The following is a 57399-nucleotide window of genomic DNA, read 5'->3' as shown; positions in this document are numbered from 1 at the left end:
CGTGTATCACCTTTGCGCGTGCCGGCGAAGACCGCATCTGTCGTTTTTTTGCGACTATTTGCTCAAATTCTGGAGTTGTTAGCTTTTTTTTACGATGATTTTCGGTGAGCGCATCCGAATCTCAGGTAAAGAATGTCTGATGGGGGATCAAGTTGAATGTTGCAGATCAGAGCTGGAACTAAATGCATTGCGTTTTTGATAGCGACTGGAGCAATTTTGGCTGGTTGCCAGTCATCCGGCGTTGATGGTCTTGCTGCCTATGGCGATAGTGCAAAGACCCTTGAGGATGACTCGGCCGTCGCCTTCTACAAGAACGACGAGTTGATAACCAACGGGAAACTGCAGTTTCAGGAAAAGAACTACGGAAAATCCTACGCCATCTACAAGCGAGCGGTTGACGTTTTTCCGGAGGATCCGGCCGCCTGGCTAGGTTTGGCAGCCTCGGCCGACATGGTTGCCCGCTTCGACACGTCCGACCGCGCCTACCAGCAGCTTTCGCGAATGATCGGCAACACCCCGGTCTACTACAACAATATCGGATACTCTCACCTATTACGCGGTGATTTGCGCAATGCCAGACGGTATTTCCTGAAAGCCTACGAGCTTGATCCCGGGAACGAAGTCACTGCCCGTAATCTCGAATTGATGAAGAACAGCGTGAATCACCCTCAGCGGGGATAGCCCTTCGTCGATTTGGCAGTCTGCATCAAGCCAATGCATGTCGCTCGGAAGTGTGCAGCGGTTCCGGGATAACGACATGCATAAGAACAAAGAGCTTTAAGAGCGCCGTTGCCGCATTGCGAGCATCGGCGCGGCGGCGACCACCGATTGCTTTGGAGATTTTGCTGAAGCCGGTGTCTACCGTGCCTTCCGAAGAATGAGCTGTCCTTCCGGCGAGAGTGTGCGTTCGTAACGCGGCAGGTTATTGACGGCAATGCCCTCTGCTCGGATGGACGCAAGAGTGCTGTCTGGATTTTGAGTCTCCACTGGCACGGCGCGGGGTGCGAAAAATTGTGCTGGTTCCTTGCCGGGTGCGCTCAGGACCAAAGCTGACCCCATGCGTGTACCGCTTATGTCGTCGCGCATCCGTTCATTCGTCGAAAGTATCGCCTTTTGCAGGCCTTCCATGTCCTGACGGATAGCGGCGAGTTCGTCGGCCTTGGCATTGCTCGCGATCTTGTCCGACTGTTTTTCCATTTGTCCTCTCAGGCCATCGATGGACCTTTTGAGGGCGGAGATGATCTCACGGCTCTCGCGAACATCCGCTGAGTTTTTGGCCGTATAAATGAGAACGCCAGCATTCACAGGCAAGAGCATAAGGAGCAGACCGACGAGCAGCGGGTTTCTGGAGGTTCTCGGCTCAATTGCTCGCGTATTGCTTGGTCTCGCGTCGCCTGCTTCGCCTTCGATGCTCGGGATGCTGGTCATTCGTTTATTCCCCCGTAAGTCGTTAATGGGATCGATTTAGGCGCCGTGTTCGGCGCCAAGTCCGCAATCATTCCGATGTGAATACACCTTCCCAGGCCTGTTCGAGCATATCGAGCGACGCGATTCTCGCTATGCCGTTGAATTCGCAGTAAGAACCCACGAAATCCAAAAGATATTTCGGATGATAGCAAGACGCTAGCACATCGTCTTTGTACTTGCGATCGTAGAACAGGTGCAGGTCCGGATCACAGACAGCCAATCCGGTGCCGCTCGCATAGGATTTGAAAATTCTGATATATTCGTCGCGCGACGGAGTGTTCACAAAGATCTTGTACTTGAGGCGCCGCAAGCCGGCCTCGTCGGAAAGGTCCTTCGGTGCGATATTCGTCGAAAATACGACCAGTTCGTCAAAGGGAACCTTGAACTTCTTGCCGGTGTGCAGCGTCAGGAAGTCATAGCCGCGCTCGAGCGGCACAATCCAGCGATTGATGAGCGCCTGCGGCGCCACCTGTTGGCGCCCGAAGTCGTCGATGATGAAAACGCCGCCGGACGCCTTCAAGTGTATCGGCGCTTCATAGACATTTGGTCCCGCATTGAAGGTGAGATCGAGCTGATCGAGGGTCAATTCCCCGCCGGTCTTGATCACCGGACGGCGGCATTCGATCCATCGTCGATCGCCTTTGGGACGGGATTCTGTGTCAGCCTCCGATACGGGGTGATGCACTGCCTCATCATAGAAACTGATGACATGGCCGCCGACCTCGATGGAATACGGCACCCAGATGGTTTGGCGAAACAGGTGCGATGTCCGCTCGGCAATGCTCGTCTTTCCGTTGCCGGGTGGCCCGTAAAGCAGGATCGAGCGCCCGGAGTTGAGGGCCGGGCCGAGCTTTTCGACAAGCGCGTCTGAGAGCACCAGCCCGTCAAGGCTTTCGGTCAGCCGCTCCGGGGTCACGCGCTCGGAATGGATGGACTGCAAGTCGATTTGCCGGCAGAAGGCGTCCAGCGACACCGGTGCCGGTCCGACATATTGGCATTGACGCGACGCCGCGTGGGCATATTCGAACCCCTTCATCGACAGCGCATATCGAACATCGGATCTGACATCCTCACCGGCCAAGCCGCGAGCCTCGAGGTAGGCGAGTTTCACCAGTTCCTTGATCAGGATATTGACGATCACTTTCGGCAGTTTCATCCGGTCGGCCAGATGAGATGCCGTGGTGGTGTCCTGTTCGGCCGCACATTTTGACGCCAGCCGAAGCAGGAACGACGGATCCAGTCCCGCTTGTTCGATGCTTGCCGGTGCCATCGGCATACGCGGATCGAGGGAGATGATGGCATCGTTATGATTCTGTTCGAGCGAATACTGCATACGACCTCGCTTGGCTCAACCGCCGGGTTTCATGCCGATGAGAAGACTGACGACACGGATAACAATGGGAACGAGAACGATGATGAGGCTTACCGGAAAAAGGAACGCGCCGAGCGGCAGCAGCATCTTGACCGGCAGAGCGTTCGCCTTTTCCTCCGCGCGAACAATACGCAGGTCGCGCATTTCCTTGCTGTAGACCCGCAGCGTCTGCGTCACGCTGGTCCCGAGCTCTTCCGATTGGCGGAACAGAACGGAAAGGGCCCGGGCCTCGTCAATCCTCAGGCGGGTGGCAAGGTTAGCGAGCGCCTCGCGCAATCGCCGGCCGCCCCGCACTTCCAGCATCATGATCGACAGATGCAGGCCGAAGTCCTGCTTCTTGTCGACGAATTCCCGGGCAACACGGTTCGCCGCCGCCTCGATGCTCATCCCCGCATCAAGGCATACGATCAGCATATCCATGAAATCGGGAAATAGGCGACGGTATTCCCTCTCCTTGGCGGCGCCACGCCGGTCGATATAGATGTTGACCAGAATGAAGGTCATGCCCGCAGCAAACATGGCAACGATCAGGGTCGCCATCTGCGACATGTTCGGCGCGATCCGGTTTAAGGCCCAGACCGCCGCGACGAGCACGCTGATACAGACCACCGCCCTGATCACCTGGAAGGTGGTCACGGCGCCGGCAGCGAAATACCCCGCCCGAATCAGCCGGTTCTGGGTCGAGTTCGCATTCGTGTCACGTCGCGTAATCTCGAAATAGCGACGGATCAGGCGGTTTTCCGCCTCGCCGAGATCGGCAATCGTCGTATCGCCAAGGTGGAATTCCTCGCCGGCCGCCGCCGAGCTCTTCGACACCCGAACCGAAACCTCGCGCCGTCGAAAAAACAATTCCGAGGCTGCCGCAGAAAATATCAGCACTGCAAAGAAGACGATGAGGTAGATTCCATACTCACTCGACATGACCGCCTCAGTACTCGAAGTTTACCATCTTGTAGAGAATGACGTTCCCGATCGCCATGATGGCCAGCAAAACGCACACCACGGCGGTTCCGTGGCCGCTGTCCCAGACAGGATCGAAGTAGGTCGGCGACAACGCCTTGATCATCGCGTAGAGCAGAAACGGATAGACCGACATGAAGATCGCCGTGATGCGTCCTTCCGAGGAAATCGCCCTGACCTTTGCCCTGAGCATTGTCCGGTCCCGCAGCGTCTTCGAAAGGTTCTGCAAGATCTCCACCAGATTTCCGCCGGTTCCCGCCTGTACGCTCAGCGATATCGCAAGCAGGTTCAGATCCTCGACGCCGACCCGGTCAGCCAAGTTTACAAGGGCATCGTCCAGCGTCACGCCATAGGTGAGTTCATCCGAGAGGAGGCCGAACTCGGTGCCGATCGGATCAGGCATCTCGCGTCCCACCAAAGCAATCGCCGCCGGCAGCGGGTGGCCGGCGGCCAAGCTGCGGTTGGCGACATCGAGGGCTTCAGGAAGCTTCAGTTCAAATTTCTTCATGCGGCGCGCCCGGGCGCGCCAGACGAAGAGTGCAGGGATGAGGAGGCCGATCAGGAGAAAGACGGGTATTCTAAGCAGAGTGCTCGGCACGAGGAACTGAACGACCAGCCACGTCAAGAGTGCGCCCGCGATCGTGAAGAGAGCAAATCGCCTGGCATCGAACTTGATTCCCGACTGGGCGTAGAACTGCAGCAGCCGCTGCATCATGGCGACTTGCCGCCAACTACCGGCGACACCGCGCTCCTTCAGCATATCGCTATAGGTCTTGCGATGATCCTCGCTGACCTCGAGCAAGCTCAGCCGATGGTTCACAGCGCGGTGGCGTTCGGATGTCTTGAAGTAGCCGCGCATGATCGCTTCGACAGCAACAAGGGCAGCGGTGAAAACGGCCGCGTAAAGCAGGGTGAGGGTGGTCATTGAACTGGTCCCGTTTGCAGCGGTTTACCGGGATCAAAAATCGCTACGGGAATCTCGATCCCGAGTTCGGCAAATTCCTCGACGAACCGCGGCCGGATGCCGGTGGCGCGGAATTCTCCATGGATCCGACCGCCTTCATCGGTGCCGATTTTCTTGAATTTCATAATCTCCTGCATCTGTACGACTTCGCCCTCCATGCCGGTGATCTCGGAAATCGAGACAACTTTGCGGCTGCCGTCGCTTAGGCGCTGGACCTGCACGATGACGGTGATGGCGGACGAGATCTGCGAGCGAATGCTCAACTGCGACATCGGCATCCCGGCCATGCCGACCATCTGCTCAAGCCGACCGACAGCGTCGCGGGGCGTGTTGGCGTGAATCGTCGTCATCGACCCCTCGTGACCGGTATTCATCGCCTGCAGCATATCGAACGCCTCGTCGCCACGAACTTCGCCGACGATGATGCGGTCAGGCCGCATGCGCAGGGCGTTTTTCAATAGCTCGCGCTGCCGGATCTCGTTGCGTCCGTCGAGTGTCGGCGGTCGGGTTTCCAAACGCCCGACATGTGGCTGCTGCAGTTGAAGCTCGGCCGCATCCTCGATGGTGATAAGCCGCTCCTTTGGAGAAATCTGCGACGAGAGAGCATTGAGCAAGGTCGTCTTGCCAGAACCGGTGCCGCCTGAGATCACCATCGACACCTTGCCCTTGACCGCGGCGCTGAGAAGGATGCGCATCGCATCGGCCATGGCGCCATATTGCACGAGGCGCTCCATTGTCAGCGGCTTGCGCGTGAATTTTCGAATGGAAACAAGCGGCCCATCGACCGAGATCGGCCTGATGGCGACGTTGACACGTGAGCCATCCTTGAGTCGAGCGTCAACCATCGGCGTTGACTCGTCGACGCGGCGGCCGACCGCCGAGACGATCTTGTTGATCACCCGGAGCAGATGGTCCTCGTCTTTGAACCGCACGGCGGTGCTCTCGAGCTTGCCGCTCCGCTCGACATAGACGCTGTTGTAGCCGTTGATGAGAATATCTGCGATGGTATCGTCGGCCAGCAGCGGCTCGATCGGTCCGAGCCCGAGCATCTCGTCGGTGATATCGCGGATCAGGTCATTGATTTCCTTGGCATTCAGCGGAAAGTTGTTATTCCGGATATAGTCCTTGACCAATGGCCGGATTTCGGTGGCGATCTCCTCGTTGTCGAGCGTGTCGAGGATCCCGAGGTTGATGCGATCGAGCAGGTAGCGGTGCAGATTGACCCGCTCGGAAACCATGTCCGCCCCGAGCGACGCCTCTTCGCCATTCGCCGCGGGGCTGTCAGAGGCCGATTGGGCAGGCATGTTCTGAACAGCGCCGACCAGAGACAGTTCGGCCGCCTCCTGATGTTTCGGGCTTTCAGGCTCCTGCTGCTTGTAGAAACGCCCCATGATGCCGTTCGCCATGCTTCCCACTCCTGTACTATTTTACAATAACCGTGGAACCGACTTTCACCCTCTCATAGAGATCGATGACGTCGGCATTGCTCATGCGAAAACAGCCCGATGACGCGAAACCGCCGACCGTCGACTGCTCGTTCGTTCCATGAATGCGGTAGAGCGTGTCGGTCCTGTCCTTGTAGAGATAGATCCCGCGAGCGCCCAATGGATTGAGCGGCCCGGCAGGCACCAGGTCCGGAAGTCCGGCTGAGCGCGCCTTCATCTCTGCAGGCGGGCGCCAGTCAGGCCACTCAGCCTTGCGTCCAACCTTGACGGTACCGCTCCAGCGAAATCCGTCTCGTCCGACGCCGATTTTGTAGCGGATCGCGCGTCCTTGGGAGATGACGAGATCCAGCGTGCGGTTGGCGGTGACGATGACGATTGTCCCAGCCGCATAGTTCATTTCGATCGCCACCACGGCACTTGTCGTCGGCCCAAGGCTTCGTGGCACAAGCCCGGTTGACGCGGCATCCCCGGCGGCGGCCAGAATTGCCAAAACCACAAGGCTGGCATGGGCGACGCGGGACCTTATGCGCCCACTGGTGACCGCCTTCATCGCACCAGTGCTCCGAGTTTACCGACCGCGGCGCAGAAGCGCGCCCGCGAATTGACTTGAAATGGCAGCACGCCGCGGTTAGCCGCCTCGCTCAAGGTGTCCCAGTCATCGCCAATGACATGCGTCGGGATATCCTTGAAAATCTTCTCCGTTTGTTGTCGGCGCACGCCGAGGCCGAAGAGCTTGGCGCGATATTTGTTGATGACGATGAATATCTGATCCGAACTGCCTCGCAGTCGTACCAGATTGGCAAACAAGTCCTTGGCTTGAGAGAGCGCGGGAACCGTCATCTCGGTGACGATGCAGATGCTGTTGACGGAAGTGAGTACATCGTATTTCCACGGCGTATCATAATAGGGAATGTCGATGATCGTGTGGTCGCTCTCGAAGGCGGCTACGTCGAGCATACGCAGCACGAGTTCACCGCCCTTCGGCGCCAGAAGGACGGATGGCTGCTTGAAGGACAGCAGTGAAAAGCCCCCCGAATGACGCTTTCTGACCAGATCGATAAATTCCAGATCGACCCGTGAAGGATTGGCAATGACTGGTTTCAAGTCGTAGTCGTTGACAAGGTTGAGATAATAGCCAAGCGTCCCGGCGCAAAAATCCGTGTCGAACAAGTCTACCCGCGGCGTGGAATTCTTGGTCGGCTGGGCCAGCACATGCGCTAGCGATGAGGCGATCATGCTGGCCCCGGCGCCGCCGACGGCTGAGACCACGGCATGCACCCGGCTGTCGCTCGCCCCGGTGCCTGGCGCATGGGTCGAAATCATGTCGATCAGTGCGCGGCGCTCGAGCGGCTTCTTCAGCCAGTCGTTGCCGTTCAGGCGGAAGAGCAGCCGCAGGATGTCGTCCGGCAGATCTTCGGATACGACGACGAGGGGGATATCCCGGTAGCTGGTGCGAAACGCGAAGAGCTCCGGACGCTGCAGCAATTCGCCCTTGTCGACGTCGAGAACGATCAGATCGAACTTCGTCGGATCGAACTTGCCCTTTTCTCCGAGCGCCTTCAGTGCCAGATGGCGGACATCGTAACGCGAAAGCGACCCGAACGTATCGAGCATGAAGCTCGCTGCAGCTGCGTCGTCGGAGAGAACCAGGATCTTGGTGGATGCGGCAATGTTCATGTGAGCTGTCATTTCGCTTTCCTACGCGTAATAAAAGGAGTCAGCAGGTTGAGCAGGTCTTTAGATCTTCCGTCGTGATCGTCACCGGATGGGCCGGGATGGTGACGTCGTTCAGTCCCAACAACCCGCCGAGGATCGGCAGATCGAAGGTGATGTCGCGCACCTCCAGCCGCATCGTCAGCACAGGCCCGTCCGGCCGTCCCCAGTAGCCGAGCCCAGATCGCTGATAGGTGACCATCAGGTTCTGCGGCTGGATCCGCCAGTTGAGATCGCAAATGCCGGGGTAAGGATCAGTTCCTGCTTGGCAAAGGCCGTCGCTTCCGCGAACAATCCGGTTCAATGCCGCCGTGCAGTTGGCAAGAGCCGGTCCACAGGTCGAGGATATCGTGGCATCGTTCGGCGCCGCTTTGCCGTTGTTGAGCGGATCGGCAGCTTCGATCGGGAAAACGGCATCGAAATTCGTCGTCAGCGGATCGGATACCGCCGCCAAACGGGCACCATATTGCAGTGCCTTCACCGTCTGGTTCCACTGCGACATGGCATAGCCGAACTCGATGAAGGCGGCAAATACCAGCATGACGATCGGAAAGGTCAGCAGAGCTTCGACAAGGCTGGCACCACTGCTATCATGCCAGAATGACTTGGTGGCCCTAGAGATCACCATCCGATGTATCTCTCTTCATGGAAGGAACTGATGGTGATGGCATCGATTCCCAGAAAGCCGAACACCGGCGAGCTCTTGTAGAGATGAGCAGTCGAAAGGGTGATGTTGCCGTCGGCATCCGGTGCAGTGATGGTGATGTCGGCAGGGTCCTTCCAGTCGGGGACACGGGATTTAGCGTCTGCCGCGGGTGTTTGCGTTCCGTAAAAGGCGATCGTCTTCGCAGTCGCCTGATTGCATGTCGGCACATAGGTTCCCGACGCCGGTCGGCATCGCGAGAGGTAACGCCCGGCATCGCGCAAGCCTGCGTCGATCTGCATGCGCTGCCAGAAGATGCCGCCGAACTCCAGTATCCCCGCCGCAAAGAGCGTCACAAAGGGGATTGCGAGCAGCGCTTCGGCAAGCACTGCGCCTTCCTCCCGCCGCCAGAAGCCCAGGCAAAGCCGATGCCGGATAAAATTGCGGAGCGCCATCATCTGACCAGCTCCGCTTCTTCCCGCAGGAATTCGTCCAGCGTACCGCGGCCACCCTTGCCAGTGATGTCGATCATCTCCAGGGAAAGGTATCGTTCGCCGGCGGCCTTTATCGCCGGCTTGGTCAGGAACATGCGCGCGAAGGCCACGGCGCGCGTGGCCTTGTGACCGTTCAAATGGCCGACCGAGGCTTCATAGCCGCAATTGACAATGGCTGAGAAGATCTCGCGGCGGTCACCAAATTCGGCCGCCGTATAGTTCGAAAGATCCGGCCCGCTATAGCACTGGCCGCCCGTTGCCGGTGTTCCGGTCTCACCATTGGCCGAGGCATGGCTGATGAAAGACGGGGTTGCAAGCTCGTAACGATAGACATCGTAAGCGGAGGGTTGGCTCGGTGTTCCGGTCGCCTGCGGGGGATAACTGGAGTAGTTGCTGAGAACTGTGCTCACCGAGGGCACAGTCGTTCCCTGCGCGACGTTCCAATAGGTGTTGTACTGCCAATTGTTGCCGTTGCTGATCTTGCCGCCACCAAGCGAGGTCATGGACGCTCCGTAGCCCAGCGGCAAAGCCTTGGTCGCATCGCCGACAACATCTCCGACCATGACAGGATCGTAGCCATCGCAGCTGTTCTTTCCCTTGCCGCTGATCGATTGAGCCGAACGTATGTTTTGGGCAGGCCGGTAACGATAATCTCCGTTCGCCTTGTTGAACGATGAGGAGTAATAGCCGAAACGCGTATTCACGCCGTCCTCGACAGGTCCCGCCTTTGCGCCGGTCTCCGTATCGAGGCTGTCCTGTGTGTAGCAGGTACCGGGATTGCCGGTGGCAAGAGCCTCCGCCAGCACGGACGCGCCATTGCCCAAGGGGGTCCGGAGGAACCCGAAATTGCCGGGACCTGGATTGGACGCCGCGGTGCTGTGAAGCTCGATCTGTCGCCCGTAGAGATTGCCGGCTGCAAAATTGGTGTGCAAGGCCGTCGCTGCATCCTCGCTGGCGCTTTCGCTCGTGTTCCCCACCGGCTCGAACGGATTGCAGATGAAGATCGGCGTCACATCGCAGGCGCTGGCGTGGTAGACCGCCACGGCGTCGGCAGCGACGTTGATCGTATTGCGGGTGAAGCCGACCGGGATCGGAAAGATCGTCTGCATCGCCTGCGGCTTGGCGATGACCCAGGCATAGGAAGCTTCGCTGGCCACCGTCGTTTCCATCGAAGACGGGATGGGCGTGTCGTCGTTGGCCGGGATGTCCTTCAGAAAAAGCACTGTAACAGTGCTCCCGGCATCGTTTCCGGCGTCATAGGTCACTGATATATTCGAGCCGAGCGACATGCCGGTTCCGCCCGCGGAGAAAGCCGCGCTATTGGAGATTTTCTCGATCGCTGTCTGCGCCCGGGTAATGGCATCATCGCGACCATCAAGTTCGCGGGCTCCTGCCAGCGCCATCGCATCGACCGCGTTCTGGAGATCGGTATGCAGGTTGCTGCTGCGGCCGACATCGATGATCAGCAGCGAAAAGCCGAGAAGCATTGGCATGGCGATGAGCGTCAAGGCGATGACATAGCCGCGATGATCGTTCCAGAACCGTCTGACAACCCTGCTCAGCATTGGCATACCCCCATCACGGCGCTATCCGCCGTGACGACCCCATTTTGTGCATTTTCCCTTCCGGCGCGCTGCCGCCGTTCATGCCTTTCGCCAGCTACTGGCTGGCGGTCGCCCCGTTGGACGCCCCATTAGCCCCCGTGGCCGGCGACGGCTGAACAACGCCAAGCCCGCCGTTCTGATACTGAGTGACCACCCTGCGGATCAGCTTGCCGTCGCTTGCGATTCGGGTTCGCTGGGCTTCCGGCGGGAAGGGGTCCTCGATATGGATGGCCTTGTTTGCTTCCACGGCGTTGCCGACCCCGAAGGTGATCGAGTCGCGATTGTTCATGTAGTCGGCGCAGCCGGAAGCAAGGCCGGCAGTGGCAAGGACGAGAAGGATCCGCTTAGCGTTTTGTAACAACGACTTTGCCTCCCTGATTCAGGTCAAGACGATGACCATAAGGCCCAGTCACACCTACGCCATTGCGAAAGCGTCGGAGCATGTCCTTGTCGACTTCCATGACACCGAGCGCGAAAAGCTCGACGTCATTAGAAGAACGCGTCTGATCGAGCGGACTGTAGAGATCCTCACCCGGGCGGGCCGGTCGCACGATGTGCGGGGTGACGACGATAACGAGGTCGGATTCCCTCTTCTGGAAACTCGTCGAACGGAACAGTGCGCCGAGGACCGGTATCTGCCCGAGGCCCGGCATTTGCTGGATGTCCTTGGCATTGATCGACTGCAGCAGGCCGGCCATGGCAAAGCTCTGGCCGTCGCGAAGCGCGACCGTCGTGCTGGCAGCGCGCGAAATGAAACCCGGATTGCCGTTGACATTGATCGACGGATCAAGCTCGGAGACTTCAGGCTCGATCTCCAGATTGATGACGCCGTCGTCAAGCACGACCGGCTTGAAGGTCAGCCGCACACCGAAGGGGCGATAGTCCGTCTCGGTGGCCACCGTCGAGCCGTTATTCGTCGTCTTCAGGATCGGCACTTCACCACCGGCATGGAAGCTGGCGGTCGAGCCGCTCATGGCGATGAGGTTCGGCTGAGCCAGGCGGCGCACCAATCCTTTCTGCTCGAGCGCGTTGATGACCACGTCGATGTGGCCGCCCGAGATTTCCAGCACCTTGGCGATCAACTGGCCGAAGGGCAGCATACCTGTTGCCGCACCCTTGGGGTCAAGAAGAGTACGGGATAGGCCACCGTTGTCGTTCACGGTGATACCCTGGCTGGTCGTCGCCTTGCCGATGCGGTTATTGTTGCCGTACCCGGACCACCCGATCCCGAGGTCACGCCCCGTCTGGCGCGAGGCTTCGATGATACGAACCTCCAGCATCACCTGCTGGCTGTCACTGACGCGCAACTGGTTCAGCACCGGCTGGTCGGAATAGGACTGGGCGATTTCAAGCACCCGCTGCAATTCGATCCCGTCCCGAACCACGCCTACCAGGCGAATGCGATCGTTGGAGTTTGCCACCCTGACCCGGGCCGAAGGCGCGGCAGAGCGAATGGCGGAGGCGACTTCACTGAAATCGCTGGCGACGCGGATGTCGATGACTCCGAGAAGCGACTTGTCGTCGCCATAGACCGAGATATTGGTGGCGCCGGTCTTCTTGCCGCGGATGAACAGCGACCGATCTGAAAGCGGCACCACGTCGATCATATCGGCGCTGCCGATGACGAGATCGCCGAAGGGCTGGCCGGTATTGAGCGTCAGCGTCTCGTTCGGAGGCAATGTCACATGCTGTACCGATTTGCCGAGCGTGACGGACTTTTCCTGTGCGCTGGCGGAGCCGGCAAATCCAGGCCCTAAACACACACAGGCCGAAAACACTGCCGCTAGTGCCGCAAGGCTTTTCGTCCTTGCGATTCTTCTCTTGCCGTTCGCCATGCCTGCTTTAGCCCCCTCGTTCGGCTACTGCACTTGCGCCGCCTAAATCTCACTGGATCAGGCCAACTCGGTGCTCCTCGCGCTTCGTCGTGTTCCAGACGCCCACTGTCGCCCACTTCGGCTCGACCGGCAACACCGGCTCGACCTTTTGTTCCACAATCTGCACTTGTTTTTCCGGTTCTGGCAACTTAATCTTTTCCAAATCCTTGCCAAGCTCCGTCGCGATCGCCCCGCCACCGAGGTCGGCGACGGTGATCGGCCGGGTTTGCTCGACAGAGGAGGAGGCGATATTGCGAAGCGCCAGCGAGAGCGTGCCGATGCTGGAGCCGAGGGTGAGGCGCTGGGCCTCATCGGTCGTGACCTCGAAGGTCACGGTTTTGACTACGGACGGCTCGTCCTTGCGCTCGTCTGCCGTCTGGTCCACCGCCAGCACCTTGACGCCTTGCAAAAGCACATCGACGAAGGTCTGATCGTTGCCTGCCGGTCCGCGCACGACCCGCGTCAGAAGCACGTCGACGCGATCGGAGGGCCTGACGAAGCCGGCCACGCCGAGCACGTCGTTGACGCGGATGGAGACCGCCTTCATGCCCTGGTCGAGTGCCGCCGACAGCGTGGCGCGTTCGCCCGTACCGGTGATTTTCGAGGACAGCACCGGCTCGCCAGGGTCGATCGCCGCCATGGCATAACGCGGCTGGGCATCGTTGCCGACGACCGCCTCGATGCTGACGAAGGAGCCTGCAGGTGTTTCATTGGAGGGCCACGGAATGGCCCTGAGATTTTCGGATCGGATCCGGTCGCCGAAGCGCATTGGCTTGGCGGCGACGACGAGTGTCCGTTCCTCGGCCTTCATGCCGTTCATCGCCAGCAGCCGGGCCTTCTGATCGGACAGATACTCGCGCATGCCAAAAACTGCTGCTGCCGCGAGCACAAACGCAATGACGAGGCTTAAAATCGTTGAAGAACGCATCACGGTTACTCACTACACTGAACGGAATACATCCATTCATTGATGCTAATTTAGAAGGGAGGGGTTAACAAAAACCCCTCGCTTCTTCGAACGCCAAATATCAGGCCGGGACGGCCAGCTCGGTGGTGAACCATCCTGCCCATGCCGTCCAAACGGCAGCCAGATTGGTGCCGGCCAACGTCACCGCCGTGATCACGCCGCCTACCAGCAAGGCAAGCAGAATGAGGTATTCCGTGAGTGCAACCCCATCTTCTTCCCGCGCGAAAGCGCGTACGCTGTTTACAAATGCTTTCATCGAGAATTACCTCCCAGGTAAGTTGTGCGCCGTAAATCCCCCCGGCCGCCTTGTCGTCGAGACCGCCTCTTCGACTGGGAATATTAATAATCTGTTAATTCTAATTTAGTCAAATGTTTTATACCCGCGCGAATTGAGATTTATACTTATGGTTAAGACGAAAGCCCAATGATCGGCCGTAAAAACCGGCTGATTTTGCCGAAGTTGAGTGAAAATCGAAGTTACGTGGTAGATAATAATAGCCCAAAAGGTTGATTCCTATGTCACAAATGGCCGTTTTTATTAACTCACTATCAGTATTACTTTTTCTCTATGCCGCCTGGACCGATTTCCGCACCTGGAAGATCCCCAACACGATCGTGCTTGCGCTCGTGACACTTTATGCACTGCGCGCGGTGGCCGTGATGCTTGGCTCCGAGGATGTCGGCGCAGCGCTGTTTGCTTCGAGCGGAATTGGCGGCGACGTCGGGGCCGGTCTGCTGATGTTTATGCTTGGCGTGGTGCTGTGGGCGTTCCGGCTGTTTGGCGCAGGAGACGCCAAGCTTTTCCTGCCGATCGGCCTTTTTGTCGGATGGCACGGAATGCTGCCGTTTTCGTTTTTGCTCCTCGTCCTCGGCATCGTGACACTGCTGGTCCTGCGGCTGCCGGTGCCGCTGCGCGTCGCACATCTCGCCGTTTTCATGCGCATCGAGGAAATCCGGGCGAGCCGGAAGATACCTTACGGCGTCATCATGGTTTTCGCCGTGCTACTTACTTTGGCTCTGCCGATCATCCGACAGCAGCTGCAGCTACGGTGACCTGGCAACGACATAGCTTCCCCGCAAGAGCCGCAGTGCCAACAGCGCCGCGATCACGGCAAGACCTGTACGGGCTTCAAGAATAGGCCGATAAATCTCCTCCGGAACTTCGGATGCTCTAATAAGCCCCGTGTAATATTCGGCAAAGTCCTGTATAGTCTTTAGCGCGCGCAATACATGTTGGGAGCTAAGACATGGAGCGCAGATTATCTGCAATCCTGGCGGCCGACGTGGTCGGATATTCCGCATTGATGGAGCAGGACGAAGAGGGAACCTTTGACCGGCTCCGAGCGCGCCGCACCGAGCTTTTTGAGCCCGAGATTGCGGCGCATCATGGGCGTGTCTTCAAGCTTATGGGCGATGGCCTCCTGGCGGAGTTCGGCAGTGTGGTCGACGCTGTGGAATGTGCCGTGTCTCTGCAGCGGGGAATGGCAGAGCGCAATGCTTCTGTAGCAGAGGAAGAGAGGTTCAACGTCCGCATCGGCATTAACATCGGCGAAGTGATCGTGGATGGCGACGACCGTTATGGCGAAGGCGTGAACGTCGCGGCCAGGCTGGAGCAACTCGCGCTTCCGGGCGGAATCTGTATTTCAGGTAAGGTGGCGAAGGAGGTCGAGAAAAAGCTCGCGTTTCGTTTCGACTCCGCGGGGCGGCAGAAGGTTAAGAACATCGAAGAGCCCATCGACGTCTACCACGTGCGAATCGACGCCTCGTCCCGCCGACGCGTTCTGCAAAAGCGTGGAATCCGCCGACTGTGGTGGGCACTTGGAGTCCCTGCAGCCGTCGTGGTCCTACTGGCCGCCTGGATGGCGCTGTATTATCCGGGGACGGTGACCACGCCTGTAGTCTCCAATACAATCCCATCTGTCGCCGTGCTTCCCTTCAAGGATCTGAGTGTCGACAAGAGCCTGGGGTACTTGGGAGAAGGGGTCGCGAACGACGTCATCGCCATCCTCTCTCGCTTTTCTGACATCGCCGTGGTCTCGCGAACCTCGTCGTTTGCGTATCAGGACAAGGAAGGCGACATCCGCCAGATCGGCAGGGAGTTGGGCGTTGGTTATGTCGTCGAGGGCAGTGTGCGCAAGGAAGGCGAGAGGGTGCGCATTGTTGCGCAGCTCGTCAACGCCAAGAGTGGGGACCATGTCTGGGCAGACCGGTTCGACAAGTCCGGAACCGACCCGTGGGCGCTCCAGGATGAGTTGACCGGAAAGATCGTGGGGGCGATGACGGGTGAATTCGGAGCCATTCGCAAAGCGGATTACAGTCAGGCTTGGGGGAAGGACAGCACCAACCTCGCGGAATACGACTACTACCTCCGCGCCGAAAGCCAATTGAACCTTTACACGAAGGAAGGTCTCGAGCGATCAGGTGAAATTTCACGACAGGGGCTGCAGGTGTTCCCAGGCTCCCCTTTGCTGACCGTGGAGCTGGGATGGTCTCACTGGTTAAAAGTTGCGTTGCTCCACAGTTCTGACCCGCAGCAAGATCTTCAGGAGGCGGAGCGGCTAGTCAACCAAGTTCTCGCAGACAAGAACCTGAGCCCGCAGGTAACACGACTGGCAAACTGGCTCAACGCTTGGCTCCTGACGCTCAAGCGGGATCATGATGGGGCTGTTGTGGCAATGAACAAGGCCATCGCGGCGGCACCATATAATGCTTTCACGCTCACGGATGCCGCAAGTATTTTCTTGCAGGCCGGTCAGTCGGAAAAGGCGCTGGAGTTGACCGATGTTGCCGCCGCACGGGACCCGGGATTATCCTGGTTTGTCAACTACGTGCGAGGTTTCATCTTTATCGTGCTTGGCAAAAACGAAGACGCTGTTGAGGTTCTGAAAACCACGGAATTCGCCGACGCTCCATTGCAGCTAGCCATCGCCTATATGCGCCTCGGACGCCAAGCGGACGCTCGAGCTGCCGTCGAGAAGATGCTCAAGTCAGCGCCAGGGGCGACGATCCAGTCGTGGCGGCAGACCTGGAACTTCAGCGATCCCAAGATTCTCGATCAAGCCGCTGCAGACCTGGCGCGTGCCGGACTACCAGGAAGTCCGACCCAATAGCCCACGAAAATGGCCTTCAGCCTCCGACGCCCCTAGATTGCTCCCGCATGACGGCGACCACCCGGCGGTTTGGCGCGTCATATTCCCCGGCCTCAAGCCGCTATTTGCACGGTTCTCCGCCGAAGCAGCTTGATCTTGGCGGGAGGGCAGTTCCACTGCCCTTGGCTGCTCCGCTGAAGTTGGCGATTGAGAAGCCTGGCCGCTCCGGCGAGGTTAGGCGGCGGGCGTGGAAAAACCCGGATCGGCGTGATGGCAGGCGGTCAGCAGTCCGGGCGCTGTCGTCCTGTTCGTTAAGGCCGGCTCGTGTTCGGCGCAGATCGATGTCGCCTTCCAGCAGCGCGTTCGAAACCGGCATCCGCTCGGCGGATCGACGGGGCTTGGCAGGTCGCCTTTCAGAACGATGCGGCTGCCCTGTCCGCGAAGCCGCGGATCGGGTGTGGGGACCGCCGACATCAGGGCCTGGGTGTAGGGATGGGCCGGCGCGCTGAAGATCGAATGCTTCGGTCCTGTTTCAATGATTTTGCCGAGATACATGACCATCACCCGGTCCGAGACATGCCGCACGATGGCAAGATCATGGGCGACGAACAGCATCGCCAGATTGCGCTCACGCCTCAGCCTGGCAAGCAGATTGACGACCTGCGCCTGGACCGAGACGTCGAGGGCAGAGACCGGCTCGTCGCAGACGAGGAGCGTCGGATCAAGCGTCAGGGCGCGCGCAATGCCAAGCCGTTGGCGCTGGCCTCCCGAAAACTCGGAGGGATAGCGCTGCGCATGTTCGGCGCGCAATCCGACGGATTCGAGCAGCTTGACCGTCTCCTCTCGCCACCGGGACTTCGGCAGGACGCCGGGATGTAGCGCCCACGGTTCGGCGATCAATCGGTCGACCCGCAGGCGCGGATTGAGCGACTGGTAGGGGTCCTGGAAGACGACCTGCATCTTTCGGCGCAGATTATGCAACTGGCGGCCGCCCGCCTCGGTGATCTCGACGCCGTCGAACAGGACGCTGCCGCTCGTTGCCGGCCCGAGCTTCAGGAGCGTGCGTACCAGCGAGGTCTTGCCGCATCCGCTTTCGCCGACGAGGCCGACCGTTTCTCCATGGGCGATGTCGAAGCTGACGTCATCGACGGCGCGTACCGCCGTTGCGCCACTGCCGAAATGCCGGGAGAGATTTTGCACTTTGAGAAGAGGCTCGCTCATGCTGGCGCTACCGGGAAGTGACAGGCAGCCTGGCGGCCTGGCCCGACGGTTTCAAGACGAGGCGCCAGCTCGGCGCAGACGCCCGCAGCGCGCGGACAGCGCGTCCTGAAGGCGCAGCCGGACGGCAGGGCGACAGGATTGGGGGCCGAGCCAGGGATCGGGATCAGTTCCTCCTCGTCGGTGTCGATGCGCGGCTGCGAGGCAAGCAGCCCGACGCTGTAAGGATGCCGGGCATCCGCGAAGAGTTCGAAGACACTTGCGGTTTCGACGATGCGGCCGGCATACATGACCGCGACACGGTCTGCGAGCTCGGCCACCACGCCGAGATCGTGGGTGATGAAGATCATGCCGGCATTGCTGCGTGCGCGGATCGTGCGGAGCAGCTCGACGACCTGCGCCTGGATCGTAACGTCGAGCGCCGTTGTCGGCTCGTCGGCAATGATGATATCAGGTTCGAGCGCCACGGCCATGGCGATCATGATGCGCTGGCGCATGCCGCCCGAAAACTCGTGCGGATATTGCCTGGCGCGCCGTTCGGGGTCGGGAATGCCGATCGCCGTCAGCAGGTCGATCACCGCATTTTCCACACCGCCCTCCGGTTTGCGTCCATGGATGCGGAACATCTCGGCGATCTGCCAGCCGACCGGATAGACCGGATTGAGCGACGCCAGGGCGTCCTGAAAGATCAGCGCGATCCGGTCGCCGCAGAGATCACGCCGCGCGTTCCGTGGAAGTTGCAGCAACTCGGTGCCCTCGAAGCGGATGGAGCCGCGGTCGATGGCGCCAGGCGGATTGGGAACGAGGTCCATGATGGCCGAGGCGGTCACCGACTTTCCCGAGCCGCTTTCTCCCAGAAGCGCCAGAACCTCGCCGCGCTCAAGCGAGAAAGAAACGCCGTTGAGTGCGAGGATACGGCCGGCAGCCGTGTCGAAGCTGACCTGAAGGTCCTTGACGTCGAGAAGGGCCATCAGCGCCTCCGGCTAACAAGCCGCCAGTGCTGCGACGGATCATTGACGATCCGGAACCAGTTGGCGAGAAGGTTGAAGGACATGGTGGTGAACATGACGGCGAGGCCGGGGAAGAAGCTGAGCCACCAGGCGGAGGACAGGTAGCCCTGGCCCTGCGCGACCATCAGGCCCCAGCTTACCGAAGGCGGCTGGATGCCAAGTCCGAGATAGCTGAGCCCGGATTCGAACAGCATGACCATGGCAAGATTGACGGAGGCGAGCGTCAGCATTGTCGGCGCGACGCTCGGGAGAATGTGCGTGCGCAGAATCCAGACTGGTCCACCGCCGAACACGCGCGACGCATCGACGAAAAGCCTCTCCCGGACCTCCAGCGTTTCGGCTCTTGCAACGCGGATATAGGCCGGCATGCGGGTCACGGCGAGCACGATCACGAGGTTGCTGACGCTCGGGCCGAATAGATAGAGGCCGAACAAGGCCACCAGCAGCGTCGGGAAGCCGAGGATAATGTCGCAGATCCGCATGATGAGGCTGCCGACGAAGCCTCCGAAATAGCCGGCGACGACGCCGAGCAGCGTTCCGCCGGCTAGGCTCGTCAATACCGTGACGAGAGCGATCCCGATCGTCGTCGATGCCGCCTCGATGAGACGGACGAGGAGAGGGCGTCCGAGCGCATCGGCGCCCAGCCACAAGGTCCAGGACTGCCCGAAGCTGAACGGCGGCAGGTTGCGTGCCTTTAGCGAGATGCGGTTCTCGCCGAGCAGTGAAAGGCTGTCGGCGGCAATGGCAAGAACGACAATCAGCAGCCAGATGGTTGCCGCCACCGCCATCGGGTCACCCGAAAGCGCCCGCGTGAGCCAGAGGATGCGCCGGCCGCGGCCCTCTCGGGCGGGGAGGAACTCGGCGGATGTGTCGGTCATTCGACCCTCACGCGCGGATCGATCGAGGCATAGAGCATGTCGATCAGGATGTTGATGAAGAAGATGACGACGGCGACGGCAAAGATCGATGCCTGAACGATCGCGAAATCGCGTTTCAGGATGCCGTCGATCAGAAGTTTGCCGATGCCAGGAAAGCCGAAGACCACTTCGACGACACCGCCGCCGCCGGCGAACTGCGCGGCGAGATCGCCGGTCACTGTGACCGCCGGAAGGAGAGCGTTGCGAAGCGCGTGCACGAAGGTGACGCGTCCATCACGGGCACCCTTGGCGCGGGCCGTGCGGACGAATGTTGCGTTCAGCGCTTCGATCATCGAGCCGCGGATGATCTGCACCAGCGTTCCGAAAGGTCGGGCAAACAGGCAGGCGACCGGCAACACCCAGTAGACGGGACCGCCGAAGCCTGACGTCGGCAGAATTCGGAAGGTGACCGCAAACAGAAGCACGCCCATCAGGCCGAGCCAGAAATCGGGTACGCTGGCGGCCGCCTGCGACAGGAGATTGACGCCCCGGTCGACCCAGCCACCGGCATTCACCGCCGCAATCGAGCCGACGACGATCGCGGCGGCAAAGGCGAGCGCCAAGGCGATGGCGCCAAGCGCCAAGGTGTTCGGCAGCGCTTCCAGTACCACCTCCATGGCTGGGCGATGGTGCCAGAGGGACATCCCGAAATCGAGGCTGAGCATATCCCAGGTCCAATCGAAGAACTGGGCGAGCAACGAACGATCGAGCCCAAGGCGGACGCGCATGGCTTCGCGCGCCGCATCCGAGGCGTCGACAGGCAGATAGAGATTGACGGGATCACCCGTCAGCCGCACGAGGAAGAAAGCGGACGTCATCAGCGCCGCAAGCGCCAGCGCCGCGAAGGCTGCACGTCTCAGGAAATAGGTGAGGGACATCCGCTCTCCTCAGGCGATAGACGTTACGCTCACCGGTCAGCGATAGCTGATCGACTTCAGCTTGATCTCGTTGCCGGCCTGTACATCGGGGGTGTAGTTCACGTCCTTTGCGACGCGGGCAATCGAGACCATATGGAAGAGCGGCGCGATATTGACCGCATCGACGGCGATGTATCGGAATGCTTCCTGGAACAGCTTCTTGCGCTCGTCGCCGGTTGCCTTCGAACCCTCGGCGATCAGCTTGTCGAGCTTGGGGTCTGCGATTGTCGCCTGATTGCCGTCGGTGGTGAAGCGGTTGGGCAGAGTGAACACGGCGTCTCCCTCGGCATTGTCGATCTGGGTCTGCAGGATGGACGGCTGACGATCCTTGTCCCACGGCTTCAGAAGCCGTTTCAGCCACGGGCTGGTTTCGAGCATTTCAAGCCGCGCATTGAAACCGGCATCCGCCAGCATCGCCTGAACGGCCTCCAGGCTTTCGGAGGAGTTGGGATAGATGCCGATGCGACCGTAGATGACGATCTCCTTATCGACCGGTACGCCTTCGGCCTTGGCTGCAGCAAGCAGCGACTTCGCCTTTTCCGGATCATAGGTCCAGACGGGAATGTCGGGATTGAAGCCGAACACCGAAGGCGGCACGACCTGCATCGCCTTCTGGGCGTCCCCATGGAAAATGGTTCCGACGAGGCCGTCCCGGTCGATGGCGAGATTGAGCGCTTCGCGCACACGTTTGTCGTTCAGTGGTGGGACCTGGGCATCGATCCTCAACAGCGAAGTTTCAGCGTTCGGAAAGGCCTGGTCCTGTACGGTCGTGCCATCCTGCGGCGCGATCTCATAGGCGATCTGCGCTTCGCCGGTCTCCACCATTGCCGCACGAACGGCGGATTCGGCACGCCAGATGATCGTCGCGCTTTTGACCGCCGGCTTATCGCCCCAATAGCCGTCATAGGCCGTGAGCGTGACGGACTGGCCTGGCGTCCATGCTTCCAGCTTGTAGGGCCCCGTTCCGGCCGGGCTGCGCGTCTTGCCGTCGTTCGGGGTCGCCGGTGAACCAATGTCGACGGCAGACATCTTGTTCGGCAGGATCGGTTCGACGATGTCGGTTTTGATGAGGACGGTCGTCGGATCGGCAGCCTGTGCGTTGAGCTTGACGCCCTTCAAGGTGGCCAGTCCGACTTCGCACGCCAGTGCCGGGTCTTGAGCCCGCTTGACGGCGGCGACGACTGCGTTGGAATCGAACGGCTTGCCGTCGTGAAACGTCACGCCCTCGCGCAGCTTGAACTCCCAGGTCAGCTCATCGACCTGTCGCCAGCCGGTGGCCAGGCTTGGAACGACCGATCCGTCCTGCGGGCTGAGGTTGACCAGCGCCTCAGTGATATTGTTGTGCAGGATGCGGGAGTTTCCCGAAAGGTCGGTGTCGCAGGGATCCAGCGACTTCGGTTCGTCCGTCACCACAACCGTCAGCTTGTCCTCGGCAGCGTAGGCGGGCATTGCGACGCTCGCCGCCAAGGAGATTGCCAGCCCGATGCAAATTGCGTGGATAGTCCTTATCGCCATGAAAGCCTCCTCCCGTTCCGAGCCCGCGCGCCGGCATCCAGTTCGCGGCAACCGTTCGGGCTGCGCAGGACCTGCTCGGCGCTCTGTCGGCTTTACTTCCTCCCGCAAGCGCGTAGTGTCAAATACGACACTTGCGGTGGACAAGATGGTTGGCAATGCCGGGCAAGTCAAGAAGATTAATTCTCTAATGGAATATGAATTTCATGAATGAACCGAAGCATGGTTCTCCCGTGGTGGAAAAGACGGCGCATCTGCTTGAGGCGGTGGCCGATGCGAAAACGGGCATTTCCCTTGGGGCTCTGGTCGATCAGCTGCATGTGCCCCGCTCGACGGTCTACCGCATTCTGAATTCGCTCACTGCGCACGGCCTGGTCGCGCGGGTCAATGGCGGAGCCTCCTACGAACTGGGGCCGAAATTCGTCGAGCTTGCCCGGCGGATATCGCCCGGTGCCGATCGGGTGACGCTCATCGAGGCGGCAAGGCCAATTCTTGCGGCGGCGGCGGAGCGGATAATGGAATCCTTCAAGCTGGCCGTGCCCGAGGGGCGTGAAATGATGACGATATTTGCCGCCTCGAGTCCCGGCGATTATGCTTTGTTTATCAAGGTCGGCGCGCGCTCGCGTAAGCACGTCGGAGCGGCGGGCAAGCTTGCTCTAGCCTATTCGGACTACGGTGAAACCGAAGCCTACTGCGCCGGCGGGCTGGAGGCAAAGACGCCCTACACGATTACTGATCCGGAGGCGCTGAAAGAGGCGCTGGTGGAAATTCGCCGCAACGGATACGCTGAGGACAATCAGGAATCCAACCTCGGCTTGCGCGCCCTCGCCGCGCCGGTATTCGATGATCAAGGTCGTCTGATCGCCACCGTCAGCGTCCCGTTCATTGGAGAGGCAACACCGGATCGGGCTCGGTCGATCCGGCGCGAGGTCCTGGAGGCGGCTGCTACGCTGACGAAAACCATCAATGGGCTCCATCCGTTGTCCAAATAAGAAACTATAAATCCACTATTGAACAATTACTTTGATATGGTAGATCTTTCGCCGAACAAGGGGGAGGGATCTCATGACCGCTTTGGACCCATCGGTTTACGCCAAACTTTTGCAGACGAATTCGGCGAGTCTCAGCAGTTTGCTGCTGAAGCGGGGGCTGAGGAACACCGCTGTTCGCGGGGTGCGGCCGCTCGCGGCCACCGAAAAACCGATGATCGGTCCGGCCGTTACCGTCCGTTATATTCCGGCCCGCGAGGATATCGACGGTTCGACCTATAGTTCCGATCCGTCGAACCAGCAGCGCAAGGCGATCGACACGATACCGGAGGGCCACGTGCTCGTGTTCGACTGCCGCTCGATCGCCGAGATCGCCGGCATTGGCGCGGTACTGGCTCGTCGCCTTGTCTATCGCGGCTGCGCCGGTCTCGTGCTCGACGGAGGTGTTCGCGACACCGCCGATATCGCCCAACTGGGGCTTCCCACCTATTGCCTGGGTCCTGCGGCACCCGCCAATCTGGTTGCCCATCACGCATCGGATATGAACCAGCCGATTGCCTGCGGCGGCGTTGCGGTCTACCCGGACGACATCGTTTTCGGAGACAGCGAAGCCGTCATCATCATTCCTCGGGAATATGTAGGTGAAATCGCCGATGAGGCCGTCGCGATGGAGGAGCAGGAGGAGTTCCTGAAGCAGGAGATCGAATCCGGCAAGCCAACACTCGGCGTCTACCCGCCCAACAAAGAAACGCTCGAGCGGTTCGAGGCGTGGCGCAAGGACCGTGTTCAAGCCGTCTGAGCGCGGCTTATGTTTTCTGAAGGTCATTGGCATCAGCCGCGCACATCCGACCCGCCGTGAAGTTGTCATCGATGCGGCGATGACGGCTTGGGGCCGTGCCGCATATTTGAACTCGTATATTTCGCCGGCCGTCTTGTCTTGGCGCGGGCCAGCGCTCGTTGCTGCGGGAAATTTCTGCGTCCCCGACAGAAATGATATTTTTGCGCCAACTGACACAAGACGTTCATTTGAACATTGTATCTGTGCATTCGAGCGGCTGACGGCGAATGCCGGCCATACCGATCACGCTATGACACTGAGAAGCCATTCCGCCCTCAGTGTGAGGGTACTCGATATGTTCATTTGAACATTCCGTTATTGCAATGTGAAACTCCGCTGCTACCATTGCCGCGCGTCTGGAGCGGGAGGCTGCGGACCGAGAGAAAGTGGGAGTGACATGAATAAGATCGCTTTTTTCCTGACCGCAGGACTGACCAGCCTATCGTTGTCTGCGCCAGCAATGGCCGCCACGAAGATCCAGTGGTGGCATGCAATGGGCGGCGAGAACGGCGCGAAGCTGGAGCAAATCGCCAAGGGGTTCAACGCGTCTCAGTCCGATTATGAAATCGTTCCGGTTTTCAAGGGCAATTACGATGAGACGCTGACGGGCGCCATCGCTGCCTTCCGGGCCAGCCAGCAGCCCGCCATCGTCCAGGTTTATGAAGTCGGCACCGGCACCATGATGGCGGCCCAGGGCGCCATTTATCCCGTGTACCAGTTGATGAAGGATGAAGGCGAACCTTGGGATCAAAACAAGTTCATTGCGCCTGTTGTGGGCTACTACTCGGACACCAGCGGCAATGTTTTGTCTCTGCCTTTCAACTCCTCCACGCCGATCCTGTATTACAACAAGGACGTGTTCAAGAAAGCCGGGCTTGATCCGGAGACGCCGCCGAAAACCTGGGCCGACGTGGAAGCCTTCTCGCGCACGATCATGAAGTCCGGCGCTGCCAAATGCGGGTTTACAAGCGGCTGGATCTCGTGGGTGCAAACCGAAAATCTCAACGCACTGCACGACAAGCCTTACTCCACCAAGGCAAACGGCTTCGGCGGCCTGGACGCGGAATTTACCTTCAACAACGATCTGACGATCCGCCACTGGGGGAACCTGAAGAAGTGGCAGGATGAGGGCCTCTTCAAATTCGGCGGACCTGTGGGCGGCGATAATGCCCCTCCGATGTTCTATTCGCAGGAATGCGCGATGTATATGAACTCGTCGGCCGGCCGTGCCGGCGTCATCAACAATGCCAAAAATTTCAAGGTCGGCTTCGCACCGCTTCCCTATTATGACGACGTCATCGCGCAGCCGCTCAATTCAATCATCGGCGGCGCCACGCTTTGGACGCTGAAGGGTCGTCCGGAGGAAGAATATAAGGGTGTCGCAAAGTTCTACACCTATCTGCAGAAGCCGGAAGTTCAGGCCGACTGGCATCAGTTCTCAGGCTATCTGCCGATCACCGAGGCTGCCTACAAGCTGAGCCAGGAGCAGGGATTTTATGAAAAGAATCCTGGCGCAGATGTCGGCATCAAGCAGTTGACGCGGGTCACGCCGACCGAAAATTCCAAGGGTATCCGCTTCGGCAATTACGTCCAGGTTCGCGGCATCATCGATGATGAATTCGCAGCACTGATGGGCGGCAAGAAGACCGCGAAGGAAGCACTTGATTCCGTTGTCGCGCGCGGCAACGAGCAGCTTCGCGATTTCCAATCCGCCAACTAAGGGCTCCGGGCAGGGGGCGGTTAGGCCGGCCCCCTGCCTCTCCGTCAGTCAGTGAGGGCCCATGCAAACCAAACGGACCGTCTTTCCCAATAAGGTCTTGCCTTATCTGCTTATTGCTCCCCAGATTCTAATAACCGTGGTCTTCTTCCTGTGGCCCGCCGCAACCGCCTTCTGGCAATCATTCCTTCGCCAGGATGCCTTCGGTTTCAAAACGAGCTTCGTCTGGTTCCAAAATTATCGCCGGCTCTTTGCCGATCCGCTCTATATGGACGCCTTTGGCCACACTCTGGTCTTTGCCGTTCTGGTGACGGTCTTGTCCACGGCGATTGCCCTTATTCTGGCCGCCGCGGCCATGCGCGTGCTGCGCACGTCCCGCCTTTATTCGACCTTGCTGATCTGGCCTTACGCCGTTGCGCCTGCGATCGCCGGCATACTCTGGTGGTTCATGTTCAACCCCTCGATCGGCATCGTCGCCTATATGCTGCGCAGCATGGGAATCAGCTGGAACCATCTGGTCAACCCGAACGATGCGATGGTCCTGATCGTCATCGCCGCCACCTGGAAACAGATTTCCTATAACTTTCTGTTCTTCCTGGCCGCCCTGCAATCCGTGCCGCGCTCGCTTCAGGAAGCAGGCGCCATCGATGGCGCCGGGCCGGTAAAGCGCTTCTGGACGATCGTCTTTCCTTTGATCTCGCCGACCACCTTCTATCTGGTCGTCATCAACATCGTTTACGCGATGTTCGATACCTTCGGCATCGTTCATGCGACGACGCAGGGCGGCCCGGCGCGCGCCACGGAAATTCTGGTCTACAAGGTCTATTTCGACGGTTTCATCGGCCTCAACCTGGGCTCCTCGGCGGCGCAGTCGGTCATACTGATGGTGATCGTGATTGCTCTGACGGCGATCCAGTTCCGCTTCGTCGAACGCCGCGTGCAATATTGAGGAGCGTCAAAGGTGGTTGAAAATCGTCCCTTCCTGAATGTCCTGGCTCACATCGTCCTGATCCTCGGCGTCACCATCGTGGTCTTCCCGGTCTATATCGCCTTCATCGCATCGAGCCACGGTCCGAACGACTTCCTGTCCGGCGTCGTACCGCTGGTGCCGGGACCGCACCTCATCGAGAACTATTCGACCATGCTGTCGTCGGGAATGACAAGTTCCGGTGCGCCGCCGATCGGGCCGATGATGATCAACTCGTTGATCATGGCGGTCGGTGTCGCGGTCGGTAAGATTGCCATTTCCATTCTCTCCGCCTTCGCCATCGTCTATTTCCGGTTTCCTTTTCGCACGCTCGCCTTCTGGATGATCTTCATCACCCTGATGTTGCCGGTCGAGGTTCGTATCGTACCGACCTACAAGGTGGTCGCCGACCTCGGAATGCTGAACAATTATGGCGGGCTCATTATTCCGCTGATCGCATCGGCAACCGCGACCTTCCTGTTCCGCCAGTTTTTCCTCACCGTTCCCGAGGAACTGATGGAGGCGGCTCGCGTCGATGGCGCAGGACCGCTGAAATTCTTCCGCGACATCCTGCTGCCGCTCTCGGTGACCAATATAGCGGCGCTGTTCATCATCCTGTTCGTGCTCGGTTGGAACCAGTATCTGTGGCCGCTGATCGTTACCACCGATCAGAGCCTCTACACCGTCGTAATGGGCATCCAGCGCATGGCGGCAGTCGCGGACGCCGAGCCGAGATGGAATCTCGTCATGGCGGCGGTCATCCTGGCCGCTTTGCCGCCCGTCCTCGTCATCGTCGCCATGCAACGCCTTTTCGTCAAAGGCCTGGTCGAAACGGAGAAATGAAATGGCCACGATCAATATTGTCGACGTCAAGAAAAACTATGGTTCCGTTCCCGCCGTCAACGGCATCAATCTGGCGGTTGCAGACGGCGAATTCATCGTGCTCGTCGGCCCTTCCGGCTGCGGCAAATCAACCTTGCTTCGCATGATTGCCGGATTGGAATCGATCAGCGACGGGCAAGTCGAGATTGCCGGCCGCAACGTGAACAAGGCCGAGCCGGCAGAGCGCGACATCGCCATGGTCTTCCAGAACTATGCGCTTTATCCGCACATGACGGTTCGCGGAAACCTGGAATACGGCTTGAAGAACCGTGGCACGGCGCGCGCGGAAATCGATCGCCGCGTCAAGGAAGCGGCCGACATCCTCGAAATCGGACCGCTGCTCGACCGCAAGCCCCGCGAATTGTCGGGAGGGCAACGCCAGCGCGTCGCGATGGGACGTGCCATCGTCCGCGAGCCGGCTGCGTTTCTTTTCGATGAGCCCCTGTCCAATCTCGATGCCAAGCTGCGGGTGCAGATGCGTGTCGAAATACGCCGGCTGCAGCGCCGTCTGAAGACTACCAGCATCTATGTGACCCATGATCAGCTCGAAGCCATGACGCTTGCCGACAGGCTCGTCGTCATGAATGGCGGGCTGGTCGAACAAGTCGGAACGCCGGTGGAGGTCTACGACCGCCCGGCGAGCTTGTTCGTTGCCGGCTTCATCGGCTCCCCGCCGATGAACCTAGTGCCAGTCGAGGTGCTCAATGCGGTCGAGGCCGGGCGAAACCTCACATTGCCCGAAGGGACCGATATAGTCGGGCTTCGGCCGGATGCGCTGCTCGTCGAACAGCCCGCCGAGCCCTCCATCCGCCTCAGTGCGATCGTCGAGCTGCTCGAGCCGATCGGCGGGGAAAGCCACCTGCATGTCAGATTGGGCGAGGGCCAGCAGACGATCGTCCTGACCGTTCAGGGCCGGCCGGACTTTCCCGAGACCGCGCAGATCGATGTCTTTGCCCGCATCGATCAGATGCACCCCTTCAACCGCAGGACGGGAAGGCGGACGGATTGAGACGCGCAGGCATCCGAGCCTCAAGAAGTCACGAAAGAGACGAGACAATGACAAAATCAGTACAGCGATCCGGACCCATCCGCAGCGAGGTTCAGGCGCATCGAGGCGGGTCGGCAATCGCGCCAGAAAACACGATCGCCGCTTTTCGGGCGGCGGCCGAGCAGGGGGCTGAATGGGTCGAGCTGGATGTCGCGCTTCTTAGTGACGGCACGGCCATCGTCATCCACGACGTTTCGGTCGACCGTTGTTCCTCGTCGAAGGGCAATCTCGGCGACCTCAGCGCGGCCGATCTCGATAAGATCGACGCGGGCGCATGGTTTGATCCCCGCTTCAAGGGCGAACCCCTGCCAACCCTCGCCGCGGTCGTATCCGCGCTGGGAGAACTGCGGCTGAATGCCAATGTCGAGATCAAGCAGCACCCGCATCACAAATCGCTCGATCAGTTGGTGAAAACGGTCGATGAACACCTTCGGGCACGCGCGCCGCAGACCAAGATCATGATATCGAGCTTCGACTCTGCAGCACTCAAGCGTATGTACGAAATCAACCCAAGCTACGAGCTCGCCATGCTGTGGAGCAAAGTGCCGGATGACTGGAGAGACGTTCTCCGATCGATTCCGGCGACGACGGTCCATCTTGGTTACAAATCCCTCAGCATCGGGTTTCTCGAAGAGGCGGTACGCCACGGCATCAAGGTTCGGGCCTGGACCTCCAACGATCCTAGGGAACTCGCATCATTTTGGCATGCCGGCTTGACTGGTGTGATAACAGACGATCCGAGTGTTTATCTCTCGTAAGGAAGAGCGATGGGGAGCCGGGTCATATCGAGCCGACAACGCGAAATACTGGCGCTGATCGAAACCGAGGGCGTCCAGTATATCGACGAGCTGGCGCGCCGATACGATCTGACGACACAGACGATCCGGCGCGATATCAATGCCCTTTGTGATCTCGGTCATGCCCGCCGCTTTCACGGTGGCGTCGATGTACCGGTCGAGGGCAGCAACATCTCGCTCAACGCCCGCGCCCAGCTCAACCGGCGCGCCAAGCGACAGATCGCCAGACGGGTCGCCGCCGATATCGGCCCGGATGCGACGGTGTTTCTCGGGATCGGCAGCACGGTCCAGTTCGTTGCCGAGGCTTTGCGCGATCATCAGGGCCTGAGGGTGATCACCAACAATATCCACGTCGCCTTGACGCTTTGCGAATCTCCCAGTGTCGAAGTCCATCTCACCGGCGGGCTGCTGCGTCACGACGACCGTGACGTCGTGGGCACGGATGTGATCAAGTTCGTCGAGAAATTCTATGCGACCTATGCGGTTGTCGGCGCCGGCGCACTGAACCCGCTGACCGGCCTGATGGACTTCAGCTATGCCGAAGCGCAGATCACCAATGCGCTGCTGGAGAATGCGCAGACGCGCCTTTTGGCGGCCGATGTCAGCAAGTGGACGCGCCATGCGAGCGTGCGCGTTGCGCCCTTCAACAAGATTACCCGCTTCTACACCGACCGGCTGCCGGCCGATGCGTCCGTCGCCGGCGTGCTCGCCGAGAGCAGCATGGAGGTGGTGACCTGCGGCGAGGAGACGATATGACGTTCGTAAATCTGGCGCCATCCGCCGCCGAGTTGCAGCACGTGCGTTATCTCTTCACCGATATCGACGATACGCTGACGACCGAAGGGAAACTTCTGCCGCAGACCTATCATGCCCTTTGGGACCTCAGCCGCGCCGGCATTGCCGTCGTTCCGGTCACGGGCGGTTCAGCCGGGTGGTGCGAACACATCGTCCGTGCCTGGCCTGTCGCCGCGGTCATCGGCGAAAGCGGTGCCTATGCCGTTACGCGCCGCAGCGGCGAGGTTGTCTTCGATTACTGGGAGGACGGCGCGTTGCAGGGCGAGCGTCAACGCCGGCATCTCCAGGCGATCGAAAATCTGATTTCGGAAAAAGGCGGCACGTTCAGGATTGCCCATGATCAGGTGTTCCGCCTGGCTGACGTGGCGATCGACATTCAGGGGCAGGATGCGCGCGCTGTCGAGGAGCTGGCCTGCGATATCAGGGCAATGGGCGGGACCGTCGCCATCAGCTCCATCCACATCAACACCTGGATCGGCGATTATGACAAACGCGCCATGAGCGAGCGCCTCCTGACCGGCCTATTCGGGGTTGATCCCGCGGAATTGCCTTTCGTCACCGCATTCGTCGGCGATTCTCGAAACGACGCGCCGATGTTTGGCTTCATTCCAAACTCTTTCGGCGTCAGCAATATCGTTCCTGTCCTTCCGCATCTGCAGCATGCGCCGAAATGGATCTCCGCCCAGCCTGCGGGGCTTGGTTTCGCCGACATTGCGAGGACGATCCTGGATGCCACGGGCACCAGTCAATGAGGCGCTAGCAGCCTGCAACCAAAGCTGGCCCAAGCTGAGTAAGCCATGCGCCGCGCCTCGGATGCTCGAAAGCCGAACCGCCATTGTAAATGGCAGACGAAGATTCGAATCCCGGTTATTACATTGCGCGCCCGCAGCATCATCGCTATCGCTCGAACGGCTCGCCGAGCGAGGCGATGCCGTTGAGCTTGAGCAGGCGGCGATCCGCCGAAATGATGCCGAGCACGATGATCGTCACCAGGTAGGGCAGGCATGCCAGCAGCTGCGAGGGGACGTCGAGCCCGGTCGCCTGGGCGGCGAGCCCCATCAACGATACGGCGCCGAACAGGCATGCCCCGAGAAAGATGCGGCCGGTCAGCCAGGTTCCGAAGACGACGAGCGCGATCGCAATCCAGCCGCGGCCGGCAATCATGCCATCTGCCCAGAGCGGCGTGTAGATCGTCGCCGCATAGGCGCCCGCGAAGCCTGCCATCATGCCGCCGAATGCGACCGCGGCGAAGCGAATGGCGATGACCGGATAGCCGATGGCATGCGCCGCTTTCGGGTTTTCCCCTACGGCGCGGATGATCAGACCGGCCTTGCTATAGGCAAACATCGCCCAGATCGCGATGGTTGAGGCCAGCGAAAGCCAGACGACGATATCCTGGACAAACAGGCCGCCGATGACGGGAAGATCGGAAAGGCCGGGAATGGCGATCTTCGGCAGAGCCCTGACAGTCAGGCTCTCGTAGGTCTTGCCGAACAGCGCCGACAGGCCTTGCCCGAGAATACCGATGGCAAGCCCTGTCGCGACCTGGTTTGCGTTGAAGCCGAGCACGATGACCGCAAAGATCAGCGACAGGAGGGCGGCGCCGAGGCCGCCGGCGAGGAAAGCCAGAAAATGGCCGCCGCCGTGGTAGACGATGATGAAGGCGATGACGGCGCCGAATGCCATCAGTCCCTCGACGCCAAGATTGAGAACCCCGGCGCGCTCGGCGACCAGTTCCCCGAGCGCTGCCAGGAGAAAGGGTGTCGCAGCCGCCAGCATTCCCGCGAGGATGAACTCGATGGCGTTCATGTGGCGCTCCTGGTTGCCGTCGGTCGCCAGGCAAGGCGGTAGCGCGTGAAGGCGATGGCGACCAGATAGGCGAGAAGCAGGCTGCCTTGGAAAACCCGGACGGCGGCAACCGGGAGATTGGCCGAAACCATGGCGTTGTCACCACCGATGTAGAGCGCCGCCATGACAATGGCTGAGATGATGATGCCAATTGGATGAAGGCCGCCGAGATAGGCGACGATGATTGCCGCATAGCCATATCCGGTGGAGATCGAGCGCTGCAATTGACCGAGGGGGCCGGCGACCTCGGCCGCACCGGCAAGACCGGCTGCCGCTCCGCCGATCAGCAGGGAAAGCCAAATCGCCCGGCTTTCCCTGAATCCGGCGTAGCTCGCTGCGCGCGGCGCCAATCCGCCGACCTGCAATTTGTAGCCGATGAAGCTCTTCTGCATGAAGACCCAGGCGGCGATCGACAGGAGGAGAGCGAGAATGAGCGAGACATTGACGCGCGTTCCCTCGATCAGGATCGGCACCATCGCGTCATACTGGAACATGACGGATTGCGGAAAATTGAAGCCGTTCGGATCTTTCCACGGGCCGAGCAGCAGATAATTGAGGAACTGCACGGCAACGAAGCTCAGCATCAGCGAAACGAGGATCTCATTGGCATTGAGCCTGACGCGCCAGAAGGCGGTGAACGACGCCCAGAACGCGCCGCCTATCATGCCGAGCAGCAGCATCGCCGGCCACATCCATTGACCGGTTGCCGCGGGCCACCAGATGGGAATGGCGGAGGCGAAAATCGCACCAAGGACGAATTGTCCTTCGGCACCGATATTAAATACCTTGGCGCGAAAACCGATCGCAAGCCCCTGCGCGATAAGGAGCAGCGGCCCCGTCTTCAGGAGCACCTCGGAGAACGACGCCCACGAGACGAGGGGCTCGATCAGCATCGCATAGACGACCGCAGCCGGATCGCGGCCCATGACCACGTAAAGCCCAAGATTGAGAATGACGGTGACGATGAGGGCTATGGGCGGTGCGAGAAGGGCGGCGGCAAGCGATGCCCGCTCTCGGCGGACCAGAGTGGGCAGAGCGGCGAGGAAAGTTCTGCTCATGCGGGGGCTTTCTCGCGCTGCGGCTGGGCTCCGATCATATATCGGCCGATCTCTTCGGGCTTGGTGTCGCGCGTGACCAGCGGCGGGCTCAGCGTGCCGTGGTGCAGGACCTGAATGAAGTCGCAGAGTTCGAACAATTCCTCGAGCTCCTCGGAAATGATGAGGATCGCCATGCCTTCATTGCGAAGGCTGATGAGCCGCTTGCGGATTGCCGCGGCTGCACCGATATCGACGCCCCAGGTCGGCTGAGCCAGGAAAAGAAGCTTCGGCGCCAGCATGATTTCGCGCCCGACGATGAATTTCTGCAGGTTGCCGCCGGAAAGCGACCCGGCTTCCGCATCGGGACCGGGGGTGCGCACGTCACAGTCGCGGATGCATTCATTGGTGAACCTCTTGGCCCGCGCCTTGTCGCGCAGGCCATGCCTGACAAGGTCGAGCGGATGGGCGGTCAGCAGGCTGTTGAGGGCGAGCGACATTTCGGGAACCGCACCGCGGCCGAGCCGGTCCTCCGGGACGAAGGCGAAGCCGAGCCGCCGGCGGGCGGCGGCGTCGAGCGTGCCGACATCTCGGCCCATCATGAAGATTTGGTCGCTCTGTTCGCGCGGCAGGACGGTTTCGCCCGAAATCAGCGCTGCGAGTTCGCTTTGGCCGTTTCCCGAAATCCCGGCAATGCCGAGGATTTCGCCAGCGCGAACCGCCAGGCTGACGTTGGAGAGCGGCACCGCAAAGGGATCCACCCTGTAATCGAGGCCGATAAGCTCCAGGCGCTTTTCGCCCTCGGCCAAAGGCAGGGGAGACATGGGTTCCGGCATATCGCGGCCGATCATCATGCGCGCAAGCTCGTGGGCGTCATGCTCGCGCGGATCGACATGACCGGTCACGCGACCGCCGCGCAGGATCGTCGCCCGATCGCAGAGCGATTGGATCTCTTCCAGCTTGTGGGAGATGAAAAGGATGGATACGCCGCCGTCGCGCAGTCGGCGCAATGTTTCGAAGAGTTTTTCCACCGCCTGCGGCGGCAGCACCGATGTCGGCTCGTCAAGGATCAGCAGTTTCGGATCGGTCATCAGGCAGCGAATGATTTCCACCCGCTGCCTTTCGCCGACGGAAAGCGAATGCACATGGGCGAAAGGATCGACCTCGAGACTGAACTCACGCCCGAGCTTGCGAACCCGCTCGGCAAGCTCGCTCTTCTTGCCGGACACGACCAGGCGGATATTTTCGATGACGGTCAGACTCTCGAACAGCGAGAAATGCTGGAAGACCATGCCGATGCCGGCGCGCCTTGCCTCTGCGGGAGAGGCAAGGCTGAGGGGCTGTCCATTCCATGAGACCGTGCCGCTTTCCGGCTGCTCGACGCCATAGATCAGCTTCATCAGAGTCGATTTGCCAGCCCCGTTTTCTCCGAGGATGGCATGGATCGAGCCGGCCGCGACGTCGAGGTCGATCTGCCGATTGGCATGGACCTGACCGTAGCTTTTGGAAATGCCGCGCAGCGACAGAAGCGGGTTTACCATGGCTTACTTCGGCAACGGCGTCGTCACACCCTTGACGTGCCAATTCATGGCGACGATCTCAGCGTCCGTCAGCGTGGTACCGGAAGCGACGCCTTCATTGCCGTCAGCCTTGGTAATCGGGCCGGTGAATGGCGAGAAGCTGCCATCGGCGATCTTAGCTTCGATTTCCTTGATCTTGGTCATCGTATCGGCCGGAATCGCCGGGTTCCAGTCGACGACCTCGACCACCTTGTCGGCAACGCCGAGGAAGGTATTGGCGCCCTTGAAGGTGCCGGCGAGGTGCGCATCGACCGACGTCTTGAAAAACGGCGACCAGTCCGTGGCGACGCAGCCGAGATAGGTCTTCTCGGCATATTTCTTCATCGAGGAATTGAGATTGAAGGCATAGATGCCGGCGTCCTCGCAGGCCGAGATCACCGAAGGTGTATCCTGCGCATTCGAGAAGATCACGTCGCAGCCTTGCGAGATCAGCGCCTTGGCGGCTTCCTGCTCCTTGGCCGGATCGAACCAGGAATTGACCCAGACGACAGACACTTCGATATCCGGCTTGACGGCCTGTGCGCCGAGCGTGAAGGCATTGACGGAGGTGATCAGCTCAGGAATGGCGAAGGCCGAAACCGAGCCTAGCTTGCCTGTCTTCGAAACGGCCGCCGCCGCCATGCCGAGCAGATAAGTTCCCTGGAAATATTTGGCGGCGAAGGGCGAGAAATTCGGCGCGACCTGGAAGCCTGAAGCATGCAGGACGGTCACCTTGGGATTACGACGGGCAATCTGCAACGCGCCGTTCTGATAACCGAAGGAGCCGGCGATCAGGAAACGATTTCCGTCGGCGACCGTCTTGTTCATGATGCGGTCGGCATCCGGGCCTTCGGCGATGTTCTCGATGATCGTGACCTTCACCTTGTCGCCGTAAGCGGCCTTGATCGGGTCGATGCCGGCGGCAAGCGCATGGCCCCAGCCGACGTCGCCAACAGGCGAGGGAACGACGAGGGCAATGCCGAGCGGTTCGTCTGCGGCAGCCACGGAGCGGCCGGCAAAAGCCGTCGCGAGACCGGCAGCCGCCGCGCTCTTCATGAGTGTTCTGCGGGTGAGATCGTTGGACATGTCAGTTCCCTCTTTTGGTTTTCAGAATTTCACGGTCTCGAGCGCCGCTTCCGCGGCGGCGAAAAGCTTGGCCTCATCGAGCCCGATAAATTCGCCAGCCTGCCAGACGATGCGCCCGTTGATCATGGTCAGATCGGTCGGCATGCCGATACCGACCTTGGCAATGAGGCTCAACGGATCGTGGCGTGTGCCGACATAATCCATCCGCCTCGTATCGATCGCGAAGAGGTCGGCGGCCATGCCGGGAGCAAGCCGGCCGATATCGCTGCGACCTAGCAGACTTGCGCCGCCCGCGGTCGCATAGTTCAGGAAATCCACGGGCGCGGGAACCGGATGGGCCCGCGTCGATGCCGTCAGGCATTGCAGCATGTAGGCAGAGTGGATGCAGTGCATGAGGTTGGAGTTGTCGTTCGAAGCCGCACCGTCGCAACCGAGTCCGATGCGCAGGCCGAAATTCGACATCGCAGGAATGTCCGTCACTTCGGCGCCGACCAGATAGACCGGCTCCGGGCAATGCGAGACACCCGTGCCGCTTGCCGCCATCTTGCGCAATTCGTCGTGTGTCAGCTCCCAGCAGTGAGCATAATAGGTGTCAGGTCCGGCAAAGCCGATTTCGGCGCAGTAGTCGACCGTACGCATCCCGTACCGCGCCTCGATGACGGGGCTTTCGCCTTCACCGACATGCGTGTGCAACTGGACGCCGCGATCACGGGCGAGCGCGACCGACTCGACGAAGGTCTCGCGATAGCAATTGACCGGCTGGCAGGGTGCGACGACCACCTGCCGCATGCTGAAGGCGTCGGCATCGTGATAGCTGTCGATCAGCCGGGCGCAATCGGCGATGAATTCATCCGTCGTTTCCAGCATGGCGTCCGGGATCGTCGAGCCCTCGGACTTCGGCAGCGTGTTGCCGCCGCGTCCTGCGTGGAAGCGCATGCCGAGAAGTTCGGCCGCCTCAAACTGGCGATCGATCAGGCGCTTTCCGGCGTGCCGGGGAAGCAATATTGATGGTCGAAGGCCGTGGTACAGCCATGCTTGATCATCTCGGCCATCGCCGTGACCGAGGAATGGTAGAAGCAATCCTCGTTCAGTCGCGAGAAGATCGGATAGATCCGGTCGAGCCATTCGATGACGGAGAGCTTCGTCCAGTCGAGATCGGCCCGGTTACGCACGAAGCATTGGAAGAAGTGGTGATGGGTGTTGACGAGGCCCGGATAGACAAACCAGCCGGATGCATCCTGGATGATCGTATCGGCCGGCACCGCCTCTTTTGGCAGGTTCGCACCGATCGCCTGGATTGCCGGACCATTTGTCAGCAGATCCGCATTGCGGCGCAGGGTTGGCCCATTGCCTTCGTCGACAATAATGGCTGCGCAGTTTTTCAGGAGGTAGCCGGCCATCTCACTTCTCCAAACCGGCCGGATGAGGATCGGGCTTCAACTCGTGCAGGCGGTGGATGCCGGGCATTTCGATGAAACCCTCAAGGCTGCGGATGGCCCGCAGCCAGAGCCGGATGTTCGGATAGGGATCGAGCGATATGCCGCCATCAGGCGCCAGCGCCACATAGGGGAAGCAGGCGATGTCGGCGATGGTCGCGCGGTCCGATACCAGGAACCGCATTCCGCGCAGCCGCTGCTCGAAAAGGCCCGCCTCCAGCTCGCGCAGCGCTGCGACCCCTTGTGCCTGTAGGGCCTCGATATTGCCGGGGCGCAGAAGCATCTGATGCAGCCGTGCGCCGCCAAGATTGGCCGTCAGCCGATGCGAAAAAGAAAGCCATTGCTGCAGGCGCGCCGTCTCCTGCGGCGCGCTTACACCCAACCATTCCCGCCCGCTCAGAGCGGCGAGATAAGCAAGGATGGCTGAAGATTCCGTCAGGACGAGGTCGCCATCCTCAAGGATCGGGATGGAGCCTGCCGGATTGAGCGCCAGAAGTTCAGGGCCGCGATGCTCGGCGCCGGGATGGAAGTCGACCGGCCGGATGTCCAGCTTGACGCCGAGGATCGCAGCCATCAGGCGGATCTTGTAGCAACTCGGCGAGAGGATGTAGTCGTAGAGCTTCATCGTGCGACCAGCTGCGCGCCATAGAGATAGTTATGGCGCTTCAACCAGCGCCGGTAAGCGATCGATGTCATGTCGGCCCGGGTCGGAATTTCCATGCCGGGATCGAGCGGCAGAAGCGCCGGTATCTGGTTTTCGAGGATCGACCGATCCTGCAGGAAAATCATCTGCTGAAAATGGATGAGGTCTGTCATTGGCGTGACGTCGTCGAAGAGGGCCATCCACGGCCACACGTCGCAAATATCTTCCGCAAGCGGCTGGACGAACAGGGTAATGACATCCCATTCCTTCGGGCGGGGAGGGCAGGTCTTGTAGAGCACCGAGCATGTCGGAGCCGGCACGCGGTACATATATTCGGTGGTTATCCCGCCGGTCGCCGATTTTGCGGCCTGCGGCTGGTAGAATTTCACCTGCGTCGCCCAGACTTCATCCTCGCGGATCTCGACCTTGTAACTTTCGACTTCGGTGTGCGGCTCGGCGCCGAGTATATCCGTATGGACGAAGGGAAAATGCGCGATGTCGAGGAAGTTCTCGACCGCTCTCAGAGGAGAACAGCGTACCCGCACGACGCCGACATCGACGAAGCGGCGGCCGGGCTGATCCGCCTCGGGAATGGCAAACAGTTCCTTGGCGGGGTTGCCGAGGGAGGACCAGACATGGCCGTAGCGAACGCGAACGGGCAGGGCGCGTCCATCGCTCGATGTAACGCGCGCCGCGCCGTCCGGCGTGCGCGTCACCTCTATCGGCTCGCCCATCAAAGCGGTTTTGCTTCCCGCCTTGGTGAGCTGGCTGAAGAGGCCGACCGGGTACCATTGATCGATCATCGCGCCTGCCCCTGTCATGCGGCATCCTTCCGGCCTGTTTCCGCCCCGCGGCGAACTGCCTCGGCGATGCGCGACGCCACGAGCCGATCCGCAACATTGCGACCCTGCTCGACAAGGACGTGAACGAGCGTGCGGCCAGTCTGCGCCGCAGGCAGCAGCCGGATCCAAGGATAATCGACAATGGGGATTAGCCCGTCCGCACCAACTTGTCCGCCGGCCGCCGCTTCGATTGCGGCAATATCGGCCTCCAGCGTCAGCGAACGGAGTGGAACGAGATGGTCGAGGGGTGGCGGTCCGACAGCCGGTTCTCTGACCGCCACCCAGATGATGCCGCCTTGTTCTTCGACCTGCTGAACCGCCACACGGATCGTTTCCGGCGGGACAAGATCGGGATGAGCCGGGATACGGATGCATCGTCCCGTCGGAGAATAGCTCCAGCCATGATAGATGCACGAGAGAGCATCGCCTCGTACGAAGCCATGAGACAACCGCATTCCACGATGCGGGCAGCGATCGGACGATGCCGATAGGCGCCGGGACTGACTGCGCCAAAGTGCGATTGGTCCCGCCGGCGTCCATGCCGGTATGACGGTTGCCGGCGGCAGATCTGCAGAAAGGGCGACCGGCGTCCACGTGCCGGTCGTATCAGAGAGCATGACCTTTACTTCCTCAATTTATTTTACCAATGCATTAGCGCCGCTGGCTATAAACTGCTGCCGAGGTTGCAATCTCAGTTTCCTAGAGAGGCTTGCATAAAAAAATCGCATTGGCAATAATGATTAAATAAAGTGCATGGAGTAATGCCGCGGGATTTGAAGTGTGTCGGCGGGATCTACAATCCTGCGCTGAATCTCGTCGACCCAGACATCGATCGGCCCGAGCGAGCATCCCATTTCCAGCATGTCGATCAGCTCCACAGGCCCTGCGACCTCAAGTTCGATGCGGTCAGCGCCGGCGTAAAAGAAATGCTGCGAAAGGCCGAGCTTTTCGGCATGACGGTGAATCCAGGGTACGAACGACGCGGCATTGACGTCGCCGAGGATCGTGATCCTTTCGCGCAATTCGCCCTGTCGTGACCGTGTCATCGCAGCGTCTCTCATCTGTCTCATGACGATAGCATAAAGGTTCGGTGCATTTGTGAAAGGGCCATGAGCAGCCGAAAGGCAGTGAGGCGAGCCTGAGCCCGGACCCGTCATACTCTTGAAGGCGCCGTCATCTCGATCCATTGGCCAGTTTACGATCGGCTCCCAGCGTTCGTGGGCCCGTGGCCAGAGCGCCACAAATGTCATGCGCCGCGCTACAACGTGCGCGTTCGCCCGAATGACCGCAACAGCAGATTGATGGAGACGGCAACCTTGTCGATGTCGCGAATGTCCCGCGAATATTGACCGGTGTAGAGTTTGATAATCATGCTGTCGCGAGCAGTGCCGCTGAGGTCGAAATAGAGGTGCAGGTAATAGGCTTGCTTGTCGCCGCTGCGACTGATGCTGCTTCGTCGTTGGGTGACCTGTCGGAGCTCTGCCTTGATCGGGGCGAAGCCGGCGAATTTCAGCGTCACCGATTTAGATTGAAATCTGGCCATGCTGGGGACTGCAACGACCGCCTTGTCCAGTGCCAGACTGACGATTTGGCCGGGGACATCGTCGACGACAGCGGGTTCATCGAGCTTGAACGCATGAAACAGCCGCCGGGGTTTCTCAAAGCAGATGAGCGACGCGATGAGCAGGACGAGGATATTGATCCCTGACCAGCAGGCCGCGACCGGCGAAAACTGGCCTTGTACATGCGACGTTTCCGGTACGATGTTGAGCAGCAGACCGAAGACGGTGATCGTCATTATGCTTGCGATCCAGGCGAAGCTGTAGCGGTCGAACTGGTTCGCCTCGTTGCCACTGCCCTTTGGCGTCACCCTGAACGGCTTGCCGAATGGTCTCACCAGGCTGGAGGCCACGGTCGGCAGCATGCGGAATGTCGCGAAGGTCCCGACGGCGCTGGAAACCACTGGCAGATAGCGCGTCGGCGTGATCCACAGCATGAGCAGAAAATACGCCGCCAGCAGCGGCACCTGATGCGAGACATAATCGGCTACATCGGTGAAATAGAGCGGGAGCAGGCCGAACCAGAGATAGACGATGGGGACGAGCAAGATCGTGAAGCGGACCAGATACTGCACCAGCCATGATGCCGGCAGGAACATGATCCGTTGAAAGAGCGTCAATCCCGGGCCGCGCAGCGGGCCATTATACAGGTAAAGGGTTTGAATACCGCCCTGACACCACCGTTCGCGCTGTACAAAATAACCGGTCAGGTTTTCGGCTGCCAGTCCCATCGACAGCCGCTCGTTCAGGTAGCGGGTCTTGTAGCCTTTGTTCAGCATCGAAAGAGTTGTCAGCAGGTCTTCCGTGATCGATTCCGTCGGAAATCCGCCTATTGCATCGATGGCCTTGCGACGGGCGATCGAGCATGACCCGCAGCAGAAACTGACGTCCCAGGCGTCTCGGCTGGGGGCGATCTCGTCGAAGAACAGGCGCTGCTCGTCCGGCCAGATATTCTCCAGGCCCAGGTTTGATTGCACCGGATCGACATTGAAGAAATGTTGAGGTGTCTGAACGATGCCGATGCTGTCATCGCTAAAGAAGGGCAGCGTCCGGCGAAGGAAATGTCGATAGGGTACAAAATCGGCGTCGAAGATCGCAATGAACTCGCCCGAGCTGACCTTCAGCCCATTGTTCATATTGCCTGCCTTGGCATGGCTGTTGTCGCCGCGCGTGACGTGGATGACGTTCTTTTCTTCGCAATAGGCCTTCAGCCAGTCGCGGCGTTGGTCGTCAAGCACATACACGTTCAATTTGTCGGCAGGATAATCCAGGGAGCGGGCGCCGATGATGGTTCGCTCGAGTACGTCGAGCGGCTCGTTATAGGTGGGAATGAAAACATCGACAGTTGGCAGTTCACGCTTGTCGCGCGCGAAGAAAACACGAGCCAGCCTGTCCGCTTCTGCGCTCCGGTCGACATGGCGGCTCATCAATACCAGAAAAAGGATGACTTCGAAGCAGGCCAGAACCTCGACGACGAACAGGGTCCAGACCCAGTAGAAGCTCGGGCCGTCGCTCGGATAGGGAAGCACTGTCTCCGTCAAGCGCCACAACATGTATCGCAATGCGAATGCCGCGACAAACGCGCAGGTCACCGCCCGTGTCCAGGTGTGATTGCGCGACCAATTGAATGGCCCCAGGAAAAAGAAGGCCAAAACGACAAAGGTCGGAACCAGCGCTACAAGATACTGAACCACAGGCTTTTAACCCAGTTGGATAGGTTGATGCCGCGCTTGGAAAACCGTACCTGTACTGTGCGCCCCACCTGGCAGAAATTCGCAAAGTCGTCGTCCATGAAGGATGGATCGAGGCGAACCCGAATGCGGGCATTGCGCTGTGTCGACGGCGGCAAACTTGCGGCAAAGGAATCGGTCTCGACCGAAGCCGAACTGCCTCTGACGGAAATGACCGTGCCCTGGAAGATATCGCTGCGGCCGAACAAACGCACCTGCGCGACAAGTCCCGGATAGATCTCGTCGTAGTTGACTTCAGGAACAAGGATATCCACAAACAGCTCCCGGCAGTCGAGCAGGCGCATCAGCTCGTTGTTCAGCACGACGTTGGAACCGTTGACGATACTCCTGCTCCAAACAACGCCGTCGAACGGCGCGATTGCGGTTGCGGATTCAAGGCTGCCGACGCGATTTCTCTCTTCGACCAATTGCTTTTGGACTTCGCCGGCTCGTGTCTCATTTTCCGCTATGCGTGAGTTCAAGTCGTTGATGCGAACGACAACCTCGTCTTCGCGCTGTCGCGAATAAGGCACGTCATTCTGTCCGTCGCCGAAGACGAAGATACCCTGGCGGACCGCATTGAGCCTTTGTTCCAATTGATCGACCGTCAGATTGCTGATTTCGACCTCGCCGCCGGTCGCAGCTCCGGCGGCGCGCGCGGCCTCAACCAGCTTCTGCGTCAGAATACCTTTTGAGTTGAGTGCCATCCGACGGTCCAGGTCGACCTGCGCAACCAGATCCTGGGCTTGCGACACCTCGACTTTTTTCCTGAGGATTTCGACTTCGCGTTCGAGATTGGCAATGGTGGTCTGCCTGTAGACTTCCAATCTGGCAGACAATTCATCGCGGAGCGCGGAGAGCTCCTCCCGTTCTTTTTTCAGGGCCGCGACACGGTCGAGTGCGGTGTTGCGATCTGCCTCGAGCGACGCGAGGATTGCGCGATTGACGCGCGTATTTTTGATTTCTGCGAGCGATTGTCCCGCTTTGACCGGGCTGCCGACCTTGAGGGGTTCTTCCGCAATCGTGCCGTCGATCGGGGCATTAACGACAGCAAACCGTGCGTTGACCGTGCCATCAAGGCTCGTAAAGCCGGTAATCGTCGGCAATGAGACGACAGTCACGAGTGTCAGCAGCAGCAGGCCGACAACGATGCGCGTAATGCGATGATTCCAGATCATGTTGACATCCGAAGGTATCGCTTTGCAGCCATCCGTCCCTATCGAGCCGGCACAAAGGGATGCAACTCATTCTTGCATAAATTAGCGCATCGAAAAATATAGACAAGGGATGGTCGCAAAATGGGCGAATGGCGGAACAGCGGTAGCCGCCAGCCCGCCGAAACAGGTTGCACCTTGTCGAGGGGGGAAACAGTGAGGCATTTTTCGGCCGTGGCGGTTCAATGCCATCGGCAGTTTCCCGGCGCCGGTCTGACGCGGGGAGACTGACATTCTTACTTGCAGGAACAGGACACTTCAACTTTGCGGAGGCGAATCTGGCGTAATGCAGGTTATGGAACTCGCTGGACCAGGGCTGACCATTACTGATGAAGCTTAATGGCACCGCGTCACTCCGAGGCGGAAGGCGGTTGCGCGCAAAGCTGCGACGGCTGGTCATCACTTGGCTATGTCAGCTCAACGATCCGCAGCCGGTGCGCTATCGCGGCAGCGGCGCCGCGACTCGGCACCGATAGTTTGCCTAAAATGTTGGAGACGTGCACGCTCGCCGTTTTCGAGGAAATAAACAAATTCCTGGCGATGTCGCGGTTGCTCTGTCCGTCCGCGATGAGCCGAAGTACCTCAAGTTCCCGATCAGTTAGGCCAAATGGCGCTTTTCCAACACAATCGTCCTCTCCATCTCGTAAATCAATCCGGGCCTTCGCAGCGAAGGCCTCAATCTGGTCGGACAAAAGGTGCGCGCCAATCGATTGGGCAAGACGAAATGCCTGTCGGAAATTGCGTGCCGCATGCACTCGCTTGGCGGCGTTCAATGCGGCGGCACCTGCCTGCATAAGGGCGTATGCCTGCCGGAAAGGCTGGTTCAGATCGGCCCAGCTTCGGGCAACTGCCTCCCACATATTTATGTCAGAGGCCGTAGCCCGCGATATCTCAGCCGAGATTTCTAGACTTTCGGCGTCCTCCACCTTGTTGCGTCGCGGAGCGCGGCCAGCGAGCTCTGCGAGTTCGAGAACAACGTCCTTCTGGCGCGTATCGACCGCAACACGCATGGCGGAGACCATGAGTGGCCATGACACGCCTCCTTGGGCCTTTAGAAACGTCAGGGCGGATTTAGCTGAACTTGCACACTCATCCCGATCGCCCGCGAGAGCTCGGCTTTCGATCTCAAATCTACGAAGATTGGCCGCCATTCGATTGGCAACTTGGGGTCCGGGCGGAAGCTCGCACAGCGAACTCACCGCGGCCGCCATACGGTCCACGTCTCCTAACACGATGGCGATTTCAGCTTGGCATTCGAAGACGTGAACAAGTCCCAGTGGCAGCGGATCCAACGCCGCCATCCGTTCGCATGTTTCAGTGGCCTCGGAGACACGGCCCAAGCCTAAATAGGCGCGGCAAAGGGGCGCGCCAACCAGAGCTCCGATATACCTTGCCTGCCCGAGCTCGACCGTCCGCGCAAAGATTGCCGGTCCAATGTCAATAATCTGACCATACTCTCCTGCGACGAGTAAGGCCTGCAGCAGCGCTGCGCCCGCAAGAACCTCGACTTGGCCGGTGGATGCCTGCTCCGCTCGCCCTACGACGATCCGATGTGCATCGATATAAGAGGCGTTCGGGGGCATGTTCAGCATCGCCCCAATGATCATGGCTTCGATGCGGTATTCCTCATCGTCGAGCCTCTCTGCCAGATCCCTCAATTCCTCTCCCAATCGCTTGGCGCGATCGAACTCCCCCCGCAAAATCAATGCGCGGGAAAACTGCCCCAATGCGTCAGCACGAAGCCTTGTTGGACCGACTGCATTGTCAAGCGCACGCTCGAGATCTGCGATCTCGCCTGCGACGAGCGAATGCTGACGCATGACCGCACGCTGCAGGAGAAGTGCCGCCAACTGCTCACCATCCCGATCGGCGTCAAGTTCAGCGAGTGCGCGGTCGACAAAGGCGAGCCCCTGCTCCGCCTCCGCCGCCCAACAAGCGGCGTCAGCGGCGAGTTCCAAAACCTTACAATGGTCCGCTCCGATCAATTGCCTTGCATTTTCGACCTCCGGCCACGCCGCCAGCACGAGCTTCAGCATCTCCATCTGGTCCATATAGGCGAAAGCGGCAGCGGCTTCCCCCGCAGCTTGCCAAGCCCATTTGAGACAGCGTTCTGCTTGGCCGGCTCCATGCCAGTGCCGCGCAAGCGCTACAGAATGCCAAATGCGGTAGCTTGGAACCGAGCCACGTTCGAGCACGTCGGCGTAGAGGCGATGGATGGCCACCTTTTCGCCAGCGATCAGGTCGCCGCGCACAGCGTCGTGGATGAGCGCGTGGCGGAACGCATATCCATCTCGATCGGGGACCAGGACCCCAGCCGAAATCGCAGGGCGCAGCAGTTCGACCAGATCGAGGTCTGGTTTGTTCGTCACGCTGCGAAGAAGCGAATGGGTGATTTGCGGTCCTCCGAGCGCCATGACTTTCAACAATCCGCCGGTGGATGGCGGCACCTCTCCACGGCTCTCAGCAGATAGTCATTGAGAGAGCCGGTGACATTTGCGCGCAGGCTTCCGCTCGCGTCGATGAGGGCCTCGGTGAACAGCGGAATTCCGCAGCCCCGCGCATAGACACTGTTGATCACAGCAGGCTTCGGCGGCCGCCCTATCAAACCCTCGAGCTGGACGGCGATCTCTGCATAGGTGAGGCGACGGAGTTGAAGCACCTCGGAGCCCTCGCAAAGAGAGATATCCCCAATGGTTGTCCGCAGTGCGTTGCGGCTTGCCTCCTCGGCTCGATACGTAACGATGAGCATGAGCCGGATGTCCATCAGCCGCCGCGTCAAAAAGCGAAGCAGATCGAAGGTTCCCTGATCGGCCCAGTGAATGTCCTCGATGACCAGGACGAGCGGCATCTCGCGTGCCAGTTCCTCAAACAGCTTCCGCAACGTCTCGAAAAGCCGCGACCTTGCGATGCCCGCGTCAAATCGTTCAGATAGCTCGCCGAGTTCAGGAAGGAGCCATGCCAGCTCTCGCGCGCCTTCGCAGCCGACAAGCGACTTGATCAAGGACTGGCCGCGTAGGCGAGCCAATTCATGCAACAGACCTGTAGCGGGCGCATAAGGTAACGCCGATTCCTGTTGCTCAATGCACCCACCCTTAAGGATCAATGCGCGGCCTGAGAGCCGGTTCGTGAATTCTTCCACCAACCGGCTCTTTCCGCCACCAGCTTCGGCCGCGAGAAGAATGCAATGCTGCCGACCGCCCGAGATGTCTCGGAAAGCAGACTCCATCGAATTGAGTTCTGCGATTCGGCCCGAGAACCGCGTCCTTTTGCGGAAAGTCGACAAAAAATGCTCCGAGAGCTGGAGTTCCGAGATTAACGAGTTGAGGTTTTAACCGTGCCGGCGCGCACAATTGGGAGCTGGGTGTGGGGTCTGACGGCTAGGTGGCAGGCTGGCACCGATATCATGCAGGGCTCCCAGATTAGATGTGCTCAATCGTCCGATGATTAATCTGCTCCTCGAAGCGCATTTCGCACCGGTCCTACTCAATATGCCTGATGCGGCACCCCCCACCTTAGCCACAGTATGCGGACACGAAGAAGACGTCTACCCACAGGCGACCGGGCAGCCGCCCAACCCAACCTACGTCTTCTGAGACCATGAAACGAAGGAAGGATTGGCTGAATGAAACTCTACTCTGCACCCGGCTTCACCAGCTTGGCAGATCATATCGCGATGCTGGAGGCTGGAATTCAATTCGACTTGGTCAAGGTCGACCTCGAGACGAAACGGGTTGAAGGCGGGGGCCGCTACCTGGACATCAATCCCACCGGCTATGTTCCCGCTCTCATGTTCGACGACGGTGAAGTGATGACGGAAAATGTCGCGATCCTGATGTGGATCGCCGACCGCGCGGCCGAACTTGCGCCGCAGGGCCATCTTGGCCGCTACCGCCTGATCGAGATGCTGAGCTTTATCGCGACCGAGATTCACAAGCGGTTCCCCACCTATCTCGCGCTTCCGGAGAACGTCAGGGAGCCCACGCGCCAGCAGCTGTTGCATTGGTTCAGCTTCCTCGCGGGCCGATTGGATCGCGGCTATCTTTTCGGAGAAACCTTTACGGTCGCGGATGCCTATCTCTTTCAATTGGCGTGGGGGGCGACTCACCTCGGCTTTCCCCTCCCCGAGCCGTTTGACGACTACCTCGCCCGGATCGAAAAGAGGCCTGCGGTACAAACAGCGTTGCGTCGCGAGGGCCTGGCATGAGCGAGCTTGCTATCCGCACCGACGGGGTCGAACTCACAACGCAGAGCTTCGGCAATCCAACCCAGCCGCCGCTGCTCCTGATCATGGGTGGCATGGCTTCAATGCTATGGTGGCGGCAGGAATTCTGCCAGCGGCTCGCCGATCGGGGTCTTTTCGTGATCCGTTATGACCAGCGCGACACAGGTCTTTCGACGAAATATCCTCCCGGTCAGCCGGGCTACACCTTCGACGACGCCGTCGATGACGTGTTCCGCGTGCTCGACGGGTACGGGATTTTGAACGCCCATGTCGTGGGCTTTTCCCTTGGCGGCATGGTCGGTCAGGGCGCTGCACTGAAGCATCCGGAACGAGTGCTTTCGCTGACGGCGATAAGCACCTCGCCACTCGGGATGGACACCTCCGGCCTTCCGTCCAGCGGCGAGGCCTGGATGGAACATATGTCTGTCGAGGCAAACTGGGCGGATCGGGCAGACGCGGTGGCCTACCTGGTCGACGACGCGCGCCTGACTGCGGGAACGGCGCATCCATTCGACGAAGCCCGAACCCGAGCTTTCCTTGAACGGGATTTTGACCGGTCCGGAGGCTATCTCAGCGCCACCAACCATAGCATCCTCTTTGAAATCGGCGAGACTTGGCAGGGCCGACTGAACGAGATGAAAGTGCCTCTACTCGTCATTCATGGCAGAGCCGATCCGGTCTTCCCGCTGGCGTACGGCGAGGCACTCGCGCGCGCCGTCACGGATGCAAGTTTGCTGAAGATCGAAGGCGGTGGCCACGAACTTCATCACGGCGACTGGGAAGAAATCATTTCTGCCATCGACGATAATGTCGGAAGGTGGCACCTGCGGTGCACGTAGCATAGCATTGATTTATGGAACCTGACTCGCCGGGCAGCCTGACGGGTCAGTTCTATCAGCCTGACGTGCCAAGCGCCGGCCAAATCCGCATAACCACTGCTTTGCCGAATTGATCGCGGGTCTAAGCGCTCCTGCCTCTTGAGGTCAGACTATACGGATCGCACCGACGTTCGCTCGACCAGTTTGCAGGGCATAACGCGGCTGCCCGGAGCCTTGTTTCCCGCCACCACGCTATTCAACAATTCCGCCCCTTCCAGACCTAAATCGTAGTAAGGCAGGGCCGCAGTGGTCAGTTCCGGCTTCAGCGCCAGGGAAACCGTCCGGAAATCGTCAAAGCCGACAATACTGACATCCTCAGGGATGCGCAGACCCAATGCCATTGCTGCTATGTAGACTTGAATCGTCATTTCGTCATTGCCGCTCATGATTGCCGTCGGCCGATCCTTTTGTTGCAGCATCTCTGTCGCAACGGCAAAAACGTAGTTGTTCTCCGCTCCGACCGGCCCTTCCATGCCCAGACGGATGCTCAGGTCGCTCTCGGCAAGGCCAAAGTCTGCAGCGGTTTTACGGAAGGCATCGAGGCGCAGCTGCGCACCCAACAGGATGGGATTGAGCCGGATGTAGCCGATCTTTCGATGACCCCGGTCAAGCAGATAGCGGGTAAGATCTTGCGCGCCCTGGTAGTCATCCGGCTCGATCGACGGCAACAGTTCGTTCGTCTGAGGCCTGCAGTTGATCATCACCGTCGGAATTCGGACGTCGCCGGCCTCAGGGTCCACGGTGCGACGATACATTGTCACATAAAGAACCCCGTCGATCCGATGGGACTGGAACATTTTCCAGATGTCAGCCTCTCTCTTGGACGAGCCACCAGTATTGGCCATGAGGATAGTCTTCCCGTTCGCATTGGCCCAATCCTGTATTCCTCGCACAATGTCGACCGAATAGGGCGTGGTAGACACATAATCGGTGATGATGCCGAAGGTGTTGGAGCGGCTCGACCGTATGAGACGCGCAGCCATGTTGGGGATGTAGCCAAGATCCCGAATAGCCTTCTCCACACGCTCCCGGGTTTCCTCCGTCACGTAGGGCTCGCCGTTAATCACGCGAGAGACTGTCTTATTCGAAACCCCGGCCGCTTTCGCGACACTGATAATGCTGACCATGTCCCGCCGATCTCCTTGCTGGCAACCGTTCTAAACCAGTTAGCTGACAACGTCGACATATTTCTATGACAACGTCGACAGTGCGTGTTGACAACGTCGTCATAGAGGGATTATGGTCCAGGAAAGCAAGGGTGCTAATGCAAGCGCCCCGGCCAGCAAGGGAGGAATCAATGAGGAAACTGCTTGGTGCCAGCGCGCTTGCGCTCATCTTCATGGCGGCTGCGGCGAAGGCCGAAACCATCAACATCCTTGTCGAAGGCGGCGGCGAGATGCTGCAGAAGGCGGTGGCCGAAAAATTCACCAAAGAAACCGGCATTGAGGCCAAATTCACTGTCGTTCCCTATCAGGGCGTGTTCGACAAGTTCTCTGCCGAGATCGCCTCCGGCTCGTCGGCCTTCGATGTCGTGACGATCGACGTGGTCTGGAACGCAAAGTTCGCGAACCACGTCGATGACCTCTCGCCCCTCTTTACCGATACAGTGCGCAAGGATCTGCCGCCGGCTTTGCTTGACGACGCAAAGGTTGGCGACAAGATGATCGGAATGCCCGCCTGGGCGAATGCCGAGATCGTCTTCTATCGCAAGGACCTCTTCGATAAGCCCGAGGAAAAGGAAGCGTTCCAGGCAAAGTATGGGTATCCCCTTGCGCCGCCCAAGACCTGGCAGCAATGGCGTGACATGGCGAAATTCTTCACGCGCGACACTGACGGCGACGGCAAGGTCGACTTCTGGGGCACTGATACCATCGGCACCTTCTCGGAAGAATGGATGGCGCATGTGCTGCAGGCGGGCTCGCCCGGTGTGATCCTTGACAAGGATGGCAATGTCATCATCGACAACGAGGCGCACAAGAAGGCCCTGGAGTTCTATATCGCGCCGCACTGCACCGATCATTCGGTTCCTGAAAACGTCAACGAAATCGGCTGGGGCGAGGCCCAAAACCTGTTCTATCAGGGCAAGACAGCGATGATGAAATTCTGGGCGCACGCCTACAAGATGACGCCTGAGGATTCCAAGGTCAGCGGCAAAGTCGGCGTCGCTCCGATGTTGGCCGGTGATGCAGGCATCGCCGCCATTCCGGGTCCGTGGTACAATGTCATTCCTTCGGCATCCCAGCATAAGGATGCGGCGAAAAAGTTCATCGCTTTCGCAATCGCCAACAATGGATTGGGCATCGAAGCCAAGCTCGGCCTTGCCGCGACAAACTCGGCCTATAACAGCTATGCCGGCAAGCCCGGCTATGAGCATTTCAAGCCGCTGCTTGAAACGTTGAGCGCGCCGGCAACGCAAGGCCGGCCGATGAACGAAAAATATCAGGAAATCGTCGACGAGGCTGTCCTGCCGGCCGTGCAGCAGGCGCTGACGTGCAAGGCGGACGTGGGAGAAGTGCTTACGGAAGCCAAGGAAACGATCGAGGATATCCTCGATTAAAGCGCGTCGCGTCAAATATGATTCATGCAACGCGCTTTAGGCCTTTGTTTTATGCATGTCGTTCTCCCGGAACCGCTGCACACTTCCGGGCGACATGCATTAGTCCGACTTTTCCTCAATCTCGCGGGAGGCTCATTGTCACTCCCGCGCCATCAGCTTTCGGAGGCGAACATGTCGGATGAAGACCGATTTGTGCTCTGCATGCTCGCGCCCGCGGTTGCGATCCTCGGCTTGTTGGTCGCCTACCCCGTGGGGCTGCTGATCTTCGATTCCTTCTTCAAGGTCGAAACGATCACGCCTCACATCCGCGAATGGGTTGGGCTGCAGAACTATGTCGATGCCTTGACGTCGAAGCGCGTCGCCGAAAGCGCTCTGCGGACGCTTCAGTATTCGGTCTTCGCACTCTTTTTCGAGTTCACCTTCGGCTTCTGCGCCGCCTTGCTGTTCTCGGCCATGGTGGGCCAATCGCGTTGGCACCGCACGATCTTCGCTCTGCCGCTGATGGTGCCGCCGATCGTTGCCGGCCTGCTGTGGCGGTTCCTGCTGGTCGGCAATATCGGCATCCTGAACTACGGGCTGGTTCGCCTGGGGTTGATCGGCGACCCCAACGAGATTGCTTGGCTCTCCAGCGAGGATATCGTCATCTATTCCGTATCCTTCGCCGACATATGGCTGACCACCTCCTTTGTCGCACTCGTCTCCTATGCAGGGTTGACGAACATCCCCAGGGACCTTCTCGAGGCGGCCCGGATCGATGGGGCGAACGCGCTCAAGCGGTTCTGGCATGTCACCCTGCCGCTGATGCGGCCGGTCATCGCCGTCGTGGTCATCGTGCGGGGCGTGGATGCCGCCAAGACGTTCGATCTGATCTGGATCCAGACGCAGGGTGGTCCCCGCCATGCCTCGGAAGTGTTCTCGATGAACATCTATCAGCGCATGGTTCGGTTTGGCGATCTCGGCGAGGCCTCCGCATCCGGCACGCTGTTCCTCCTCGTCATGATGGTTCTGGCCGGCATTGCCTATTGGAAGATATGGAGGCCGGTCCATGCATAGAGCGCCTCGCCTCAATACCAGCGGAGTCCTGATCAACGCCGCGGCCCTAGTGCTCGTGCTGTCCTATGCGCTGCCTTACATCTATTTGCTGATGACCTCGATCAAGCCGGCGGCCGATGTCCAGCAGATCCCGCCGAGCTTCTTTCCCGCCGTCATATCGTTCGAGAATTTTCGGGAAGTCTTGCAATCGTCGACGCTGCCGAAGGCTTTCGTCAATTCGCTCACGGTGGCGGTACTGACGACCGCGCTCTCGCTGCTGGTGGCGGTGCCGGCCGCCTATGTTGCCACCCAGTATCGCCGCCGGATCACGACACTTTTCCTGCTCTTTGCCTTGGTCACCCGCATGGTGCCGTCGGTCTCGCTGGGCGTGCCGCTGTTCCAGCTTTTGAAGTCCATGGGTCTGCTTGACAGCATTCCAGGGCTGGTTCTCGCGCACACTTCGGCCGCTGTGCCACTGGCGCTGTTGCTGATGTCGGCATTTTTCGAAGGTGTGCCCAAGGAACTCGAAGAAGCTGCTCGCATGGATGGCTGCACACGGTTCCAAGCCTTTCGGAAAATCATTCTTCCTGTGATGACCGGCGGAATTGCCGTCACCGCGCTCTTCACCTTCATCACCAGCTGGAACGAGTTCCTCTATGCACTGCTGCTAACGTCGGAAGCGACCAAGACGGCACCGATCGTTATTGCCGAATACAATTCGGTCTACGGGCTTGCGTGGGGCGCGATGACCGCCGCCGCGGTGCTCTATTCGCTGCCCGTCATCATCGTAACGCTCGCACTTCAAAAACAGATCGTCGGCGGGCTGACGTTCGGCGCTGTGAAGGGATGAGGAGACCAGCATGGCCGGTGTAGAACTGCGCAATATCAACAAGATCTACGGAAACAGCTTTCACGCTCTGCATGACCTCAACTTCGACATCAAGGACGGTGAGTTCATGGTGTTTGTCGGTCCGTCGGGATGTGGGAAGTCGACAGCACTCAGAATGATCGCAGGCCTGGAGAGCATTTCCGGCGGTGAACTCAAGATCGGTGGCCGGGTCGTAAACGATGTCGATCCCAAAGACCGCGACATTGCCATGGTCTTCCAATCCTACGCGCTCTATCCGCATAAGACGGTGCGCGAAAACATCGCCTTTCCGCTGCTGATGGCCGGGCTGCCCAAGGCTGAGATCGACAGCCGCGTGAACGAGGCGGCGCGCATTCTCGAATTGACGACATTGCTCGACCGTAAGCCGGCGCTTCTCTCCGGCGGACAGCGCCAGCGCGTCGCTATGGGGCGGGCGATCGTCCGCAAGCCGGCAGCCTTCCTGATGGATGAACCATTGTCGAACCTCGATGCCAAGCTGCGCGTGCAGATGCGGGCTGAGATTGCCAGCCTGCAAAGAAAGCTGAATGTCACCACGATCTATGTGACCCACGACCAGGTCGAGGCAATGACGATGGGTGATCGCGTCGCTGTCATGAAAGGCGGCGTGCTGCAGCAAGTCGACACGCCGCAAAACCTGTACAATCGCCCCGACAACGTCTTTGTCGCCGCCTTTATCGGATCGCCCTCGATGAACTTGTACGAGGCCGTTCTGAATGGCAGGACGCTGACCCTGGGCAACAACAGTTTCGAAATCCCTGACCGGGTTTTCGAATATCGCCCCTCGCTCAACGGTGCGTCTAACCGTCACGTCATTGTCGGTATCCGGCCCGAGCACATGAACGACGCCGCAATCCGGCCTTCTTCGGCCGAGATCTCGGCCCCGGTCACTCTTGTTGAGGCGCTGGGTTCTGAATCCATGGTGCATCTGAATATCGACGCGCCTTGGGTGGATGCCGGCGACCCGGACGCCATCGCCGACATCGGCAACGATAAAGCTGCTGTCGCCCGGTTTTCTCCGAAGAGCACAGTCCGCGCCGGTGACGTTGCGCGCATCGCTGTCGATGCGGAAGAACTTCACTTCTTTAGGCCTGACACCCGCACCAGCATCTGGTGATCAAAAACAGAGCGCTGCTTGAACGCATTTCCCCAGGCGCTTGCGAGCAACCATCAGTCTACTCTCGCTGTGGAGTAAGAAATGTCCGAGGAGACATTAACAATGGCTAGCGAAAACTGCTTCGATGTAACGAAATATCCCGCAGGGAATCCCTGATGAGGATATTGGAGCGGTCATCAACAGCATCATTGCGGATATCAAAAGAGGACAACCCGTATCCGATCTGAATGACGGCGGAAAACCTGGAGCGGTTATCTATATACCGCCAGGCGATTACCGACTTGTCACTCAAGTCGTTATCGACGTGAGCTATCTGAAGATCGTGGGCTCCGGGCATGGCTTTACGTCTTCGAGCATTCGTTTCAACGTACCCGCAAACGAGCTGAGACACTGGCATGAAGTGTGGCCGGGCGGAAGTCGGGTGCTCGTCGACACATCTCCAGAGGCCGCCGACGGTGAGGCGGCAGGCGCCGCGTTTTACGTTAAGCGCACCGGAAATCCTCGCATAAGCTCCGTGGAATTTGCCGACTTCTGCATCGACGGTCTGCACTTCATTGACGACGGTTCGGAGCAACATGACGCAGAAAATACATACAAGAACGGCAAAACCGGAATCTATGTAGGCAGCGCCAACGACTCATTCCGAATAACCGGGATGGGTCTTATCTATCTGGAGCATGGAGTTACTGTTCATCATGCAGATGCGCTCGCGATAGATAACAATTTCATTGCCGAGTGCGGCAACTGCATCGAATTGAAAGGTATGGGACAGGCGTCAAGAATAGCGAATAATTTCGTGGGAGCCGGCTACAGGGGCCATTCCATTTTCGCGGAAAACTATGGGGGTGTTCTGATATCCTCAAACAACGTGTTCCCTCGAGGAGCGAGCAGCATCTATTTTTCCGGCGTCGTCCGTTCCGCGGTCACAGGAAATAGATTCCACTCCTTTTATCCCGGAATGTTGGTTCTCGCCGATAACAGCTGCGAGAATTTGGTCTCCTCAAATCACCTGTTGCGAGATCGCGAACCATGGGCGCCGATGCAGAAGTACGACAACGGGCTGGATGATCTGTTCGGACTTTTGCGCATTGACGGGAGCAACAACTCGGTCATCGCAAACCACATCTCGGAAACGATCGATACTCAGTATATCAAGCCGATCGCCGCAAAGCCTGTGATTATCAACCTGGTTTCCGGGAGCGGAAATTACATCGCCAATAATCACATTGTGGCCACGACTGAAAAATCGCAAAGCAGCGATGCACCAGAAAGTGCCTGCTTTTCAACACAAGTGGGCGCATTGCTTTCAACGAGCAATTTGGAGACGCTCGAAGTCACGGCAGTGAAGGTCCAAGAGAGTTCCGTACGGAACACAGTGCTCGATTCAGGCAGTGACGAACAGGTTCAGTTGGACAGAACAATGAATGCGTTCCGGGCCACTCCAGCGATAGGGTAGCGGCAGCGGCTCCCGGTTCAGATCGCCGGCCTCGGACCTTGAACGCGACCGTTTCTTATCCTTGATCGGACGCCAAGCGAAAAAAGAAAAACTGGAATGCCACCTCAGTCACTGGCCGCGGCCGGGATAGCGGCCGTGCGCCCGGGCGGTATCGGGTCGAGACCATTCACTTTGTGGAGGAACAGCATGCGAAGGCAGAAAATGCGATTGGCGCTTGGGACGCGCGTTGAATTCTGGGCGACATCGAAGGAGCCGAGCTCAGACGAATTCCCATTTCGCATTCTGCAGGGTGACCAGCTCTTGTGGGGGGTGAAACGCTTCTCGGAGTTTTCGGAATTTTACAGCTACCATCATCGTGAAGCGGGCGAGGTGGAGTTCGAATGGGATGAAGGCAGAACAGAATTCACCTGGGCCTATGCTTACGATCCACGGTCAGTCTCGAAGACCGGAATCACTGTTTTGGAATTCGGGGAACAATTGGTGGAGCGCACCGGGCCCGAAATCGGCAGCTGGTGTGCAGCCGACCCGCAACGGCCACGCCTGCACTTCTCGCCGGTGAAAAACTGGATGAATGATCCCAACGGGTTGTGCAAGGTTGGCGATGTCTGGCATCTGTTCTACCAGTTCCATCCGGGCGGCACGGATTGGGGCCCGATGCATTGGGGGCATGCGACCAGCCACGACCTGTGTGCGTGGCTTCACATGCCGGTCTTCTTGCGACCGGAACAGAATCTCGCCCGCCTCGGTGCGACCGGTGGCGCGTTCTCGGGGAGCGCGTTCAGGGATCGGGACGGAAAGATAAAGTTCTATTACACGGAGCGCTTGCCCGCATACGATCTCTTCGCAGATTACCGCGAAGTCCAGAAGATCGCCGAACCCGGCCGCGACCTTATCAACGCCGAGCGGATCACGACCGTGCTGGAGATGCGTCCGGAAGGCGTGCAGCATGATTTCCGAGACCCTAAAGTCTGGTGGGACGAAGCCGCCAACGCCTATCGGATGATCCTGGGCGCATCAATTCATGGTGATCCGGCGGTGCTGCTTTATGGCGCCGACGATGGACTGGAATGGCAATATCTGGGGCTGCTTTACCGCGCGCCCGTCAATTTCCGCGAAGAAGGCGCCCGCGCAGTGGAATGCCCCGACTTCTTTCGGCTGGAGGACAAGTGGGTTTTGGTGATGGGCTTTGTGGGCCATATCGAACCAACGACACGGCGCCACAATCTCCTCTACGCCCTGATCGGCGAGTTTATCGACGATCGCTTTGTACCTGATACGCCCGAGCTGCAACTGCTGGATTTCGGGACTGACTATTACGCGATGCAGAGTTTCGAAGCCGAAGGGCGGCAGATCGCCTTTGCATGGCTTTTCAACTGGGAATACCGCAAGCCAAAGGGTTCAGCCTATTCCGGCGAAATGTCCTTGCCCCGCGTTCTAAGTCTCAGTGAAGACAAGACGAAAATATGCATGCTGCCGGCACACGAGGTCGACGAGCACGTTGTCGCCATCCCTCTCGCCGCGGACCAAAGCGGCGGCTACTCACTGCCCGGCGGCCCGATCGAGATCCGGCTTTCCGGCTCGCTGCAGGGCAGCAAGCTTGTCGCGACGGCGGGCGGCGAACTTGCTTTCGAGGTGGGCGTCGCCGACGGTATCCTTTCGATCCGGCTCGCCCAGGACGATGGCTCGATCCAATACGTGGCGGAGCTTGGCGGCGGGAAGGACCTTCGTCTGTTTCATGACCGCGGAATCGTCGAGATATTCGCCGATGGCGGAGCGGTTTGTGGAACCCGCCGCGGCTACGTGAATATAGAGCCCGATCGACTGGAAATCTCATCCTCTGCATTGGCGGAGGTGTTTGAAAGGTACTCGAAATGATTCGCTGCTGTGGCGAGGCAATGATTCGCTATGCTTCCACGTCAACGAGACCGGGGGGCTGGTTTTCTTCCTCATGCGAGCGGATCCGTCTTCAACACCGCAATCGCACTGGGGCGGCTAGGAGTAAAAGTCGGTCTGTTGTCGGGAATGCAAAATGATATGTTCGGGGAGCAACTCGTTTCCGCTCTACGAGAAAGTCACGTCGATACATCGAAGTGATTGCGTC

49 protein-coding genes and 3 pseudogenes are annotated in these 57399 nt (G+C 59.4%); 20 read left to right on the top strand and 32 right to left on the bottom strand.

Translation table 11 applies throughout. The features are described from left to right. Positions 1-156: 156 nt before the first annotated feature. Positions 157-681, top strand: coding sequence for a tetratricopeptide repeat protein (locus MHI61_RS32210; RefSeq protein WP_097584199.1), 525 nt, complete (start codon positions 157-159; stop codon positions 679-681). Between the two features lie 177 nt (positions 682-858). Here the strand turns inward: MHI61_RS32210 and MHI61_RS32205 are convergent, their stop codons facing one another. The 14 genes from MHI61_RS32205 to MHI61_RS32140 all read right to left on the bottom strand — a co-directional run bounded on the left by MHI61_RS32205 (position 859) and on the right by MHI61_RS32140 (position 13759). Then, the gene (locus tag MHI61_RS32205; RefSeq protein WP_239793515.1) at positions 859-1428 is read right to left on the bottom strand and encodes a hypothetical protein; all 570 of its coding nucleotides are present in this window, start codon (positions 1426-1428) and stop codon (positions 859-861) included. 67 nt (positions 1429-1495) lie between these two features. Continuing rightward, entirely contained in the window at positions 1496-2800 is a 1305-nt protein-coding gene (locus MHI61_RS32200; protein WP_239793514.1) for an AAA family ATPase, read from the bottom strand. 15 nt (positions 2801-2815) lie between these two features. Then, a complete protein-coding gene (locus MHI61_RS32195) occupies positions 2816-3760 on the bottom strand; it encodes a type II secretion system F family protein (protein WP_239793513.1) in 945 nt (314 codons plus the stop codon). 7 nt (positions 3761-3767) lie between these two features. Next, positions 3768-4724 carry a type II secretion system F family protein gene (locus MHI61_RS32190; protein ID WP_239793512.1) on the bottom strand — a complete coding sequence of 319 codons (957 nt, stop codon included), beginning with the start codon at positions 4722-4724 and terminating at the stop codon, positions 3768-3770. Beyond that, positions 4721-6169 (bottom strand): CpaF family protein, encoded by a 1449-nt coding sequence (locus tag MHI61_RS32185; RefSeq protein WP_239793511.1) that lies wholly within the window; start codon positions 6167-6169, stop codon positions 4721-4723. The genes MHI61_RS32190 and MHI61_RS32185 overlap by 4 nt, the downstream gene beginning before the upstream one ends. A gap of 16 nt (positions 6170-6185) precedes the next feature. Continuing rightward, complete coding sequence (locus MHI61_RS32180) at positions 6186-6758, bottom strand: L,D-transpeptidase (RefSeq protein WP_239793510.1); 573 nt, start codon at positions 6756-6758, stop codon at positions 6186-6188. Then, on the bottom strand, positions 6755-7897 hold the full coding sequence (locus MHI61_RS32175; protein WP_239793509.1) for a pilus assembly protein: 1143 nt from the start codon (positions 7895-7897) through the stop codon (positions 6755-6757). Before MHI61_RS32175 ends, MHI61_RS32180 begins: the two co-directional genes overlap by 4 nt. Positions 7898-7925: 28 nt before the next feature. Then, positions 7926-8549, bottom strand: coding sequence for a TadE/TadG family type IV pilus assembly protein (locus MHI61_RS32170; RefSeq protein ID WP_239793508.1), 624 nt, complete (start codon positions 8547-8549; stop codon positions 7926-7928). Further along, positions 8543-9022 carry a TadE/TadG family type IV pilus assembly protein gene (locus tag MHI61_RS32165; protein ID WP_239793507.1) on the bottom strand — a complete coding sequence of 160 codons (480 nt, stop codon included), beginning with the start codon at positions 9020-9022 and terminating at the stop codon, positions 8543-8545. The genes MHI61_RS32170 and MHI61_RS32165 overlap by 7 nt, the downstream gene beginning before the upstream one ends. Continuing rightward, positions 9019-10623: a TadE/TadG family type IV pilus assembly protein gene (locus tag MHI61_RS32160; RefSeq protein WP_239793506.1), complete on the bottom strand. Its 1605-nt coding sequence runs from the start codon at positions 10621-10623 to the stop codon at positions 9019-9021. Before MHI61_RS32160 ends, MHI61_RS32165 begins: the two co-directional genes overlap by 4 nt. 94 nt (positions 10624-10717) lie before the next feature. After that, positions 10718-11023 carry a hypothetical protein gene (locus MHI61_RS32155; RefSeq protein WP_239793505.1) on the bottom strand — a complete coding sequence of 102 codons (306 nt, stop codon included), beginning with the start codon at positions 11021-11023 and terminating at the stop codon, positions 10718-10720. Continuing rightward, entirely contained in the window at positions 11007-12497 is a 1491-nt protein-coding gene (locus MHI61_RS32150; protein ID WP_097584177.1) for a type II and III secretion system protein family protein, read from the bottom strand. Before MHI61_RS32150 ends, MHI61_RS32155 begins: the two co-directional genes overlap by 17 nt. 49 nt (positions 12498-12546) lie before the next feature. After that, on the bottom strand, positions 12547-13464 hold the full coding sequence (gene cpaB, locus MHI61_RS32145) for a Flp pilus assembly protein CpaB (RefSeq protein WP_239793504.1): 918 nt from the start codon (positions 13462-13464) through the stop codon (positions 12547-12549). A 100-nt stretch (positions 13465-13564) separates the two neighbouring features. Continuing rightward, on the bottom strand, positions 13565-13759 hold the full coding sequence (locus tag MHI61_RS32140) for a hypothetical protein (RefSeq protein ID WP_040112809.1): 195 nt from the start codon (positions 13757-13759) through the stop codon (positions 13565-13567). Positions 13760-14019: 260 nt separating this feature from the next. Between MHI61_RS32140 and MHI61_RS32135 the strand changes: the two genes are divergently transcribed. Then, a complete protein-coding gene (locus MHI61_RS32135) occupies positions 14020-14556 on the top strand; it encodes a prepilin peptidase (protein ID WP_239793503.1) in 537 nt (178 codons plus the stop codon). A gap of 194 nt (positions 14557-14750) precedes the next feature. Beyond that, a complete protein-coding gene (locus tag MHI61_RS32130) occupies positions 14751-16613 on the top strand; it encodes an adenylate/guanylate cyclase domain-containing protein (protein ID WP_239793502.1) in 1863 nt (620 codons plus the stop codon). Positions 16614-16826: 213 nt separating this feature from the next. Here MHI61_RS32130 and MHI61_RS32125 read toward each other — a convergent pair whose 3' ends face one another. Genes MHI61_RS32125 through MHI61_RS32105 form a run of 5 tightly spaced genes read right to left on the bottom strand, consistent with a single transcriptional unit; the run spans position 16827 to position 22169 of the window. Further along, the gene (locus MHI61_RS32125; RefSeq protein WP_239793501.1) at positions 16827-17813 is read right to left on the bottom strand and encodes an oligopeptide/dipeptide ABC transporter ATP-binding protein; all 987 of its coding nucleotides are present in this window, start codon (positions 17811-17813) and stop codon (positions 16827-16829) included. Next, positions 17810-18781, bottom strand: coding sequence for an ABC transporter ATP-binding protein (locus MHI61_RS32120; protein WP_239793500.1), 972 nt, complete (start codon positions 18779-18781; stop codon positions 17810-17812). The genes MHI61_RS32125 and MHI61_RS32120 overlap by 4 nt, the downstream gene beginning before the upstream one ends. Beyond that, complete coding sequence (locus MHI61_RS32115; protein WP_239793499.1) at positions 18781-19698, bottom strand: ABC transporter permease; 918 nt, start codon at positions 19696-19698, stop codon at positions 18781-18783. The genes MHI61_RS32120 and MHI61_RS32115 overlap by 1 nt, the downstream gene beginning before the upstream one ends. Further along, complete coding sequence (locus tag MHI61_RS32110; protein WP_239793498.1) at positions 19695-20615, bottom strand: ABC transporter permease; 921 nt, start codon at positions 20613-20615, stop codon at positions 19695-19697. The genes MHI61_RS32115 and MHI61_RS32110 overlap by 4 nt, the downstream gene beginning before the upstream one ends. A gap of 36 nt (positions 20616-20651) precedes the next feature. Continuing rightward, positions 20652-22169: an ABC transporter substrate-binding protein gene (locus MHI61_RS32105; protein ID WP_239793497.1), complete on the bottom strand. Its 1518-nt coding sequence runs from the start codon at positions 22167-22169 to the stop codon at positions 20652-20654. 203 nt (positions 22170-22372) lie between these two features. Here MHI61_RS32105 and MHI61_RS32100 point away from each other — a divergent pair, with 203 nt between their 5' ends. The 9 genes from MHI61_RS32100 (at position 22373) to MHI61_RS32060 (ending at position 30951) form a co-directional block, all read left to right on the top strand. Continuing rightward, positions 22373-23158, top strand: a complete 786-nt coding sequence (locus MHI61_RS32100) for an IclR family transcriptional regulator (protein WP_345774879.1) — start codon at positions 22373-22375, stop codon at positions 23156-23158. A gap of 73 nt (positions 23159-23231) precedes the next feature. Continuing rightward, complete coding sequence (locus MHI61_RS32095; protein WP_239793495.1) at positions 23232-23954, top strand: ribonuclease activity regulator RraA; 723 nt, start codon at positions 23232-23234, stop codon at positions 23952-23954. Between the two features lie 436 nt (positions 23955-24390). Next, positions 24391-25713, top strand: a complete 1323-nt coding sequence (gene ugpB, locus MHI61_RS32090) for a sn-glycerol-3-phosphate ABC transporter substrate-binding protein UgpB (protein WP_239793494.1) — start codon at positions 24391-24393, stop codon at positions 25711-25713. A gap of 61 nt (positions 25714-25774) precedes the next feature. Next, positions 25775-26659, top strand: a complete 885-nt coding sequence (gene ugpA / locus MHI61_RS32085) for a sn-glycerol-3-phosphate ABC transporter permease UgpA (RefSeq protein ID WP_239793493.1) — start codon at positions 25775-25777, stop codon at positions 26657-26659. Positions 26660-26671: 12 nt separating this feature from the next. After that, on the top strand, positions 26672-27520 hold the full coding sequence (gene ugpE / locus MHI61_RS32080) for a sn-glycerol-3-phosphate ABC transporter permease UgpE (protein ID WP_097584158.1): 849 nt from the start codon (positions 26672-26674) through the stop codon (positions 27518-27520). Position 27521: 1 nt separating this feature from the next. Beyond that, positions 27522-28568 carry a sn-glycerol-3-phosphate import ATP-binding protein UgpC gene (locus MHI61_RS32075; RefSeq protein WP_239793492.1) on the top strand — a complete coding sequence of 349 codons (1047 nt, stop codon included), beginning with the start codon at positions 27522-27524 and terminating at the stop codon, positions 28566-28568. A gap of 47 nt (positions 28569-28615) precedes the next feature. Beyond that, complete coding sequence (locus MHI61_RS32070; RefSeq protein ID WP_345774883.1) at positions 28616-29365, top strand: glycerophosphoryl diester phosphodiesterase; 750 nt, start codon at positions 28616-28618, stop codon at positions 29363-29365. Between the two features lie 9 nt (positions 29366-29374). Then, a complete protein-coding gene (locus MHI61_RS32065; protein WP_064686017.1) occupies positions 29375-30160 on the top strand; it encodes a DeoR/GlpR family DNA-binding transcription regulator in 786 nt (261 codons plus the stop codon). Then, positions 30157-30951: an HAD-IIB family hydrolase gene (locus MHI61_RS32060; protein ID WP_239793490.1), complete on the top strand. Its 795-nt coding sequence runs from the start codon at positions 30157-30159 to the stop codon at positions 30949-30951. Before MHI61_RS32065 ends, MHI61_RS32060 begins: the two co-directional genes overlap by 4 nt. A gap of 145 nt (positions 30952-31096) precedes the next feature. On the opposite strand, the gene MHI61_RS32055 is transcribed toward MHI61_RS32060, so the two are convergent. From MHI61_RS32055 to MHI61_RS32690, 12 genes and pseudogenes are all read right to left on the bottom strand, one after another. Next, complete coding sequence (locus tag MHI61_RS32055) at positions 31097-32008, bottom strand: ABC transporter permease (protein ID WP_040112818.1); 912 nt, start codon at positions 32006-32008, stop codon at positions 31097-31099. Further along, positions 32005-33105: an ABC transporter permease gene (locus tag MHI61_RS32050; protein ID WP_239793489.1), complete on the bottom strand. Its 1101-nt coding sequence runs from the start codon at positions 33103-33105 to the stop codon at positions 32005-32007. Before MHI61_RS32050 ends, MHI61_RS32055 begins: the two co-directional genes overlap by 4 nt. Then, on the bottom strand, positions 33102-34622 hold the full coding sequence (locus tag MHI61_RS32045; protein WP_239793488.1) for an ABC transporter ATP-binding protein: 1521 nt from the start codon (positions 34620-34622) through the stop codon (positions 33102-33104). Before MHI61_RS32045 ends, MHI61_RS32050 begins: the two co-directional genes overlap by 4 nt. A 3-nt stretch (positions 34623-34625) precedes the next feature. Beyond that, positions 34626-35726, bottom strand: coding sequence for a BMP family ABC transporter substrate-binding protein (locus MHI61_RS32040; RefSeq protein WP_239793487.1), 1101 nt, complete (start codon positions 35724-35726; stop codon positions 34626-34628). Between the two features lie 21 nt (positions 35727-35747). After that, a pseudogene (locus MHI61_RS32035) lies at positions 35748-37126 on the bottom strand (amidohydrolase). A gap of 1 nt (position 37127) precedes the next feature. Then, positions 37128-37787, bottom strand: coding sequence for a glutathione S-transferase family protein (locus MHI61_RS32030; protein ID WP_239793486.1), 660 nt, complete (start codon positions 37785-37787; stop codon positions 37128-37130). Continuing rightward, the gene (locus MHI61_RS32025; protein ID WP_239793485.1) at positions 37784-38626 is read right to left on the bottom strand and encodes an aromatic ring-hydroxylating dioxygenase subunit alpha; all 843 of its coding nucleotides are present in this window, start codon (positions 38624-38626) and stop codon (positions 37784-37786) included. Before MHI61_RS32025 ends, MHI61_RS32030 begins: the two co-directional genes overlap by 4 nt. Further along, positions 38623-39264 carry a Rieske 2Fe-2S domain-containing protein gene (locus MHI61_RS32020; protein WP_239793484.1) on the bottom strand — a complete coding sequence of 214 codons (642 nt, stop codon included), beginning with the start codon at positions 39262-39264 and terminating at the stop codon, positions 38623-38625. The genes MHI61_RS32025 and MHI61_RS32020 overlap by 4 nt, the downstream gene beginning before the upstream one ends. Positions 39265-39387: 123 nt before the next feature. Further along, positions 39388-39693, bottom strand: coding sequence for an acylphosphatase (locus MHI61_RS32015; RefSeq protein WP_239793483.1), 306 nt, complete (start codon positions 39691-39693; stop codon positions 39388-39390). A 212-nt stretch (positions 39694-39905) separates the two neighbouring features. After that, positions 39906-41900: a glycosyltransferase gene (locus MHI61_RS32010; RefSeq protein WP_239793482.1), complete on the bottom strand. Its 1995-nt coding sequence runs from the start codon at positions 41898-41900 to the stop codon at positions 39906-39908. Next, a complete protein-coding gene (locus MHI61_RS32005) occupies positions 41882-43114 on the bottom strand; it encodes an HlyD family efflux transporter periplasmic adaptor subunit (RefSeq protein ID WP_239793481.1) in 1233 nt (410 codons plus the stop codon). The genes MHI61_RS32010 and MHI61_RS32005 overlap by 19 nt, the downstream gene beginning before the upstream one ends. Before the next feature lie 443 nt (positions 43115-43557). After that, positions 43558-46433 (bottom strand): annotated as a pseudogene (locus tag MHI61_RS32690) (AAA family ATPase). A gap of 339 nt (positions 46434-46772) precedes the next feature. Between MHI61_RS32690 and MHI61_RS31990 the strand changes: the two are divergent. Continuing rightward, positions 46773-47354 carry a glutathione S-transferase N-terminal domain-containing protein gene (locus MHI61_RS31990; RefSeq protein WP_239793479.1) on the top strand — a complete coding sequence of 194 codons (582 nt, stop codon included), beginning with the start codon at positions 46773-46775 and terminating at the stop codon, positions 47352-47354. Further along, positions 47351-48211, top strand: a complete 861-nt coding sequence (locus tag MHI61_RS31985; protein ID WP_239793478.1) for an alpha/beta hydrolase — start codon at positions 47351-47353, stop codon at positions 48209-48211. Before MHI61_RS31990 ends, MHI61_RS31985 begins: the two co-directional genes overlap by 4 nt. A 149-nt stretch (positions 48212-48360) precedes the next feature. Here the strand turns inward: MHI61_RS31985 and MHI61_RS31980 are convergent, their stop codons facing one another. Further along, positions 48361-49377, bottom strand: a complete 1017-nt coding sequence (locus MHI61_RS31980) for a LacI family DNA-binding transcriptional regulator (protein ID WP_239793477.1) — start codon at positions 49375-49377, stop codon at positions 48361-48363. A gap of 170 nt (positions 49378-49547) precedes the next feature. On the opposite strand from MHI61_RS31980, the gene MHI61_RS31975 reads away from it, so the two are divergent. The 6 genes and pseudogenes from MHI61_RS31975 (at position 49548) to MHI61_RS31950 (ending at position 57173) form a co-directional block, all read left to right on the top strand. After that, entirely contained in the window at positions 49548-50807 is a 1260-nt protein-coding gene (locus MHI61_RS31975) for a sugar ABC transporter substrate-binding protein (protein ID WP_239793476.1), read from the top strand. A gap of 171 nt (positions 50808-50978) precedes the next feature. Beyond that, complete coding sequence (locus MHI61_RS31970; RefSeq protein ID WP_239793475.1) at positions 50979-51860, top strand: sugar ABC transporter permease; 882 nt, start codon at positions 50979-50981, stop codon at positions 51858-51860. Beyond that, positions 51853-52689, top strand: coding sequence for a carbohydrate ABC transporter permease (locus MHI61_RS31965; protein WP_239793474.1), 837 nt, complete (start codon positions 51853-51855; stop codon positions 52687-52689). The genes MHI61_RS31970 and MHI61_RS31965 overlap by 8 nt, the downstream gene beginning before the upstream one ends. Positions 52690-52699: 10 nt before the next feature. Beyond that, a complete protein-coding gene (gene ugpC / locus MHI61_RS31960; protein WP_239793473.1) occupies positions 52700-53842 on the top strand; it encodes a sn-glycerol-3-phosphate ABC transporter ATP-binding protein UgpC in 1143 nt (380 codons plus the stop codon). A gap of 102 nt (positions 53843-53944) precedes the next feature. Further along, positions 53945-55298: pseudogene (locus MHI61_RS31955) on the top strand (NosD domain-containing protein). Between the two features lie 186 nt (positions 55299-55484). Beyond that, entirely contained in the window at positions 55485-57173 is a 1689-nt protein-coding gene (locus MHI61_RS31950) for a glycoside hydrolase family 32 protein (RefSeq protein WP_239793472.1), read from the top strand. Positions 57174-57399 lie beyond the last annotated feature (226 nt).

It is taken from the genome of Rhizobium sp. K102 (assembly GCF_022385315.1).
Taxonomy (GTDB): Bacteria; Pseudomonadota; Alphaproteobacteria; order Rhizobiales; family Rhizobiaceae; genus Rhizobium; species Rhizobium croatiense.
Note: the sequence above shows the minus strand (reverse complement) of the source record. Positions and strands in the feature narration are given on the sequence as shown.

What these genes read in the sequence shown, in the direction of transcription:
- MHI61_RS32210 (WP_097584199.1), top strand. Translation starts at nt 157, where the DNA reads ATGTTGCAGATCAGAGCTGGAACTAAATGCATTGCGTTTTTGATAGCG.
- MHI61_RS32205 (WP_239793515.1), bottom strand. Translation starts at nt 1,428, where the DNA reads ATGACCAGCATCCCGAGCATCGAAGGCGAAGCAGGCGACGCGAGACCA.
- MHI61_RS32200 (WP_239793514.1), bottom strand. Translation starts at nt 2,800, where the DNA reads ATGCAGTATTCGCTCGAACAGAATCATAACGATGCCATCATCTCCCTC.
- MHI61_RS32195 (WP_239793513.1), bottom strand. Translation starts at nt 3,760, where the DNA reads ATGTCGAGTGAGTATGGAATCTACCTCATCGTCTTCTTTGCAGTGCTG.
- MHI61_RS32190 (WP_239793512.1), bottom strand. Translation starts at nt 4,724, where the DNA reads ATGACCACCCTCACCCTGCTTTACGCGGCCGTTTTCACCGCTGCCCTT.
- MHI61_RS32185 (WP_239793511.1), bottom strand. Translation starts at nt 6,169, where the DNA reads ATGGCGAACGGCATCATGGGGCGTTTCTACAAGCAGCAGGAGCCTGAA.
- MHI61_RS32180 (WP_239793510.1), bottom strand. Translation starts at nt 6,758, where the DNA reads ATGAAGGCGGTCACCAGTGGGCGCATAAGGTCCCGCGTCGCCCATGCC.
- MHI61_RS32175 (WP_239793509.1), bottom strand. Translation starts at nt 7,897, where the DNA reads ATGACAGCTCACATGAACATTGCCGCATCCACCAAGATCCTGGTTCTC.
- MHI61_RS32170 (WP_239793508.1), bottom strand. Translation starts at nt 8,549, where the DNA reads ATGGTGATCTCTAGGGCCACCAAGTCATTCTGGCATGATAGCAGTGGT.
- MHI61_RS32165 (WP_239793507.1), bottom strand. Translation starts at nt 9,022, where the DNA reads ATGATGGCGCTCCGCAATTTTATCCGGCATCGGCTTTGCCTGGGCTTC.
- MHI61_RS32160 (WP_239793506.1), bottom strand. Translation starts at nt 10,623, where the DNA reads ATGCTGAGCAGGGTTGTCAGACGGTTCTGGAACGATCATCGCGGCTAT.
- MHI61_RS32150 (WP_097584177.1), bottom strand. Translation starts at nt 12,497, where the DNA reads ATGGCGAACGGCAAGAGAAGAATCGCAAGGACGAAAAGCCTTGCGGCA.
- cpaB (WP_239793504.1), bottom strand. Translation starts at nt 13,464, where the DNA reads ATGCGTTCTTCAACGATTTTAAGCCTCGTCATTGCGTTTGTGCTCGCG.
- MHI61_RS32140 (WP_040112809.1), bottom strand. Translation starts at nt 13,759, where the DNA reads ATGAAAGCATTTGTAAACAGCGTACGCGCTTTCGCGCGGGAAGAAGAT.
- MHI61_RS32135 (WP_239793503.1), top strand. Translation starts at nt 14,020, where the DNA reads ATGTCACAAATGGCCGTTTTTATTAACTCACTATCAGTATTACTTTTT.
- MHI61_RS32130 (WP_239793502.1), top strand. Translation starts at nt 14,751, where the DNA reads ATGGAGCGCAGATTATCTGCAATCCTGGCGGCCGACGTGGTCGGATAT.
- MHI61_RS32125 (WP_239793501.1), bottom strand. Translation starts at nt 17,813, where the DNA reads ATGAGCGAGCCTCTTCTCAAAGTGCAAAATCTCTCCCGGCATTTCGGC.
- MHI61_RS32120 (WP_239793500.1), bottom strand. Translation starts at nt 18,781, where the DNA reads ATGGCCCTTCTCGACGTCAAGGACCTTCAGGTCAGCTTCGACACGGCT.
- MHI61_RS32115 (WP_239793499.1), bottom strand. Translation starts at nt 19,698, where the DNA reads ATGACCGACACATCCGCCGAGTTCCTCCCCGCCCGAGAGGGCCGCGGC.
- MHI61_RS32110 (WP_239793498.1), bottom strand. Translation starts at nt 20,615, where the DNA reads ATGTCCCTCACCTATTTCCTGAGACGTGCAGCCTTCGCGGCGCTGGCG.
- MHI61_RS32105 (WP_239793497.1), bottom strand. Translation starts at nt 22,169, where the DNA reads ATGGCGATAAGGACTATCCACGCAATTTGCATCGGGCTGGCAATCTCC.
- MHI61_RS32100 (WP_345774879.1), top strand. Translation starts at nt 22,373, where the DNA reads ATGAATGAACCGAAGCATGGTTCTCCCGTGGTGGAAAAGACGGCGCAT.
- MHI61_RS32095 (WP_239793495.1), top strand. Translation starts at nt 23,232, where the DNA reads ATGACCGCTTTGGACCCATCGGTTTACGCCAAACTTTTGCAGACGAAT.
- ugpB (WP_239793494.1), top strand. Translation starts at nt 24,391, where the DNA reads ATGAATAAGATCGCTTTTTTCCTGACCGCAGGACTGACCAGCCTATCG.
- ugpA (WP_239793493.1), top strand. Translation starts at nt 25,775, where the DNA reads ATGCAAACCAAACGGACCGTCTTTCCCAATAAGGTCTTGCCTTATCTG.
- MHI61_RS32075 (WP_239793492.1), top strand. Translation starts at nt 27,522, where the DNA reads ATGGCCACGATCAATATTGTCGACGTCAAGAAAAACTATGGTTCCGTT.
- MHI61_RS32070 (WP_345774883.1), top strand. Translation starts at nt 28,616, where the DNA reads ATGACAAAATCAGTACAGCGATCCGGACCCATCCGCAGCGAGGTTCAG.
- MHI61_RS32065 (WP_064686017.1), top strand. Translation starts at nt 29,375, where the DNA reads ATGGGGAGCCGGGTCATATCGAGCCGACAACGCGAAATACTGGCGCTG.
- MHI61_RS32060 (WP_239793490.1), top strand. Translation starts at nt 30,157, where the DNA reads ATGACGTTCGTAAATCTGGCGCCATCCGCCGCCGAGTTGCAGCACGTG.
- MHI61_RS32055 (WP_040112818.1), bottom strand. Translation starts at nt 32,008, where the DNA reads ATGAACGCCATCGAGTTCATCCTCGCGGGAATGCTGGCGGCTGCGACA.
- MHI61_RS32050 (WP_239793489.1), bottom strand. Translation starts at nt 33,105, where the DNA reads ATGAGCAGAACTTTCCTCGCCGCTCTGCCCACTCTGGTCCGCCGAGAG.
- MHI61_RS32045 (WP_239793488.1), bottom strand. Translation starts at nt 34,622, where the DNA reads ATGGTAAACCCGCTTCTGTCGCTGCGCGGCATTTCCAAAAGCTACGGT.
- MHI61_RS32040 (WP_239793487.1), bottom strand. Translation starts at nt 35,726, where the DNA reads ATGTCCAACGATCTCACCCGCAGAACACTCATGAAGAGCGCGGCGGCT.
- MHI61_RS32030 (WP_239793486.1), bottom strand. Translation starts at nt 37,787, where the DNA reads ATGAAGCTCTACGACTACATCCTCTCGCCGAGTTGCTACAAGATCCGC.
- MHI61_RS32025 (WP_239793485.1), bottom strand. Translation starts at nt 38,626, where the DNA reads ATGACAGGGGCAGGCGCGATGATCGATCAATGGTACCCGGTCGGCCTC.
- MHI61_RS32020 (WP_239793484.1), bottom strand. Translation starts at nt 39,264, where the DNA reads ATGCTCTCTGATACGACCGGCACGTGGACGCCGGTCGCCCTTTCTGCA.
- MHI61_RS32015 (WP_239793483.1), bottom strand. Translation starts at nt 39,693, where the DNA reads ATGACACGGTCACGACAGGGCGAATTGCGCGAAAGGATCACGATCCTC.
- MHI61_RS32005 (WP_239793481.1), bottom strand. Translation starts at nt 43,114, where the DNA reads ATGATCTGGAATCATCGCATTACGCGCATCGTTGTCGGCCTGCTGCTG.
- MHI61_RS31990 (WP_239793479.1), top strand. Translation starts at nt 46,773, where the DNA reads ATGAAACTCTACTCTGCACCCGGCTTCACCAGCTTGGCAGATCATATC.
- MHI61_RS31985 (WP_239793478.1), top strand. Translation starts at nt 47,351, where the DNA reads ATGAGCGAGCTTGCTATCCGCACCGACGGGGTCGAACTCACAACGCAG.
- MHI61_RS31980 (WP_239793477.1), bottom strand. Translation starts at nt 49,377, where the DNA reads ATGGTCAGCATTATCAGTGTCGCGAAAGCGGCCGGGGTTTCGAATAAG.
- MHI61_RS31975 (WP_239793476.1), top strand. Translation starts at nt 49,548, where the DNA reads ATGAGGAAACTGCTTGGTGCCAGCGCGCTTGCGCTCATCTTCATGGCG.
- MHI61_RS31970 (WP_239793475.1), top strand. Translation starts at nt 50,979, where the DNA reads ATGTCGGATGAAGACCGATTTGTGCTCTGCATGCTCGCGCCCGCGGTT.
- MHI61_RS31965 (WP_239793474.1), top strand. Translation starts at nt 51,853, where the DNA reads ATGCATAGAGCGCCTCGCCTCAATACCAGCGGAGTCCTGATCAACGCC.
- ugpC (WP_239793473.1), top strand. Translation starts at nt 52,700, where the DNA reads ATGGCCGGTGTAGAACTGCGCAATATCAACAAGATCTACGGAAACAGC.
- MHI61_RS31950 (WP_239793472.1), top strand. Translation starts at nt 55,485, where the DNA reads ATGCGAAGGCAGAAAATGCGATTGGCGCTTGGGACGCGCGTTGAATTC.